At 73.4% G+C, this 56778-nt stretch carries 51 protein-coding genes (2 of these 51 only partly in view); 28 read left to right on the plus strand and 23 right to left on the minus strand.

Features of this window, described 5'->3' with window-relative positions:
• Positions 1–832, plus strand: the 3' portion of a protein-coding gene (locus SAM23877_RS31230) for a transglycosylase family protein (protein ID WP_053140344.1). Its footprint begins 497 nt before the window's first position; only the last 832 of its 1329 coding nucleotides appear in the window; its start codon lies off the left edge, out of view; its stop codon occupies positions 830–832.
• Here SAM23877_RS31230 and SAM23877_RS31235 read toward each other — a convergent pair.
• Positions 822–2093 (minus strand): DMT family transporter, encoded by a 1272-nt coding sequence (locus SAM23877_RS31235; protein WP_053140349.1) that lies wholly within the window; start codon positions 2091–2093, stop codon positions 822–824. The genes SAM23877_RS31230 and SAM23877_RS31235 overlap by 11 nt on opposite strands.
• A gap of 228 nt (positions 2094–2321) precedes the next feature.
• Here SAM23877_RS31235 and SAM23877_RS31240 point away from each other — a divergent pair, with 228 nt between their 5' ends.
• The 5 genes from SAM23877_RS31240 (at position 2322) to SAM23877_RS31260 (ending at position 9167) form a co-directional block, all read left to right on the plus strand.
• A complete protein-coding gene (locus tag SAM23877_RS31240) occupies positions 2322–3176 on the plus strand; it encodes a (2Fe-2S)-binding protein (RefSeq protein ID WP_053140353.1) in 855 nt (284 codons plus the stop codon).
• 223 nt (positions 3177–3399) lie between these two features.
• Positions 3400–4575 (plus strand): glycogen synthase, encoded by a 1176-nt coding sequence (glgA, locus tag SAM23877_RS31245; protein WP_053140356.1) that lies wholly within the window; start codon positions 3400–3402, stop codon positions 4573–4575.
• Positions 4576–4626: 51 nt separating this feature from the next.
• Entirely contained in the window at positions 4627–5847 is a 1221-nt protein-coding gene (glgC, locus tag SAM23877_RS31250) for a glucose-1-phosphate adenylyltransferase (RefSeq protein WP_079030546.1), read from the plus strand.
• A gap of 385 nt (positions 5848–6232) precedes the next feature.
• Positions 6233–7570, plus strand: a complete 1338-nt coding sequence (locus tag SAM23877_RS31255) for a wax ester/triacylglycerol synthase family O-acyltransferase (protein WP_053140362.1) — start codon at positions 6233–6235, stop codon at positions 7568–7570.
• 103 nt (positions 7571–7673) lie between these two features.
• A complete protein-coding gene (locus SAM23877_RS31260; protein WP_053140365.1) occupies positions 7674–9167 on the plus strand; it encodes an SDR family NAD(P)-dependent oxidoreductase in 1494 nt (497 codons plus the stop codon).
• A gap of 73 nt (positions 9168–9240) precedes the next feature.
• Here the strand turns inward: SAM23877_RS31260 and SAM23877_RS31265 are convergent, their stop codons facing one another.
• Positions 9241–9684, minus strand: a complete 444-nt coding sequence (locus SAM23877_RS31265) for a hypothetical protein (protein ID WP_053140368.1) — start codon at positions 9682–9684, stop codon at positions 9241–9243.
• A 472-nt stretch (positions 9685–10156) separates the two neighbouring features.
• Between SAM23877_RS31265 and SAM23877_RS40375 the strand changes: the two genes are divergently transcribed.
• The gene (locus SAM23877_RS40375; protein WP_107291914.1) at positions 10157–10330 is read left to right on the plus strand and encodes a hypothetical protein; all 174 of its coding nucleotides are present in this window, start codon (positions 10157–10159) and stop codon (positions 10328–10330) included.
• A gap of 54 nt (positions 10331–10384) precedes the next feature.
• The gene (locus SAM23877_RS31270; RefSeq protein ID WP_053140371.1) at positions 10385–10864 is read left to right on the plus strand and encodes a GNAT family N-acetyltransferase; all 480 of its coding nucleotides are present in this window, start codon (positions 10385–10387) and stop codon (positions 10862–10864) included.
• Positions 10865–10896: 32 nt separating this feature from the next.
• Here SAM23877_RS31270 and SAM23877_RS31275 read toward each other — a convergent pair whose 3' ends face one another.
• Complete coding sequence (locus SAM23877_RS31275; protein ID WP_053140373.1) at positions 10897–12255, minus strand: amidase; 1359 nt, start codon at positions 12253–12255, stop codon at positions 10897–10899.
• Between the two features lie 419 nt (positions 12256–12674).
• On the opposite strand from SAM23877_RS31275, the gene SAM23877_RS31280 reads away from it, so the two are divergent.
• Positions 12675–15698, plus strand: a complete 3024-nt coding sequence (locus SAM23877_RS31280; protein ID WP_053140375.1) for an alpha-mannosidase — start codon at positions 12675–12677, stop codon at positions 15696–15698.
• A gap of 49 nt (positions 15699–15747) precedes the next feature.
• On the opposite strand, the gene SAM23877_RS31285 is transcribed toward SAM23877_RS31280, so the two are convergent.
• Entirely contained in the window at positions 15748–17169 is a 1422-nt protein-coding gene (locus SAM23877_RS31285; RefSeq protein ID WP_053140377.1) for a lipase maturation factor family protein, read from the minus strand.
• Between the two features lie 117 nt (positions 17170–17286).
• On the opposite strand from SAM23877_RS31285, the gene SAM23877_RS31290 reads away from it, so the two are divergent.
• A complete protein-coding gene (locus SAM23877_RS31290) occupies positions 17287–19377 on the plus strand; it encodes a SpoIIE family protein phosphatase (RefSeq protein WP_053143052.1) in 2091 nt (696 codons plus the stop codon).
• A 41-nt stretch (positions 19378–19418) separates the two neighbouring features.
• Positions 19419–20282: an Fpg/Nei family DNA glycosylase gene (locus SAM23877_RS31295; RefSeq protein WP_053140381.1), complete on the plus strand. Its 864-nt coding sequence runs from the start codon at positions 19419–19421 to the stop codon at positions 20280–20282.
• 29 nt (positions 20283–20311) lie between these two features.
• Here SAM23877_RS31295 and SAM23877_RS31300 read toward each other — a convergent pair whose 3' ends face one another.
• From SAM23877_RS31300 to SAM23877_RS31310, 3 genes are all read right to left on the minus strand, one after another.
• Complete coding sequence (locus SAM23877_RS31300; RefSeq protein ID WP_053140384.1) at positions 20312–20962, minus strand: zf-HC2 domain-containing protein; 651 nt, start codon at positions 20960–20962, stop codon at positions 20312–20314.
• Between the two features lie 171 nt (positions 20963–21133).
• Positions 21134–21646, minus strand: a complete 513-nt coding sequence (locus SAM23877_RS31305) for a hypothetical protein (protein WP_053140387.1) — start codon at positions 21644–21646, stop codon at positions 21134–21136.
• Between the two features lie 141 nt (positions 21647–21787).
• A complete protein-coding gene (locus SAM23877_RS31310) occupies positions 21788–22342 on the minus strand; it encodes a sigma-70 family RNA polymerase sigma factor (RefSeq protein ID WP_053143054.1) in 555 nt (184 codons plus the stop codon).
• A gap of 232 nt (positions 22343–22574) precedes the next feature.
• Between SAM23877_RS31310 and SAM23877_RS31315 the strand changes: the two genes are divergently transcribed.
• The gene (locus SAM23877_RS31315) at positions 22575–23729 is read left to right on the plus strand and encodes a CapA family protein (protein WP_053140390.1); all 1155 of its coding nucleotides are present in this window, start codon (positions 22575–22577) and stop codon (positions 23727–23729) included.
• Between the two features lies 1 nt (position 23730).
• On the opposite strand, the gene SAM23877_RS31320 is transcribed toward SAM23877_RS31315, so the two are convergent.
• Positions 23731–24204, minus strand: a complete 474-nt coding sequence (locus SAM23877_RS31320; protein ID WP_053140394.1) for a MarR family winged helix-turn-helix transcriptional regulator — start codon at positions 24202–24204, stop codon at positions 23731–23733.
• Between the two features lie 57 nt (positions 24205–24261).
• On the opposite strand from SAM23877_RS31320, the gene SAM23877_RS31325 reads away from it, so the two are divergent.
• Entirely contained in the window at positions 24262–25092 is an 831-nt protein-coding gene (locus SAM23877_RS31325; RefSeq protein WP_053140398.1) for an alpha/beta fold hydrolase, read from the plus strand.
• Here SAM23877_RS31325 and SAM23877_RS31330 read toward each other — a convergent pair.
• Positions 25089–26501 (minus strand): amino acid permease, encoded by a 1413-nt coding sequence (locus tag SAM23877_RS31330; protein ID WP_053140401.1) that lies wholly within the window; start codon positions 26499–26501, stop codon positions 25089–25091. The genes SAM23877_RS31325 and SAM23877_RS31330 overlap by 4 nt on opposite strands.
• A gap of 103 nt (positions 26502–26604) precedes the next feature.
• Positions 26605–27066: a universal stress protein gene (locus SAM23877_RS31335; protein ID WP_053140405.1), complete on the minus strand. Its 462-nt coding sequence runs from the start codon at positions 27064–27066 to the stop codon at positions 26605–26607.
• A gap of 110 nt (positions 27067–27176) precedes the next feature.
• Here SAM23877_RS31335 and SAM23877_RS31340 point away from each other — a divergent pair, with 110 nt between their 5' ends.
• Positions 27177–28013 carry a polysaccharide deacetylase family protein gene (locus tag SAM23877_RS31340; protein WP_053140408.1) on the plus strand — a complete coding sequence of 279 codons (837 nt, stop codon included), beginning with the start codon at positions 27177–27179 and terminating at the stop codon, positions 28011–28013.
• 31 nt (positions 28014–28044) lie between these two features.
• On the opposite strand, the gene SAM23877_RS31345 is transcribed toward SAM23877_RS31340, so the two are convergent.
• Complete coding sequence (locus tag SAM23877_RS31345; protein WP_053140411.1) at positions 28045–28710, minus strand: class F sortase; 666 nt, start codon at positions 28708–28710, stop codon at positions 28045–28047.
• A 329-nt stretch (positions 28711–29039) separates the two neighbouring features.
• Between SAM23877_RS31345 and SAM23877_RS31350 the strand changes: the two genes are divergently transcribed.
• A complete protein-coding gene (locus SAM23877_RS31350; protein ID WP_053140415.1) occupies positions 29040–29534 on the plus strand; it encodes a hypothetical protein in 495 nt (164 codons plus the stop codon).
• 171 nt (positions 29535–29705) lie between these two features.
• On the opposite strand, the gene SAM23877_RS31355 is transcribed toward SAM23877_RS31350, so the two are convergent.
• From SAM23877_RS31355 to SAM23877_RS41865, 3 genes are all read right to left on the minus strand, one after another.
• Positions 29706–30230, minus strand: coding sequence for a hypothetical protein (locus SAM23877_RS31355; protein WP_053140418.1), 525 nt, complete (start codon positions 30228–30230; stop codon positions 29706–29708).
• 238 nt (positions 30231–30468) lie between these two features.
• Positions 30469–31233: a bestrophin-like domain gene (locus SAM23877_RS31360; RefSeq protein ID WP_079030548.1), complete on the minus strand. Its 765-nt coding sequence runs from the start codon at positions 31231–31233 to the stop codon at positions 30469–30471.
• A gap of 15 nt (positions 31234–31248) precedes the next feature.
• A complete protein-coding gene (locus SAM23877_RS41865; protein ID WP_019330432.1) occupies positions 31249–31380 on the minus strand; it encodes a hypothetical protein in 132 nt (43 codons plus the stop codon).
• A 728-nt stretch (positions 31381–32108) separates the two neighbouring features.
• Between SAM23877_RS41865 and SAM23877_RS31365 the strand changes: the two genes are divergently transcribed.
• The 3 genes from SAM23877_RS31365 (at position 32109) to rmdA (ending at position 36250) form a co-directional block, all read left to right on the plus strand.
• Positions 32109–33056 (plus strand): SCO0930 family lipoprotein, encoded by a 948-nt coding sequence (locus SAM23877_RS31365; protein WP_053140423.1) that lies wholly within the window; start codon positions 32109–32111, stop codon positions 33054–33056.
• Positions 33057–33296: 240 nt separating this feature from the next.
• Complete coding sequence (locus SAM23877_RS31370; RefSeq protein ID WP_053140425.1) at positions 33297–34109, plus strand: SAM-dependent methyltransferase; 813 nt, start codon at positions 33297–33299, stop codon at positions 34107–34109.
• The gene (gene rmdA, locus SAM23877_RS31375; protein ID WP_053140428.1) at positions 34106–36250 is read left to right on the plus strand and encodes a cyclic Di-GMP phosphodiesterase RmdA; all 2145 of its coding nucleotides are present in this window, start codon (positions 34106–34108) and stop codon (positions 36248–36250) included. Before SAM23877_RS31370 ends, rmdA begins: the two co-directional genes overlap by 4 nt.
• Positions 36251–36529: 279 nt before the next feature.
• Here the strand turns inward: rmdA and SAM23877_RS31380 are convergent, their stop codons facing one another.
• Positions 36530–37414: a LysR family transcriptional regulator gene (locus SAM23877_RS31380; RefSeq protein WP_053140430.1), complete on the minus strand. Its 885-nt coding sequence runs from the start codon at positions 37412–37414 to the stop codon at positions 36530–36532.
• Positions 37415–37545: 131 nt separating this feature from the next.
• On the opposite strand from SAM23877_RS31380, the gene SAM23877_RS31385 reads away from it, so the two are divergent.
• From SAM23877_RS31385 to SAM23877_RS31410, 6 genes are all read left to right on the plus strand, one after another.
• The gene (locus SAM23877_RS31385) at positions 37546–38217 is read left to right on the plus strand and encodes a succinate dehydrogenase (protein ID WP_053140433.1); all 672 of its coding nucleotides are present in this window, start codon (positions 37546–37548) and stop codon (positions 38215–38217) included.
• Position 38218: 1 nt separating this feature from the next.
• A complete protein-coding gene (locus SAM23877_RS31390) occupies positions 38219–40168 on the plus strand; it encodes a fumarate reductase/succinate dehydrogenase flavoprotein subunit (RefSeq protein WP_053140437.1) in 1950 nt (649 codons plus the stop codon).
• On the plus strand, positions 40165–40914 hold the full coding sequence (locus SAM23877_RS31395; protein WP_053140440.1) for a succinate dehydrogenase/fumarate reductase iron-sulfur subunit: 750 nt from the start codon (positions 40165–40167) through the stop codon (positions 40912–40914). The genes SAM23877_RS31390 and SAM23877_RS31395 overlap by 4 nt, the downstream gene beginning before the upstream one ends.
• Positions 40915–41129: 215 nt before the next feature.
• Positions 41130–41900, plus strand: a complete 771-nt coding sequence (locus SAM23877_RS31400; RefSeq protein WP_053140442.1) for a GNAT family N-acetyltransferase — start codon at positions 41130–41132, stop codon at positions 41898–41900.
• Positions 41900–42811, plus strand: a complete 912-nt coding sequence (locus SAM23877_RS31405; RefSeq protein WP_079030549.1) for a lysophospholipid acyltransferase family protein — start codon at positions 41900–41902, stop codon at positions 42809–42811. Before SAM23877_RS31400 ends, SAM23877_RS31405 begins: the two co-directional genes overlap by 1 nt.
• 6 nt (positions 42812–42817) lie before the next feature.
• On the plus strand, positions 42818–43744 hold the full coding sequence (locus tag SAM23877_RS31410) for a DUF2382 domain-containing protein (RefSeq protein WP_053140445.1): 927 nt from the start codon (positions 42818–42820) through the stop codon (positions 43742–43744).
• 43 nt (positions 43745–43787) lie between these two features.
• Here the strand turns inward: SAM23877_RS31410 and SAM23877_RS31415 are convergent, their stop codons facing one another.
• Both SAM23877_RS31415 and SAM23877_RS31420 read right to left on the minus strand, forming a co-directional pair.
• Positions 43788–46133 carry an ATP-binding cassette domain-containing protein gene (locus tag SAM23877_RS31415; protein WP_053140448.1) on the minus strand — a complete coding sequence of 782 codons (2346 nt, stop codon included), beginning with the start codon at positions 46131–46133 and terminating at the stop codon, positions 43788–43790.
• Positions 46134–46211: 78 nt separating this feature from the next.
• The gene (locus SAM23877_RS31420) at positions 46212–47231 is read right to left on the minus strand and encodes an LLM class flavin-dependent oxidoreductase (RefSeq protein WP_053140451.1); all 1020 of its coding nucleotides are present in this window, start codon (positions 47229–47231) and stop codon (positions 46212–46214) included.
• Between the two features lie 59 nt (positions 47232–47290).
• On the opposite strand from SAM23877_RS31420, the gene SAM23877_RS31425 reads away from it, so the two are divergent.
• Entirely contained in the window at positions 47291–47782 is a 492-nt protein-coding gene (locus tag SAM23877_RS31425) for a phosphatase domain-containing protein (RefSeq protein WP_053140453.1), read from the plus strand.
• Between the two features lie 39 nt (positions 47783–47821).
• Here the strand turns inward: SAM23877_RS31425 and SAM23877_RS31430 are convergent, their stop codons facing one another.
• On the minus strand, positions 47822–48037 hold the full coding sequence (locus SAM23877_RS31430; protein ID WP_053140456.1) for a dodecin: 216 nt from the start codon (positions 48035–48037) through the stop codon (positions 47822–47824).
• Between the two features lie 245 nt (positions 48038–48282).
• Here SAM23877_RS31430 and SAM23877_RS31435 point away from each other — a divergent pair, with 245 nt between their 5' ends.
• Entirely contained in the window at positions 48283–49545 is a 1263-nt protein-coding gene (locus SAM23877_RS31435; protein ID WP_053140459.1) for an extracellular solute-binding protein, read from the plus strand.
• 34 nt (positions 49546–49579) lie between these two features.
• On the opposite strand, the gene egtD is transcribed toward SAM23877_RS31435, so the two are convergent.
• Genes egtD through egtA form a run of 4 tightly spaced genes read right to left on the minus strand, consistent with a single transcriptional unit; the run spans position 49580 to position 53992 of the window.
• Positions 49580–50542 (minus strand): L-histidine N(alpha)-methyltransferase, encoded by a 963-nt coding sequence (gene egtD, locus SAM23877_RS31440; RefSeq protein WP_053140463.1) that lies wholly within the window; start codon positions 50540–50542, stop codon positions 49580–49582.
• Complete coding sequence (egtC, locus tag SAM23877_RS31445) at positions 50539–51339, minus strand: ergothioneine biosynthesis protein EgtC (RefSeq protein WP_053140466.1); 801 nt, start codon at positions 51337–51339, stop codon at positions 50539–50541. Before egtC ends, egtD begins: the two co-directional genes overlap by 4 nt.
• Entirely contained in the window at positions 51339–52694 is a 1356-nt protein-coding gene (gene egtB / locus SAM23877_RS31450) for an ergothioneine biosynthesis protein EgtB (RefSeq protein ID WP_053140469.1), read from the minus strand. The genes egtC and egtB overlap by 1 nt, the downstream gene beginning before the upstream one ends.
• The gene (gene egtA / locus SAM23877_RS31455) at positions 52691–53992 is read right to left on the minus strand and encodes an ergothioneine biosynthesis glutamate--cysteine ligase EgtA (RefSeq protein WP_053140472.1); all 1302 of its coding nucleotides are present in this window, start codon (positions 53990–53992) and stop codon (positions 52691–52693) included. Before egtA ends, egtB begins: the two co-directional genes overlap by 4 nt.
• Before the next feature lie 288 nt (positions 53993–54280).
• Here egtA and SAM23877_RS31460 point away from each other — a divergent pair, with 288 nt between their 5' ends.
• The gene (locus SAM23877_RS31460) at positions 54281–55126 is read left to right on the plus strand and encodes a TIGR02452 family protein (protein ID WP_053140475.1); all 846 of its coding nucleotides are present in this window, start codon (positions 54281–54283) and stop codon (positions 55124–55126) included.
• On the opposite strand, the gene SAM23877_RS31465 is transcribed toward SAM23877_RS31460, so the two are convergent.
• Positions 55111–55557, minus strand: coding sequence for a type II toxin-antitoxin system PemK/MazF family toxin (locus tag SAM23877_RS31465; RefSeq protein WP_053143056.1), 447 nt, complete (start codon positions 55555–55557; stop codon positions 55111–55113). The two genes, SAM23877_RS31460 and SAM23877_RS31465, sit on opposite strands and share 16 nt — an antisense overlap.
• A gap of 365 nt (positions 55558–55922) precedes the next feature.
• On the opposite strand from SAM23877_RS31465, the gene SAM23877_RS31470 reads away from it, so the two are divergent.
• Positions 55923–56778: the 5' portion of an NAD(P)-dependent oxidoreductase gene (locus SAM23877_RS31470; RefSeq protein WP_053140479.1), read on the plus strand. 74 nt of this gene lie beyond the right edge of the window; the window shows 856 of its 930 coding nt (coding positions 1–856); its start codon is at positions 55923–55925; its stop codon lies beyond the right edge, outside the window.

Below are 56778 nucleotides of genomic sequence, written 5' to 3' on the forward strand. Positions count from 1 at the left end.
TGCGAAGCCGGACTCGGTGAAGGACGTCAAGCCCCAGACCACGCCGCAGTCGCGGGCCGGCAAGGGCCGCATGTACACGGTGGTCACCGGGGACACCCTGTCGGGCATCGCCGACACCCAGCAGGTCCGGGGCGGCTGGCAGCGACTGTACGAGTCCAACCGCGCCGCCATCGGAGCGGACCCCGACCTGATCCTGCCGGGGCAGCGCCTCGCGGTGCGCGGCGAGGGGACCAGCACCGCGCCCCGCCCCGAGCAGAAGACGGCGGAGAAGCCGAGAGCGGCCGAGAAGCCCAAGGCGAAGCCGGCCGAGCCGCAGCAGAAGCAGCAGAAGAAGAAGTCGTCCCCCGACAGCGGCAAGGCCGAGGCCAAGACGGAGAGCAAGGCCAAGACGGAGACGGCGGCCAAGGCCGACAAGGCCACCTCCCGCCACGCGGTCGTCGCCCCCGTCGACGCCCCCACCGGCACGCCGTACCACCAGGCGGGCTCGTCCTGGTCGAAGGGCTACCACACCGGCGTCGACTTCCCCGTCGCCACCGGCACCTCGGTCAAGTCGGTCGCGGCGGGCCGGATCGTCAGTGCGGGCTGGGGCGGCTCCTACGGGTACCAGGTGGTCGTCAGACACGAGGACGGCCGCTACTCCCAGTACGCGCACCTCTCGGCGATCTCCGTCAGGGACGGCCAGTCGGTCGGCGCCGGCCAGCGCATCGGCCGTTCGGGCTCCACGGGCAACAGCTCGGGCCCGCATCTGCACTTCGAGGTGCGGACGGGGCCCGGGTTCGGTTCCGATGTCGACCCGCTGGCGTATCTGCGGGCCGGCGGGGTCAGGATCTGATCCGCACCCGGTGCCGGTCCAGCACCGGCGTCGGGACGAACGGACCGTTGTGGAACGGGCCGAAGAACGGCGGCGGATCGTCCCTCTCCACAGGTTCCCGAACCTGGAGCGCCGCCTCGGCGGGGACGGTGTCCGGGACCGGCGGTGCCGCCGGGGAGGGCACGAAGACCTTGTCGGGCAGCGAGCCGCCCCGCTGCCCGGTCACCGGCGCGCCCGCGGCCCTCGGGGCGTCCCCCGACGGCCCGGCGTTGGACTCGGCCACCGCCGGGGGAGCCACCGCCGGGGGAGCCACCGCCGGGACGGCCACCGTCGGGCGGGTCATCGCCGGGCGGGCCATCGTGGGGAGGGCTGCCGCCGGGACGGCCGCCGATGAGTGAGCCGCAGTCGGGACGACAGCGGCCGGAAGGGGCACGGCCTCCCCGTCGGCGCCCTCCCGCGCGATCCGTTCCGTCGTCAGGAGGATCAGTCCGCCGGCGGCCACCACACCGCAGCCCAGGGCGAGCAGGGTGCCGGTCGTGCCGTAGCGGAAGGTCTCGCCGAACATCGTGATCCCGACCACCGCGGCCACCACCGGGTTGACGACCGTCAGCGTGGCGAGCGGGGCCGCGAGACCGGCGCCCCGGTAGGAAGCCTGGGACAGCAGCATGCCGGCCGTGGCGAGCACGCCGATCACGGCCAGGGACGGCACGTCGGCGCCCGACACACCGCCGGTCCAGTCGACCGCCACCGTCTTGGTGAAGACCGACGACATGCCGAAGGCGATGCCGGACGCGGTCGCGAGCAGGATGCTGCGCACCGCCGGGTGCCGGTGGGCGGCCCGGCCGGCGATCATCAGGGCCACGACCACACCGCCGGTCACGACCGCCGCGCCCACCCGCTGCGCGGTGTCCAGGGACTGCGCGTCCGACGCGCCGACCAGGGACAGCAGACCGGCGAGACCGACCGTCGCCATGAGGGCGCCGCGCCAGGCCGTCGCCCCGGCCCTGCGGCCGACGAACAGCGCCGCCATGGGCAGGGCGAACACGATGGTGAGCGCTCCCAGCGGCTGCACCAGGCTCAGCGGACCGAGAGCCAGGGCCACGACGTGCAGGAGACCACCGAGGCCGTTGAGCGCGACCGCCGCCCACCAGGCGGGGCGGCGCAGGGGAGCGTACTGAGCACCGGGGGAGGAGACCGCGACCCGCTCCTGCACGATCGCTCCGCCCGCGTACGCCACGGCGGAGACGAGCGACAGCAGCACGGACAACGCGAGGGCGCTCATCGGCTGCTCCTCTGCGTGAGGCGGGGGCTCTCGGCCCGGCGCGGCGAACGGTCGTCATCCATGGACAACACGATGCCGTCCCAGGAGCTTCCCGTCGTCGTCCCTGAGCACTCATTGAGTCCTACTGCCGATGGAGTATGACGGCGGTGCCGTCCTCCCCAGGGTGGGGTACTCGCGGCCCGGCCCCCTGAGCAACGCCCCCTAGGGGCCCTGATAGTACTGCTCACCGTGGACCTCGACCCCGACCTCGCAGCGCTCCGCCCGCTCGGCGGCTTCTCCGTGCTGCACGCGTCGAAAACGTCACCGTACGGGCCGTTCCCCACCCTCGCACACGCCTACGCCCCGGTCGACGGCGAACCCGGACAGGGAGGCCGGGCACACGACGGCCCCGGCGGCACCGGCTTCGGAGGCCCCGGAGACGCGACGCCGGACGCCCCGGCACCGCTTCGGGCGGACCCCCTCGCCTTCCGCGTCCACAAGGTCGCCGCCGCGATCCGCGCCCCCGACAGGCGTGTCGCCGCCTCCGTCGCCCACCAAGGGCTCGCCGCCCGCCTGTGGTCGGTGACGCTGGGCTGCGCCGCCCTCTACGGTCACGTCCCCGACCTCGCACCGTCCCTGCTGCACTGGGACCCCGACGCCACCGCCCCCGACGATCTGTGGCTCGCCGAGGTGCGTTCGCGGCCGGGGGACGTCGCCACGATCGCGGAGGTCGTACTCCGCACGCATCTCACGCCGCTGACGGCGACCCTCCACGCCCGCTACCGCGTGGCCACCGGGCTGCTCCGGGGCAACGCCGCCTCCGCGCTGGCCGGAGCAGGGCGGGAGCTGGACCGCTGGGCCCGCCGCCACGGCCGTACGGACACCGCCGCCCGTGCCCGCTCGCTGACCTCCGGGCTCCTCGCCCACCCCCTGCTCGCCGGGACGGGAGCGCTCACCGGCACCGCCTTCCGCCGCCGGAGCTGCTGCCTGTACTACCGGGTGCCCGGCGGAGGGCTCTGCGGCGACTGCTGCTTCTCCCGGCCGCCCGGCTCCCCCGGCCCTCCTCGGGCCGCCCGCACTGCACGCTCTCCCCGCGATCCCTGATCCCGGCTCCCCGGCCCTCCCCGGGCCGCCCGCACTGCGCGCTCTCCCCGCGATCCCTGATCCCGGCTCCCGGCTCCTCGCTCTCGGCTCCCCGCTCTCCCTGATCCCTGATTCCCGCTCCCCGCTCCCCGCCCTCCGTGATCTCCCGGCACCCGCGCTCTTCCCCACGCGCCCCGTCTGAGTGACCATGAAGGGACCAGCCGACGAGCACGGGAGGTTCCGGGTGCGTGTGGGACTGCTGACCCGCGAGTACCCGCCGGACGTGTACGGCGGCGCGGGCGTCCATGTCGAGTTCCTCGCCCGGGAGCTCGCCCGCCTCGTCGACCTGGACGTGCACTGCTGGGGCGAGGGCCGTGCCGACGGGGTGCTGCGCCACCGTTCCTGGTCCGCGCTCGACGGAGCCAACGACGCGCTGCGCACCTTCTCCGTGGACCTCGCCATGGCCGCCGCCCTCGAAGGCCGCGAACTGGTCCACTCCCACACCTGGTACGCCAATCTCGGCGGTCACCTCGCCAAGCTCCTGTACGGCATCCCGCACGTGGTGACCGCCCACTCCCTGGAGCCCCTGCGCCCCTGGAAGGCCGAGCAGCTCGGCGGTGGCTACGCCCTGTCCGGCTGGGCCGAGCGCACCGCGGTCGAGGCGGCCGACGCGGTCGTGGCCGTGTCCGGGGCGATGCGCGAGGACATCCTCGCCTGCTACCCGGCGCTGGATCCCGGCCGCGTCCACGTCGTGCACAACGGCATCGACACCGCCCTGTACCGGCCCGACCCCGGCACCGACGCCCTGGACCGGGTAGGCCTGGACCGCTCCCGCCCGTACGTGCTGTTCGTCGGCCGCATCACCCGCCAGAAGGGCGTGCCCCACCTGCTGCGCGCCGTGCGGGACATCGACCCGGCCGCGCAGGTCGTGCTCTGCGCCGGCGCCCCGGACACCCCCGCGATCGACCAGGAGTTCCGCGACCTCTTCGCCGGGCTGAGCCGCGCCCGCGAGGGCGTGTACTGGATCCCGAGCATGCTGCCGCGCCGTGAGGTGATCCAGCTCCTGACGCACGCCGCCGTCTTCGTCTGCCCCTCCGTGTACGAGCCGCTCGGCATCGTCAACCTGGAGGCGATGGCCTGCGGGACGCCCGTCGTGGCCTCCCGGGTCGGCGGCATCCCCGAGGTCGTGGCGGACGGCGAGACGGGGGTCCTCGTGCCCAAGGACGACGGGGTGGGCGGGGACCGGGACGACGACTTCGAGGCGGGACTCGCGCGGGCGCTGGACTCCGTCCTCGGCGACCCGGAGGGCGCCCGGCGGATGGGTGAGGCCGGCCGGCGGCGCGCGGTGGACGAGTTCGGCTGGGACGCGGTCGCCCGTCGCACCGTGCGCCTCTACGAGGAGATCCTCAAACAGGCTTAGGCAGCCCCGGTCCGGGGCAGCCGAGGGTGAACGAGGGTGAGGGGAGCGGCCATGCGTCGTGGAGGTCCTTCGGTGCTCGGCATCGTGCTGGCGGGCGGAGAGGGCAAACGCCTGATGCCCCTGACCGCGGACCGCGCCAAACCCGCGGTCACGTTCGGGGGCACGTACCGGCTGGTCGACTTCGTGCTGTCCAACCTGGTCAACGGCGACATCCTGCGGATCTGCGTCCTCACCCAGTACAAGTCGCACTCGCTGGACCGGCACATCACCACCACCTGGCGGATGTCCAGCCTGCTCGGCAACTACGTCACCCCCGTCCCGGCCCAGCAGCGGCTGGGCCCGCGCTGGTACCTGGGCAGCGCCGACGCGATCCTCCAGTCCCTGAACCTCGTCCACGACGAACAGCCCGACTACGTCGCGGTCTTCGGCGCCGACCACGTGTACCGGATGGACCCGCGCCAGATGCTCACCCAGCACATCGAGTCCGGCGCGGGCGTGACCGTGGCCGGGATACGCGTCCCGCGCGGCGAGTCGTCGTCCTTCGGCGTGATCACTCCCGGCGCCGACGGCCGGACCGTCACCGGCTTCCTGGAGAAGCCCGCGGACCCGCCCGGGCTGCCCGACGACCCCGGGTGCGTCTTCGCCTCGATGGGCAACTACGTCTTCACCACCAAGGCCCTCATCGAGGCCCTGCACCGGGACGCCGAGGACGAGAACTCCGTGCACGACATGGGCGGCTCGATCCTGCCCCAGCTCACCGACCGCGGTGAGGCCGCCCTGTACGACTTCAGCGACAACCACGTGCCGGGGGAGACCTCCCGGGACCAGGGGTACTGGCGGGACGTCGGCACGCTCGACGCCTACTACGACGCCCACATGGACCTGATCGCGGAGCGCCCCGCCTTCAACCTCTACAACCGGGACTGGCCCGTCTACACCCACTCCGCCCAGCTCTCCCCGGCCCGTTTCAACGCCGGCGGCATGGCCAGTGAGTCGATCATCAGCGCGGGCTGCCTGATCCGCGGGCAGGTCACCCGGTCCGTGCTGTCACCGGGCGTGGTGATCGACCCGGGGGCCGTCGTACAGGGTTCGGTGCTGCACGACAACGTGCACATCGGCCGGGGCGCGGTGGTGCGCGGGGCGGTGCTGGACAAGAACGTCGACGTGCCGCCGGGCGCGACGATCGGTGTCAACCCGGAGCGGGACGGCGAGCTGTACACGGTCTCCAAGGGCGGCGTGATCGCGCTCGGCAAGGGACAGCGGGTGCCGTGACGGACGGGTGACGGCCCGGGGCGCCCGTCGTGCAGTACGAGGACAACGGCACCGACGACCACCTCTGGCGCTTCGCCTGAGGTGACCGCGCACCACGACGGGCGGACGGACGAGGCGCCGTCCGCCCGGCCGCGGACCGCGGCCCGCCCGCCGGTCGCCGGCCCGCACGATCGGCCCGCACCCGTCCGGGTGGCGCACCCCGGCGCGGGCGGCACCGCCTCCACCGGCCCGGGCGCCGTGACCCCATGGGGCACCGCGATCGGGGCCCGGTCAGGGGGTGGGACTTTAACCTGATGTTAACTGTGCGTAGCTTGATCGTACTTGACCGTAATCGACGCGGGGCGATTGACTGTTTGTCCACCCGTCGTCCCTGCGAGGACCACCCTTGACTTCCGATCCGCTCGCTCCTCTCGACCTGGCGTTCTGGAACATCGAGTCCGCCGAGCACCCCATGCACCTCGGCGCGCTCGGGGTCTTCGAGGCCGGCTCGCCGACCGCGGGCGCCCACGCGGCGGACCTGCTCGCGGCCCGCGCCCCGGGCGTGCCCGGCCTGCGGATGCGCATCCGGGACACCTGGCAGCCGCCCGCCCTGCGGACGCCCTTCTCGTTCGGCGGCGCGACCCGGGAACCCGCCCCCGGCTTCGACCCGCTCGACCACGTGCGGCTGCACGCCCCGACGACGGACTTCCACGCCCGGGCGGGCCGCCTCATGGAGCGCCCGCTGGAGCGCGGCCGGCCGCCCTGGGAGGCGCACGTGCTGCCGGGCGCGGACGGCGACCGCTTCGCCGTGCTGTTCAAGTTCCACCACGCCCTGGCCGACGGCCTGCGCGCACTGACCCTCGCCGCCGGGGTTCTCGACCCGATGGACCTGCCCGCGCCGCGCTCGCGCCCCGAGCAGCCCGCCCGAAAGCTCCTGCCGGACGTGCGCAGACTGCCGGAGAGGGTGCGCGACGCCCTGTCCGACGCCGGCCGGGCCCTCGACATCGGCGCCGCCGCGGCCCTGTCCACCCTCGACGTGCGCTCCTCCGCCGCGCTCACCGCCGCATCCTCCGGCACCCGCCGCACCGCGGGCGTCGCCGTCGACCTGGACGACGTGCACCGGGTGCGCAAGACCGTCGGCGGCACCGTCAACGACGTCCTGATCGCGGTCGTCGCGGGTGCGCTGCGCAGCTGGCTGGACGAGCGCGGCGACGGCAGCGAGGGCGTCGCGCCCCGTGCCCTGATCCCCGTCGCCAAGCGCCGGCCGCGTACCGCCCACCCACAGGGCAACCGGCTCTCCGGATACCTGACACGGCTCCCGGTCGGCGATCCCGACCCGCTCTCCCGCCTCGACGCGGTGCGCACCGCCATGGACCGCAACAAGGACGCCGGGCCGGGCCGGGGAGCCGGGGCCGTCGCCCTGCTCGCCGACCACGTGCCCGCGCTCGGCCACCGGCTCGGCGGGCCCCTGGTCGGCCAGGCCGCCCGGCTCTGGTTCGACATCCTGGTCACCAGCGTGCCCCTGCCCAGCCTCGGCCTGCGGCTCGGCGGCCATCCGCTCACCGAGGTCTACCCGCTCGCACCGCTGGCCCGGGGCCACTCCCTGGCGGTGGCCGTCTCGACGTACCGCGGGCAGGTCCACTACGGCCTGGTCGCCGACGGGAAGGCCGTACCGGATCTGGACCGCTTCGCCCTGGCCCTCTCCCGGGAGGTGGAGACGCTGCTCACGGCCTGCGGTCCCTGAGCCGGCGCGTTTGGCGTCCCGGCCCGCCGCTGAAGTAAAATCCGCCGTTCGAAAGCGGGCGCGAGTCGGAGCGCCGCGACGGTGATCAGGAACGGCAGCGGCGATGACGGTGACACAGGACGGTTCGGCGAGCACGGACGAGGTGGTGTACGGCCCGGGGATCGACCCGGAGCGGCTCGCCGTCTGCCTGAGCGTGCTGGAGGAACTCGACGGACTCGACGTCGACCACCCGGACGCCGTCCGGGTCCGCCGGGCCACCTCGCACATCTACCGGATGGTCAAGCAGCGCCGCCGTCAGGAGCGCCGGGCCGCCAAGACCGCCCACGACAAGGCCGTCACCGAGGCCACCGCCACCGGGTCCGCCGAGCGCATCGACGACGAGACCGAAGGCATCCTGCCCTCCTCCCGCACCGAGGAGGGCAGCATCGCGGGGATACTCCAGCGTCCCCGCTCGTGCTACATCTGCAAGCAGCGCTACACCGAGGTCGACTACTTCTACCACCAGCTCTGCCAGAGCTGCGCCGCCGAGAACCGGGCCCGCCGCGACGCCCGCGCCGACCTCACCGGCAAGCGGGCGCTGCTCACCGGCGGCCGGGCCAAGATCGGCATGTACATCGCGCTCCGGCTGCTGCGCGACGGGGCGCACACCACGATCACGACCCGCTTCCCCAAGGACGCCATCCGCCGCTTCAAGGCCATGGACGACTCGGCGGACTGGATCCACCGGCTGGAGGTCGTCGGCATCGACCTGCGCGACCCCGCCCAGGCGGTGGCCCTGGCCGACCAGGTCACCGAGCAGGGACCGCTCGACATCCTGATCAACAACGCCACCCAGACCGTGCGCCGCCTGCCCTCCGCGTACGCCGCGCTCGTCGAGGGCGAGAGCGCCCCGCTGCCGGCCGGTGAACTGCCCGCCCACCACGTCATCGGCGCCTTCAACTCCGGAGCGGTGGACGGACTGACGGCGCTGCCCGTCGGCGTCTCGGGGCTCGACGCGCAGAAGGTGGCCGACCTCGCCCTGGTCGCCGGCAACGCCAGCGTGGTCCGGCACCGCGACGGCACCGCCATCGACGCGGGCGGCCTGGTCCCCGACGTCGTCGACACCAACACCTGGGTCCAGACCATCGAGCAGATCTCCCCGGTGGAACTGCTGGAGACCCAGCTGTGCAACTACACCTCGCCGTTCATCCTCATCAGCGCGCTGCGCCCGGCGATGGCCGAGGCCGCGCGCCGGGCCCCCGCGAAGCGTGCCTACGTCGTCAACGTCTCCGCGATGGAGGGTGTCTTCGCCCGCGGCTACAAGGGTGCGGGCCACCCGAACACCAACGCGGCCAAGGCGGCCATGAACATGGTCACGCGGACCAGCGCCCAGGAGATGTTCGACACCGACGGCATCCTGATGACCTCGGTGGACACCGGCTGGATCACGGACGAGCGTCCGCACTTCGACAAGCTGCGGCTGGCCGAGGCCGGTTTCCACGCTCCGCTGGACCTGGTGGACGGCGCCGCCCGCGTCTACGACCCGATCGTGCGCGGTGAGGCGGGCGAGGACCTGTACGGCGTCTTCCTCAAGGACTACGCGCCCGGCAAGTGGTGAAGATCCCGCCGGGACAACGGCCGTGATCCGTCGGCCGGTCGGCGGAGCGCCGTCCTGATCCGGGAGGGCCCGTTCAGTCGACGGCTCCCAGCCGCGAGTGCCGCGCCGCCGTCAGCTCCAGCACCGTGCGCCAGTCCTCCAGGACCCCGGCGTCGAAGACGGTGGTGCGGGCCTCCTCGGCCGCCTGGTGCAGACGGACAAGATCCTCGTCGTGGGCCCAGGCGTCCGGGTGGGCGTGCCGGCGCAGCAGCCGGGCGACGCGCGCGCCGAGCAGTGGCCGCACCGCGTCGGCCGTCCGGCCGGCGGGGTCGCCGGACCGCAGCAGCCGGCCCACGGGTGCCACCAGACCCGCCACCTGGAGCTCCTTGTCGGCGGGGCGACGCCGGCGCAGGAGCGCGGCGGTGCGCAGCGCGTGCTCGTGCAGGTCCACCCGCCCGCTGCCGCGCTCCGCGAAGGCCCCCTCGCCCCGGCAGGCGTACAGCAGGTCCATCAGCTCCTCGACGCTGCGCAGTTCCATGCCTCGGTCCTCCCACGAGACAGCCGTTGCCGACCCACAGCAGACCATGGCCGGCTTGCGGCGCAGCCAACGGCAACTGAACGGTGCGGCCCGGCCTCCGACGAGAATCGAAGATGCGGTCGGCCGCATCGGCCGAACGGGTGAGTCACCTGTGGTGCGCAAACGGGTCCATCCCGGCATACTCGGGCCAACTGGGCAGGATAGGAAGGGCAATGGTTCTCCCATGTTTTGGGCCCCATAGAGCGCACCCCCGCTCATTTGGTTAATCTGGACCGGACGGACAGCACAGGGCTCCACCCACACCCGAGGTCCGTCTTGGGACAAGCCGGTTCACAACGGCCTGCTCTCGCCCGAGTTGCCGGCGCCACCGCGTCCGAACTGCATGCGACTGAAACCCCAGCGGGCGTCTGGTGCCGGACAGCAGACTCGGCCGACAGGCCCCTAGGGTGACCCGACACATAAGGAGTGCGCGGTGACACCGGAGACGACGAATCCAGAGCAACGCCCCAAGGAACGCATCGAGCGCGGGGGCCGCCGGCCAGGAGAGCTCGGCAGCCTCGACGTGTGGGCCCGCTCCGCCCCCATCCGCCTCGCGGGCTACGAGGAGGACCTCGCCGAGCCCCACATCCTGCCCAGCGTGGACTGACCGCGCGCGACCCGCAGGATCCGCCACAGGCATGGGCGTGCCAGACTCGCGCCCATGCTGATCAGGGAAGCGACGGCCGGTGACTGGCCGCACATCTGGCCCATCTGGCACCGCATCGTCGCGGCCGGCGAGACCTACGCCTGGGACCCGGACACGTCCGAGGAGGACGCCCGGGCCCTGTGGATGAACCCCGCCAAACGCGTCTACGTCGCCGAGGACGACGGCACCGTCGTCGCCTCCGCCTACGTCACCCCCAACTACGGCGGCCCCGCAGCGGGCATCGCCAACGCCGGCTTCATGGTCGACCCCGACCGGGCCGGCCGCGGCACCGGACGGGCCCTCGCCGAACACGTCCTGGCCGCCGCAGCCGCCGACGGGTACCGGGGCATGGTCTTCAACGCCGTCGTGGAGACCAACCCCGCCGTACGCCTCTGGACCTCCCTCGGCTTCACCGTCCTGGGCACGGTGCCGGACGCCTTCGACCACCCGCGGCACGGGCGGGTCGGCCTGCACGTCATGTACCGCGCCCTCTAGCGGGCCCCGCGGCGAGCGCCGGGACGGGGCGCTCACTCCAGGGGTGCCGTCCGCCGCCACGGGCGCAGCGCCTCGATCCGCTCCGCCAGCTCCAGCAGCGCCGCCTCCGCACCCGGTCGCCCCACCAGCTGTACGGCGCAGGGGGCGCCCGAGGGCAGGGTGCCGACCGGTACCGCCATCGCGGGCCAGCCGGTCAGGTTCCACGGCGGAGTGAAGGGCGAGTAGGCCGTGTCGGCCACGATGTTGCGCAGCCAGCCCCGCTCGTGCCAGGGCGCGGCGGCGGGGGAGCGGCGGGCCAGCGCCGGGGTGAGCAGGACGTCGTACGCCTCGAAGAACGGCTCCAGGCGTGCGCGCAGTGCCTCGCGTCCCTCGCCGGCGGCGGCCGTGCGTACGAAGGCCCGCCCGAGGGCCGCGTGCACCCGGGTCCGCCGGGCCAGCCGGCGCCGGTCCAGTCCCCGGGCGTCCACCGCCGTGCCCGCCGTCCAGTGGGCCAGGGCGGTGAGACCCAGCGAGGCGGGGTAGGGCGGGTCGGCCCGCCGCACCTGGTGACCCGCCTTCATGAGCAGACCGGCCGCCTCGCGGACGGCGTTCGCGTACGGGCGGGAGACGGGGACGCCGGCCAGGGGGCTGCGCGCGGAGGCCGCGATCCGCAGGGTGCCGCCGTCCGCGCGGCGCGGCGGTCCGCCGTCCGTGAGGTCGTCGCCGGCGAGGACCGCCAGCATCAGGCGCGCGTCCTCGACCGTCGTGGCCAGCGGCCCGTTCTCGGACATGCCGAACCAGTCGCCCTCGCCGATGCCGGCCGGGACCACACCGTGGCCCGGTTTGATGGTGACCAGGCCGCAGTTGGCCGCCGGAATGCGCAGCGAGCCCATGCCGTCGTTGCCGAGCGCCAGCGGCACCAGACCCGCGGCGACCGCGGCGGCGCCGCCGCCCGACGAACCGCCCGCGGAGCGGGCCGGGTCCCACGGGTTGCGGGACGTGCCGTGCACGCCCTCGGTGGTGCCGAACACGCACAGCTCGGGCACGTTGGTGAGGCCCACCACCACCGCCCCGGCCGCCCGCAGCCGGGCCACGGTGACGTGGTCCGCGGCCGAGGGCGTGTCCGGCGTCGCCGCGGAACCCACGCGCTTCGACTCGCCGCACACCGCGAGGTTGTCCTTGACCGCCACCGGCACGCCCGCCAGCGGGAGTTCGGCCAGGTCGCTCCGGGCGCCCACCTCGTCGGCCTCGCCGAGCGCCGCTTCGGCCCGGACTGCGCGGAAGGCACCGACGCGGCCGTCCAGGCGCTCGATCCGGGCGAGATGGTCCGCCACCACCTCGCGGGGCGTGGCGCGCTTCTCGCGGACGGCGGCGGCGATGTCGGCGGCGGTCCGGCCGGCCCAGCTGGTCACGGAGGGGCTCCTCGGGGTGCGGGAACGGGACTACTGACGAGTACGTGAGCACTCTGCCCGCCAGGACGCCTCCGCGTCGAGAGGGCCCGAGCGGCGGAGGCACGCGGCGCGCTCCGGCTCCCTCGCCGCCGCCCGCCGCCCTCACGTCGTCCGTCCGCCGCCCGCCGCCCGCCGCCCTCACGCCGTCCGTCCGCCGCCCGCCGCCCTCACGTCGTCCGTCCGCCGCCCGCTCCGCCGACGGCCCGCGCCTCGCGCCGGGGGAGGGTGCCGCACGGTTCGGAGGACGCGCGGTGGGGGAGCTGTACACCACGTCCGCCCCTGTGACCCCGACCCGCCTTCGGTGAACCGCCGACTCCGAAGCCGCCCCCGCCGGCCGCCGGCCGCGCCGGAACACCCGCCCCGACCACGGAGGACCCCGCATGCATGACGACCGCGACCTGGTCGAAGCCCGCCTCGAACGCGTCCTCGACGAGCGCATCCGCCCCGCCGTGTACCCCGAGTCCGTGCCGCTCGACGTCGCCGTGTGGCACGCGCCCGGCGAGCCCGTGCCGGTCGCCGAGGGGCTCGCGGCCGACCCCGAACCCATAGAGGTGGGCGCCCGCTGGGGCGCCCCCTGGGGCACCAGCTGGTTCCGCGTCACCGGGACCGTGCCCGAGGAGTGGGCCGGGAGGACCGTCGAGGCGGTCCTCGACCTCGGTTTCGACGAGAGCATGCCCGGCTTCCAGTGCGAGGGCCTGGTCTACCGGCCCGACGGCACCCCGGTGAAGGGCCTCAGCCCGCGCAACCAGTGGGTGCGCGTCGCCGCCCCCGCCACGGGCGGCGAGGAGGTCCGCCTGCACGTCGAGGCGGCTTCCAACCCCGTCATCTTCGGCCCCCGCCCCTTCGTGCCCACGCCGCTCGGAGACAAGGAGACCGCCGGCGACGAACCGCTCTACACCCTCGCCCGCATGGACCTCGCGGTCCTAGACGAGACGGTGTGGCACCTGGTGCTCGACCTGGAGGTGCTGAGCGAGCTGATGGCCGAGCTGCCGGTGGACTCGCCCCGCCGCTGGGAGATCCTCCGCGCCGTGGACAAGGCCCTGGACGCGGTCGACCTCCAGGACGTCAACGGCACGGCGGCACAGGCCCGTGCCCGCCTCACCGGCGTCCTCTCCGCCCCCGCCGCCGCCTCCGCGCACCGCATCAGCGCCGTCGGTCACGCCCACATCGACTCGGCGTGGCTGTGGCCGCTGCGCGAGACCGTCCGCAAGGTCGCGCGCACGGCGTCCAACATGACCGCCCTGCTGGAGGACGAGCCGGACTTCGTCTTCGCCATGTCGCAGGCCCAGCAGTGGGCCTGGGTGCGCGACCACCGGCCCGAGGTGTGGGCACGGGTGAAGAAGGCCGTGGCCGACGGCCGGTTCGTGCCGGCCGGCGGCATGTGGGTGGAGTCGGACACCAACATGCCGGGCTCCGAGGCGATGGCCCGGCAGTTCGTGCACGGCAAGCGCTTCTTCCTCGACGAGTTCGGCGTCGAGAACGACGAGGCGTGGCTGCCCGACACCTTCGGCTTCGCCGCCGGGCTGCCGCAGATCATCAAGGCGGCCGGCGCCAAGTACCTGCTGACGCAGAAGATCTCCTGGTCGCGGACGAACAGGTTCCCGCACCACACCTTCCGCTGGGAGGGCATCGACGGCACCCGGATCTTCACGCACTTCCCGCCCGTCGACACCTACAACTGCTCGATGCGGGGCGACGAGATCGCCCACGCGGCCCGCAACTTCCGGGACAAGGGCGTGGCCCGGCACTCGCTCGCTCCCACCGGCTGGGGCGACGGCGGCGGCGGCACCACCCGCGAGATGGTCGCCAAGGCCGCCCGGCTGCACGACCTCGAAGGGTCGGCGACCGTCACCTGGGAGACCCCGCGGGCCTTCTTCGCGAAGGCCGAGGCCGAGAACCCCGAGCCGCCGGTCTGGGTCGGCGAGCTCTACCTGGAACTGCACCGCGCCACCCTGACCAGCCAGGCCAGGACCAAACAGGGCAACCGCCGAAGCGAACACCTGCTGCGGGAGGCCGAGTTGTGGGCGGCCACGGCCGCGGTGCGCACCGGGTTCCCCTATCCGTACGACGACCTGGACCGCATCTGGAAGACGGTCCTGCTCCACCAGTTCCACGACATCCTGCCCGGTTCCTCCATCGCCTGGGTGCACCGCGAGGCGCGCGCGACCTACGACCGCGTCGCCCGGGAGCTGGACGGCATCATCGACGCCGCCCAACGCGCCCTGGCCGGCGAGGGCGACACCCCGCTCCTCTTCAACGCCGCCCCCCACACCCGCACCGGCGTCCCGGCCGGCGCCGCCGCCGCTCCCGTCACCGAGGGCCGCACCGTCCTGACCCCCCGCCCGGAGGGCGGTCACGTCCTGGACAACGGACTGCTGAGGGTCGGGATCGACGGCCGCGGTCTGCTCGTGTCGGTGTACGACCTCGCGGCCGACCGCGAGACGATCGCGCCGGGCCGGGCGGGGAACCTCCTCCAGCTCCACCCCGACCTGCCGAACAAGTGGGACGCCTGGGACGTCGACGAGTTCTACCGCAACACCGTCACCGACCTCACCGACACCGACGAGGTCGGCCCCGGCGACGACGGCGCCTCGGTGCGGGTCGTCCGCCGTTTCGGCTCCTCCCGCGTCACCCAGACACTGACGCTGGCGCCGGGGGAGCGGCGGCTGGAGGTGGACACCGAGGTCGACTGGCACGAGACGGAGAAGTTCCTCAAGCTCGCCTTCCCGCTCGACCTGCATGCCGAGCGGTATGCCTCGGAGACCCAGTTCGGGCACTTCCACCGGCCCACCCACACCAACACCAGCTGGGAGGCGGCCAAGTTCGAGGCGTGCAACCACCGCTTCGTCCACCTGGAGGAGCCCGGCTGGGGCGTGGCGGTCGTCAACGACTCGACGTACGGCCACGACGTGACCCGCACCGTCCGCACCGACGGCGACGCGGGGACGACCACCACCGTGCGGGTGTCGCTGCTGCGTGCCCCGCGCTTCCCCGACCCGGAGACCGACCAAGGCGTGCACCGCTTCCGGCACGCGCTGGTGCCGGGTGCGGACATCGGCGACGCCGTGCGCGAGGGCTGGCGGATCAACCTGCCCGAGCGGCGGGTGCCGGGCGCGGGCGAGGTGGCGCCGCTGGTGACGGTCGACCACGACGCGGTCGTGGTCACCGCCGTGAAACTGGCCGACGACGGCAGCGGAGACGTGGTGGTCCGCTTCCACGAGGCCCACGGCGGCCGGGCCAGGGCCACCCTGACGGCCGGGTTCCCCGTCGCGGAGGCGGCGGTCACCGACCTGCTGGAGCGCCCGGCGGCCGAGCAGGGGCCCGCGATCGAGCAGGACGGTGAGCGGATCGCCGTACGGCTGCGCCCGTTCCAGCTGACGACCCTGCGCCTGAGGCGCGCCTAGCGCCGCACGGTCCGGCTCACCGGCGCGCGGTGAGCCGGACCGGGGCCCGCTACGGCCTGTCCGGCGCCCCGGCCAGCCGGGTCGGCGGCAGGTACTCCCGCACATACGTCCGCTGCCAGCACGCGCCCGTCTCCCGCAGCTCGCGCCACGTCGTGTACCGGTACCGGAACAGCCGGGCGCGGACGAAACGGGGCGGTGCGTCGGCCGGGAACGGGGAGCGGCGCAGCAGCCTCAGTGTCGCGCGGTCGTTCTCCAGCAGCCGCTCCACCAGGGTGCCGAACCAGGAGCCGGCGTACGAGGGCGAGAGCGCGGCGAACCACATCAGCCAGTCCAGCCGCAGGTGGTACGGCGCGAACTGGCGCGGCCAGCGCCGCGGGTCACCGGGCTTGCCCTTGAACTCGTACTCCCGCCAGTCCGAGTCCTCGCGGGCCACCTCGTCGGCGGTGCCCTCGATCACCACCTCGTAGCGGACCCGGCTGACGGTGCCGAAGGCGCCGTAGGTGTTGACCAGGTGCAGCGGGTCGAAGGAGCGGTTCATCACCTGGCGGCGGGAGACCATGTTGCGGACGGGCCGGTGGCTGAGGAAGAGCAGCAGGGCCGCGACCGCGAGGACCACGACCTCGTACCAGAGCGGCGCGGGGGACACGGACGGCGGATCGGCCGGGAACCGCACCGCCGACAGGGCCAGCACGATGGTGATCCAGTTCAGCCAGGAGAAGTTGCCCGACAGCACCAGCCACAGCTGGGTCACGATCATCAGTGCCGCGGCGGCCGTCGCGACGGGCTGCGGCGTGAACAGCAGGAAGGGCACCACGAGCTGCGTGACGTGGTTCGCGGCCACCTCCACGCGGTGCAGCGGCCGGGGGAGCCGGTGGAAGAACCAGCTCAGCGGCCCCGGCATCGGCTGGGTCTCGTGGTGGTGGTCCAGGCAGGTCAGCTTCCGCCAGCACTCGTCGCCGCGCATCTTGATCAGCCCCGCCCCGAACTCCACCCGGAAGAGCAGCCAGCGCAGCAGGAAGAGCACCAGGACCGGCGGCGCCACCTCGTCGTTGCCGAGGAAGACCGCGAGGAAGCCGGTCTCCAGCAGCAGCGACTCCCAGCCGAAGGAGTACCAGGTCTGCCCGACGTTGACCACCGACAGGTACAGCGCCCACGGCACCAGCCACAGCAGCATCGCCCCCCACAGCGGCAGCAGCGCGTCCAGCCCCGCCACCAGCGCCGCCGACACCGCGCAGCCCGCCCAGGCGCAGCACGCGAAGAGGCGGTCCGAGTAGCGGAGCTGGAACAGGCTGGGCGCCCGCCTGAACGGCACCCGCTCCACGAAGCGGGGCACGGGCAGCATGCCGCGCTCGCCGATCAGCGGACGGAACTGCAGGGCGGCGGTCAGGAAGGCGACCAGGTACATGACGGCCAGGGCCCGCTGGAAGACCAGCCTGCTCAGCCAGTAGTCGGGTGCGGTGAACCACTCCACGGCCGCGCTCCTCTCGTACGATCACGCTCCGTGTACCCCGGTGGGCGGGCGGCCCTCCACGACCCGGGCGGCGGACAGGAGTCGAGGAATCGGACAAACCCTGGCAAGGTGGAGCTCATGGTTGATCGGGGAGCGAGTGCCCTGTCACTCCCGGACGACTGGCCCGCCCACCCGGACCCCATCCTGGCGCTCAACCGCATGGGCAGCTTCGACTGGGACCTGGACACGGGACTGTTCCACATGGACGCCCAGGCCCACGAGGTGTTCGATCTGCGCCCGGACGAGTACGACGGGCGGCCGGAGTCGCTGGCGGTGCGCGTCCCCGCGGCCGAGGGCAGCCGCCTGGACGCCATCGTCGCCCGGGCCATGAAGGACGGCAGCGAGAACTACGGGACCTACTTCCGGCTGCGCACCCGCGACGGCACCCTGCGCTGGACCCGTACCCAGGGTTACATCCGCCGCGACGAGACCGGCCGCCCCCGCCGCATCATCGGCATCGTCCGCGACGCCACCCAGGAGGTCGGCGACATCGAGGCCCGCCGCGAGCAGGCCGCGCAGGACGAGGCCCGCAGGCGCCTCACCAACGTCGTCCAGCTCGCCACGGCCGCCCTCGCGCACGCCCGCACGGTGGACGACGTCATCGAGGTCCTGCGCGACACCCACGGCCTCACCCGCCTCGGCGCCACCAGCCTCGTGATGGGGCTGGTCGAGGCCGGCCGCATCCGGCTGGTCGCCGACGGCCCCGACAACAGCTTCGTCCCCGGCACCCGCGTCACCCGGATCGACGAGCCGTACCCGATGAGCGAGGCCGTGCGGACCCTCAGCCCCCGCTTCATCGAATCGCCGGAGGAGTTCGAGGAGCGCTACCCCCTCCTGTGGCAGCACATCACCCACCTGAACATCACCGCGGCCGCCTATCTGCCGCTGATCGCCCAGGCCCGGCCGATCGGCGCGATCGGGCTCCTCTACAGCGACCGGCGCGGCTTCTCCCCGGAGGACCGCAACGTGCTGGTCGCGCTCGGCAGCGGCATCGCGCAGAGCCTGCAACGGGCCATGCTCTACGAGCAGGAGACGGACCTCGCCGAGGGCCTCCAGCAAGCCATGCTGCCGCGCTCCATCCCCAGCGTGCCCGGCTGCGACGTCGCCGTCCGCTACCGCGCGGCCACCATCGGCGGCGCCTTCGGCCGCGACATCGGCGGCGACTGGTACGACCTGATCCCGCTGCCCGGCGGACGCGTGGGCGCCGTCATCGGCGACGTCCAGGGCCACGACACGCACGCCGCCGCCGTCATGGGCCAGCTGCGCATCGTGCTGCGCGCCTACGCCGCCGAGGGCCACCCCCCGGCCACCGTGATGGCGCGGGCCTCCGTCTTCCTCCACGAACTCGACACCGACCGCTTCGCGACCTGCCTGTACGCGGAGGCCGACCCGGCCACCGGCGTGGTCCAGGTGGTCCGCGCCGGGCACATCGACCCCCTGCTGCGGCACGGCGACGGCAGCTGCCGCCGGGTGCCCGTCGAAGGCGGCCTGCCGCTCGGCCTGTCCGCCGAGTTCGGGCGTCTCGCCTACCCGGTCTCCACCGTCGAGCTGGACCCGGGGCACACGCTGGTGCTGTGCACCGACGGTCTGGTCGAGGAGCCCGGTGCCGACCTGGACGAGGGGATAGAGGCCCTCACGGCGCTGGTGGCCTCCGGCCCGCGGGACGTCGGAGACCTGGCCGACCGGCTCATCGAGGTGGCCGAGGAGCGCCGCGGGGACGACGACGTGGCGCTGCTCCTGCTGCGCCGGCACGGGCTGGGAACGCCCCGGACCTTCGGCCGGCTCCAGCAGCACGTGTCCCCGGGCGACCCCGAGGCCCTCACCGAGGCCCGGCACATGATCCGCGCCGCGGTCCGTGCCTGGGGCGCCGGGCAGCAGAGTGACGAGATCGAACTGGTCGCCGACGAACTGGTCACCAACGCCCTCATGCACACCGAGGGCTCCGCGATCGTCACCCTGCGGCTGCTCACCGGGACCGACCGCCGGCTGCGGGTCGAGGTGGAGGACTCCTCCAGCGCCCTGCCCCGCCGCCGCGACGCCGGGGACTCCGGCGTCTCCGGACGAGGTCTGCTCCTGGTCGAGACGCTCGCCGACCAGTGGGGCGTGGAGGCGCGCGGGCGCGGCAAGTGCGTGTGGTCCGAGTTCCTCGTCTCCCACCGCTCGGGCTGATTCCCACTGGCACTGTCGGTCCCCGGTGGCACCCTGGACCTATGCCCGAACTGCCCGAGGTCGAGGCGCTCAGGGAGTTCCTGACCGAGCACCTCGTCGACCGTGAGATCGTCCGGGTGCTGCCCGTGGCGATCAGCGTGCTGAAGACCTACGACCCTCCGCTCTCCGCCCTGGAGGGCCACCAGGTGGCCGCCGTGCACCGCTACGGCAAGTTCCTCGACGTCGAGACCGCCGGCGGCCCGCATCTGGTCACCCATCTGGCCCGGGCGGGCTGGCTGCACTGGAAGGACAGCCTCCCCGACGGTCCGCCCCGCCCCGGCAAGGGCCCCCTGGCGCTGCGCGTCGCCCTGGACACCGGGGCCGGGTTCGACCTGACGGAGGCGGGCACCCAGAAGCGTCTCGCCGTGTACGTCGTGGCCGACCCCCGGGAGGTGCCGGGGGTGGCCCGCCTCGGCCCCGACCCGCTCGCCGACGACTTCGACGAGGCCCGCTTCGCCGCCCTCCTCGACGGTGAGCGCCGGCAGCTCAAGGGCGCCCTGCGCGACCAGAGCCTCATCGCGGGCGTGGGGAACGCGTACAGCGACGAGATCCTGCACGCCGCGAAGATGTCCCCGTTCAAGCTGGCCGCCTCCCTCACCGACGAGGAGACCGCACGGCTGTACGAGGCGCTGCGCGCCACGCTCACCGAGGCGGTCGAGCGGTCCCGGGGCGTCGCGGCCGGCCGGCTGAAGGCCGAGAAGAAGAGCGGGCTGCGGGTGCACGGCCGCACCGGCGAGCCGTGCCCGGTGTGCGGCGACACGGTACGGGAGGTCTCCTTCAGCGACTCCTCGCTCCAGTACTGCCCGACCTGCCAGACCGGCGGCAAGCCGCTGGCGGACCGGAGACTGTCCCGGCTGCTCAAGTAGGGCGGCCGCCTCGGCCGGAGCGCCCCCGCTCAGCCGGACGAGAGTGTCACCAGGCGTTCCCCGTCCGTGGTCCGCACCTCGTAGCGGGCGATCTGGTCGGGCCGCAGCGCGGCTCCGCCGTGCATGGTGTCCGGCCGGGCGCCGTGCCCGGTGGCGTTCCAGCTGGTGACCGTCTGCTCCGTGCCGTCACGGCCGACGGCGATCAGACGGCAGGAGCGCGGGCCGGACCCGTCCTTGACCTCGAGCCGCACACCGGTGCCCCAGGTCTCGTCCTCGGTGGTGATCCGCGCCCACACCCCGGACCGCTCGTCGGTCGCGGTGAGCCGTACCGCCGCGTCGGCCTGGCTCGCGTAGAGCGCGACCCCGGGACCGGCCACGGCGCACACGACCGCGGCGGCCACGGCGTACAGCACCCGCCTGCGCACGGCCCGGCGGCGTGCGGCCACCTCGGACAGCAGGCGGTCCAGCAGCCGCGGTCCGGGCCTGGTCAGAGGGGTGACGAACCGTGGCGTCGCCTCCCGGTACAGCATCAACTGGCGGGTGGCGGGGCCGAACTCGGTCACCTGCGCCGCGCACCGGGGGCACTCCATGAGGTGGTCCTCGAAGCGGAACGCTTCCGCCTCGTCCAGCACGCCGAGCGCGTAGGCGCCGACGTCGCGATGCCTCTCCAGGGACCTCATGCCGAATCCTCGTACCGTTGGGTGCGGGTGGGGTTACTCCTTGCTCCCACCCGTACGCACCGCACAGCCGAATCATTCAAGGCACGGACAGAATCGCAACCAAGGGGTTCGGAGCGGAACGGCCCGCGGATTGGTCCCCGCCCGGAAGAAGTCGACGGGAGGACCGGACGCCTAGAAGAGGTGGATGGCGAGGTGCCCGAGCGGCAGCCCCAGCTGCCAGGCCGGCGTCCACACCTTCGGCCCCTCGTCCTCCCCGGTCACCGCCCCGCCCGGTACGGCGTTCAGGTCGGGGGCGAGCAGTTCGGTGTCCCGGAGCCAGCGCCACGCCGCCCGGGCGAGTTCCAGGTCCGGCGAGTGCCGGCCGGCGGCGACCGCGTCGGCCGTGACCTCCGCCAGGCGCTCCCGCACCCACGTGTGCCACGGCTGGTCGTAGGCGGTCAGCGAGAGCCAGGTCTCCAGCCGGGTGATGACCCGGATGCCGCTGAGCTCGTCCTCGGTGTCGGACAGGAAGACGGTCAGCGCCAGCGCGTCCCGCCCGGCGCGGAACTCGAAGGACGTGGGCGGCATCAGGTCGCCGGTCCGCAGCAGCTCGTCGGCGATGTACTCGGCGTACAACCACGCCATGGGGACGGCCAGTTCGCCCCCGCCGGTGCCGTCCGTGCTCTCTTGGCCTCTGTGCAGCATCCCTTCCTGCCTTCCTCCGGTGCGTGCGCGTCGCCCGACCCGGGTCATGGGCCCCCGTCCGGAACACGGATGAGGACAGCCGATTACTCAACCGGGGTCCACGGCAAGGCGCTTTACGGAGGCTTGACCAAAAGGTCGGTTTCACCGCAGGTCGGCGGCGTAACCCGGTAGCACCCTGCGCAGGGCGCGCAGCGCGTAGTACGCGCGGGACTTCACGGTACCGGGCGGGATGCCGAGGGCTGCCGCCGCTTCCGCCACACTCGCCCCCTGGAAGTACACCAGCACCAGGACTTCACGGTGCTCCGGAGTGAGTGTCTTCACAGCCTCGCGCACGTCCAGGGCCGCGGCGGCCCGTTCGGCGTGATCGGCGCAGACCCGTACGTTCTCCAGGTCGGCGTCGCCGACCTCCGCGGGCCGTGCCTGCCGGGCCCGGCGGGCGTCGATGGCCAGGCGCCGGGCCACGGTCAGCAGCCACGGCCGGACGGAGTCGAAGTCGTCGGCGCGCAGGGCCTCGGGGTGCTGCCAGGCGCGGACCAGCGTCTCCTGCACCAGGTCCTCCGCGCGCTGTCGGTCGCCGTCGCTGAGCCGCAGCAGCAGCGCGAACAGTGGCCGGCCGTGCTCGCGCTGCAGTGCGGCGAGCTCGTGCTCGGCGGTCGTCCCGTGCGTCCTGTCCATCAGGGTGATTCCGGCCGTCATGGCCGTATGGCATCGCAGGGCGCCGTCCGGGGACAGGGCGCGCGCACGGGTGTGCGACGGACGGTCGATCGCGTCGACGAACGGTTCGACGAACGGTCGCCCCACCCCGTTCGCGCACGCCGGACGGGCTAATGGGCGTGTCGGAGCCGCCCGGGGCGATGTGTACCTCATTTCCTGTTCATAGGTAAATGTGACTAATCATCGGTGTGTGCGACCCCAGCGGAGCGAACGGATGATCACACGCAGTCGGCAGGTGGCCCTGGCCCTGACCGCCCTTCTCACCGTGGGCGCGGCCTGCCAGGCCCGCGACCACGAGCCACCGCGACGGCCGGCCCCGGCCCCGTCCGCGGCGGACCCCGGTGTCTTCACCCTGGTCGCCTCCGGCGACGTACTGCCGCACGACTCGATCATCGAGCGGGCCCGCTTCGACGCCGGCGGCACCGGCTACGACTTCCGCCCCATGCTCGCCGGTGCCCGCCCCGTCGTCTCGCGCGCCGGCCTCGCCCTGTGCCACATGGAGACCGTGTACGGCGCGCACGGCGACTACAGCGGCTACCCCCTCTTCAAGTCGCCGCCCGAGGTGGCCGAGGCCCTGGCCGCCACCGGCTACGACGGCTGCTCCACCGCCTCCAACCACAGCGTCGACGACGGCGCCGACGGCATCCGCCGCACCCTGGACGCCCTGGACCGCGCCGGTGTACGGCACGCCGGGACCGCGCGCACCGAGGCCGAGGCGCGCACCGCGACGGTGCTGCGCGCGGGCCGGGCCGAGGTGGCCCACCTCGCCTACACCCTCCACACCAACGGCCACCCCGTGCCCGACGGGCAGCCCTGGGCGGTCGGCATGATCGACGAGGAGCGGATCGTCGCGGACGCCCGGGCCGCCCGTCGGGCGGGCGCGGACATCGTGGCGGTGTCCCTGCACTGGGGCACCGAATGGCAGGACGAGCCCGACCAGGACCAGCTGACCCTGGCCGAGACCCTGACCGCCGCGCGGACCGGCGACCGCCCCGACATCGACCTGATCCTCGGCACCCACGCCCATGTCCCGCAGGCGTACGAGAAGGTCAACGGCACCTGGGTGATCTACGGGATGGGCGACCAGATCGCGGGCGAGATGATCAACGGCGACGGGGAGCGCGACCCGCGGGGCAACCAGTCGACCATCGGCCGCTTCACCTTCGCCCCGCCCGCCCGCTCCGGCGAACGCTGGCGGGTGACCAAGGCCGAGTTCGTCCCGCAGCTCTTCGACGTCGACGCCGGGCGGGTGGTGAACCTCAACCGCGCGCTGGAGAAGGGCGCCGAGGTGCGGGCGGTGCGCGACCGCATCCGCGACGTCGTGCTCAGCCGGGGCGCGGCCGAGGACGGGCTGGTGATGGGGGAGTAGGTCAGCCCTCGTCCACGTGGTCCAGGGCCGTCAGCATCGCCCCGAGCACCCGCAGGCACGTGGCGACGTCGGCGTCCGTGAGATCGCCGCCGACCTCGCGCAGTATCCGGTGCTCCCGGTCCAGGACGGCCGTGACGGTCTCCCGGCCCCGGTCGGTGAGGCGGATCAACGAGGACCGCCGGTGCGAGGGGTTGGGGACGCTCTCCACCAGGTCCTGCGCCGCGGCCTCGTTGACCATCCGCTGCACGAACTGACGGCTGATCGCCTGGGCCCGGGCCATCCGCGGCACGGTCATCGGTCCGCCCCGGTGCAGCAGGGCCAGCACGGCGCGGACGCCGACGGACAGGCCGTCGGCCGTCAGGCCCTGCTCGACGCTGCGCTGCGCGCGCCGGTAGAGGGGGCCGACCAGGTCGTACACCTCGGTGAGACGCCGGGCGAGGAGGTCCGGAGGGAGGGGTGCGTCGATGTCCTTCACCCCACCATCTTGACACCCTGGTTGCCAATTAACTGCCATCATGACACCTTGGTTGTCATGACTGCTGGATCGGACCTGCGCTTCTTCGCCTCCACCGACGGCGACCTGGCCTACCGCGACACCGGAGCCGGCGACCTCGTCGTCCTGCTCCACTCCGGATTCGTCGACCACCGTGTCTTCGACGCCCAGATCCCGGCCCTGGCGGCCGGCCACCGGGTCGTCGCACCCGACGTCCGCGGCCACGGCTCCTCGGCCAACGCGACCCGGCCGTTCCGCTGGGCCGACGACCTCGCCGCCCTGCTGCGCCACCTCGACGCGGGGCCCGCGGTGCTGGTCGGCGTGTCCATGGGCGGCGCCATCGCCACCGACACCGTGCTGGAGCACCCGGAGCTGGTCCGCGCGGTGGTGGCGTGCGGGGCGGCCACCAGCGAGTTCGCGTACACCGACCCGTGGGTGCGGCGGGTACAGGCCGAACAGGCCCGCGCACTGGGCGCGGGCGACGTCGAGGGCTGGCTCACGGAGTTCCTGCGCTTCGTCCCCGGGGAGCACCGCGACCTCGGCGACGTCGACCCGGCCGTCCTGCGCCGGCTGCGCGAGATGGCCCTCGGCACCCTCGCCAAGCACGCTCCGGACGAGGAGAACCACCACGTGCCCCTCACCGGCACCTGGGCCCGCGTCCCGAAGATCGACGTCCCGGTCCTCACCGTCAACGGCGCCCTGGACGCGCCCGACCTGATCGCCGAGGCGCAGCGGCTGGCCCGCACGGTCCCGGACGGCCGCTCCGTCACCGTCGAGGGCGCCGCGCACTACCCGAACATGGAGCGGCCGGGCGCCTTCAACGAGATCCTCGTCGACTTCCTGCGCGGCCTGCCGCCGGTCGGTGTCTAGCGGCGCGCCAGCTCCGACTTGCGGTACGAGTACCCGAAGTAGATCACCAGCCCGACCAGCAGCCACACCGCGAACCGCGCCCACGTCTGCCACTGCAGGAAGGTGATCAGCCAGATCGAGAAGACGATCCCCAGGGCCGGCACCACCGGCATCCACGGCGTCCGGAAGGTGCGCGGCAGGTCCGGCTGCCGGTAGCGCAGCACGATCACCGCCGCGCACACCACCACGAACGCCAGCAGGATGCCGATGTTGGTCAGCTCGGCCGCCTCGCCGATCGGCAGGAACCCGGCGATCGCGGCCGACGCCACCCCGACGATCCAGGTGACCCGGGTCGGCACGTGCCGCGTCGGGTGGGTCTTCGCGAACCACTTGGGCAGCAGCCCGTCCCGGGACATGGAGAACCACACACGCGTGACGCCGAGCATGAAGGTGAACATCACCGTGAGGATGCCGATGATGGCGCCCACCGCGATGACGTCGGCCAGACCGCTCAGCCCCACCGACTTGAACGCCGTCGAGAAGCCGCTCTCCGGGTCGATCTCCTTGTAGTCCTGCATGCCGGTCAGCACCAGACAGGCCGCCACGTACAGCACCATCGAGATGACCAGCGAGTAGATGATCGCCTTCGGCATGTGCCGCTGGGCGTCCTTGGACTCCTCGGCCGCCGTCGACATGGCGTCGTAGCCGAAGACCGCGAAGAAGACCGTCGCCGCGCCGGTGAAGGCTCCTCCGACCCCGAAGGGGAAGAACGGGTCGTAGTGCGAGGTGTTGATGTGGAAGACGCCGACCGCGATCACCAGCAGCACCACCAGCACCTTCAGCACGACCACGACCATCTCGAAGCGGGCCGCGTTCTTGATGCCGAGCGTCAGCAGGTAGGCGATCAACAGGCACAGCACCGCCGCGAAGAGGTCGACCTTGTGCCCGCCGCCGGTGCCGGGAGCACCCAGCATCCAGTCCGGCAGGTCGGCTCCCATCTCGCCGACCAGGAAGCTGAAGTAACCGGAGATGCCGATCGCGACCACCGCCACGATGGCCGTGTACTCCAGCAGCAGGTCCCAGCCGATGAACCAGCCCACCAGCTCACCGAGGACCGCGTAGCCGTAGGTGTAGGCGGAGCCCGCCTTCGGGATCAGCCCGGCGAACTCGGCGTACGACAGCGCCGCCGCCGCGCTCGCGACCCCCGCGATGAGGAAGGAGATGAGGACCGCCGGCCCCGCCGTGCCGTTGGCGACCGTGCCGGCCAGGGTGAAGATGCCCGCACCGATGATGCCGCCCACACCGATCGCGGTCAGCTGCCACAGCCCCAGCGTCCGCTGCAGGCCGCCGCCCTCCCCGCCCTCCGTGTCCTCGATGTGCTCGATGGGTTTGCGGCGGAGAACGCCCTCGCCCATACGGAACCCGGCCATGCGCCTCACCTCTTTGTGAACGGCAAACGGCTGACGGTGGATCATGATGACGCACACCCACCCGCGACGGAAGCCGCGACGCACGCACCGCCCCGTACGGGTGCTACGGCACCACCGTCACGGGCCAGCGCCCCGCCTTCACCAGCCGCACCGCGACGGAACCGACGATCCGGTGCCCCGCCTGCTCGGAGGCTCCCACGACGACGGCGTCGGCCTTCAGGTCGTCGGCCGCCTTGACCAGACCGTTGTAGGGGTCGCCGCGGAAGGTGTGGAACTCCCAGCGGAGGTCGAATATCCCCTTGACCCGCTCGGTCGCGTCGCGGATCTGGGCCACCAGGTCCTCGGCGATCTCGTCGGTCGTCCCCGCCACCGGGGCCCCGAGCGACGCTCCCGCCACCAGCACCGGCTGCACGTACACCACGGCGAGCAGCGCGCGCTGGCGCCGTGCCAGACCGCCCGCGTAGGCGGCGGCCCGGAGCGAGGAGTCGGAGCCGTCCACCCCGGCGACGATGACCTTCGGCCCGTCCGTGCCCCGTTCGAACTGCTGGGAGTGCTGTTCCGTCACGCGGTGAGGCTATCGGAGTCACCCGCGGCCCTCGGCCGTGTGGGTGGTCTCGTGCCGCCGCCCCGGTGTTTCTCCGGTGCGCCGGACCGCGACCGGGCGAGGGATGAGTCATGAAGAAGGATCAATTGCTCACACGACGCCGCGCACTGCTCGCCGGCGCCGCGGCCGTGGGCGCGGCCGGCACCGCCGGCGCGCTCGCGGTGGGCACGGGGGACGGACCGGCCCGACCGGTCGCCCCCGCCCCGGGCCCCGCGGTCCGTCGCCCGCTCAACGCCTCCGCCCACCGCCTGCAGCCCCTGACCGGATACGGCGCGCCCCCTGCCGCGCCGCGGCGGCCCCCGGTGCGCAGCGAGCCGATCCTGCGGGTCTCGGGCCGCGGCCGCACCATGATGCTCACCTTCGACGACGGACCCGACTCCCGCTACACCCCGGACATCCTGGACACCCTGGCGAAGTACGACGTGCGCGCGACGTTCTTCGTGTGCGGGGAGATGGCGGACCACAACAAGGGCCTGCTCTCCCGGATGGCCGACGAGGGTCACGTCGTCGGCAACCACACCTGGTCCCACCCGCTGCTGACCCGCCTCACCCGGCGGCGCATCCGCTCCGAGATGGAGCGCACGAGCGAGGTCGTCGAGGAGGCCTGCGGCGAGCCGCCCCGCTGGTTCCGGGCGCCGTACGGGGCGTGGAACCGCGCCGCCTTCCAGCTCGGCGCGGAACTGGGCATGGAACCGCTCGCCTGGACCGTGGACACCCTCGACTGGACCACCCCCGGCACCGGCACCATCGTCGAACGGGTCGAGGACGGCGCCGCCCCCGGCGTCGTGGTGCTCTCGCACGACGCCGGGGGCGACCGCTCGCAGACCGTGCGGGCCCTGCGCTCCTACCTGCCCGAGCTGCTGGACTCCGGCTACCACCTCACCGTCCCCCGGCGCCGCTACGCCTGACGCCGGTCGCGCCCGCCCGGCCGGGGCCCGCTCAGCGGACCCCGGTCATGCGGGCGAAGGCGACGACGTTCCCCTCGTAGCCGTTCTGCTTCGAGAAACCGCCACCGCAGGTGATGACCCGCAGCTCCGGGGCGCCCTTGGACGCGTAGACCCGGTCGCCGGGGAAGTCGTCCTTCTCGAAGACCTCGATGCCGTAGATCTCGAAGACCGCCGTCTTCCCGTCCTGGCGGCGCACCTCCACCTTGTTGCCCTTCTTCAGCGCACCGAGCCCGTAGAAGACGGCGGGTCCCTGCTGGTTGTCGACATGGCCGACCACCACCGCGGTGCCCTTCTCGCCGGGGGAGACCGCGCCGGTGAACCAGCCGGCCAGGTTCGGGTCCTCGGCCGGCGGAGCGTCGACCCAGCCGTCCGCGTCGAGACCGACCGGCATGATCGGCGCGTCGACCTGGATGGCGGGGACGGTGACCTGGTCGGGCACCGAGTACGGCAGCGGGGCGAGGCCCGGGACGGTGCCCTCCCCCCTCGTGACGCGGCTGTCCGAGGCCGCGGCGGACGCCGGCTGCGGCGGGCCCTGGTCGAACTCTCCCGAACCGTTGCGGATGAGCGCGAGCCCGGTCAGCAGGACCAGCGCTATCACGCCCCAGGGAGCGCGTTTCCTCCGCCGCTCCTCCTCTTCGGCCCACTCGGACGCATCCATTGGCCATCCCCTCTCGACCCGGCCGTCGCCCGGTCGTCCGCGCATACGAGCACGCTAAGCGCCGCACGTCCGACCGGCGACGGGGCGGCGGCGAACGGGTGGCGCCCCGCTCTTCCGTGAGCCATCCGGGACGCTCGGGCGGGAAATTTCTGACGGTCCGTGACCTGCGGTGATATCCGGTCGCGCGGTTCCGGCGCGGCACGCCCCTCACCAGGACGGACCATTCCCGAAATGCGGCCCCGCGCACGGCAACTGAGGGTCTATCTGGGAGGCGCTTTCTCGCCGATCGACCGGGGACGGGTCCCGGGGCGTCTTCCGCGGAGGATCACATGCGCAACACTCGTGCCCTCGCGGCAGCCGGCGCCGCGGTCGCTGTCCTCGGACTGGGCGCCCCCACGGCAACCGCCGGCGGCGACCACAACCAGCCGAGCAACATCGTCGCCCTGCCCAGTGTGATCGCCCGGGGCGGCCAGATGACCGTCACGGTCGACGGCTGCCCGCAGGGCGGCACGATGACCTCGGACGCGTTCCGGACGACCCACCTGACCCCGGTCAGGGGCGCCAACGAGACGTCCAGGGGCACCGCCACGATCAGGCAGGACGCCCGGCCGGGTTCGTACGACATCACCGTCAACTGCTCGGGCCGGCGACTCACGCGGCCGGCCGCCTTCACCGTCATCGGCGGCGTCCGCGGTGGCATCGGGGGCAGCAGCTCCAGCGGGGCGACGCCGACCGACATCGCGATCGGCGGCGGGCTGGTCGTCGCGGCCGTCGCAGGCGGCGGTCTGTTCTGGATGCGCCGCAGGGCCGAGCGGCGGTTCTGACGCGGTCCCGGGCGTCACGGGCGGGCTCCGCCTTCGGGGGGCGGTCCCGTCCGGTCCCCTGCGGGCCACGCGGGTGTCGCACCGGCGGATCGCGCGTCGTACGCCGCAAGGGCTTCGCCCCGGACCCGTCGCGGGTCCGGGGCGAAGCCCGGCGCGTGCGGCGCGGAAGGGTCAGGCCCCGTCCTCGCCGGTGCGGCGCCGCGAGAGGTGGTACGCGGCCCCGGCCGAACCCGCGACGAGGGCGAGGCCGAGCCCGATCTCCCGCACGTCGAACCCGGCGACGCTGCCCCCCTCGCCGGCGTGCACGCCCTTGGGGTGACCGGACTCCCCGGAGGGGTGGTGGGAGTGGCCGCCCGCGATGGTCAGGTCCACCGCCTCGGTCCTGCCGTCGCACGCGAACGTCACCTGGTAGACCGCTCCGCGACGGGCGTCCCGGTCGACCCGTGCGGTCGCCGACGACTCGTGCCGCGGGATGGTGACCGTGTCGAACACCGGCGACTCGACCGTGACGCGTCCGTGGCACCCGCCGGCGCCCCGGCCCACCCCCAGGGTGACCTCGCCGCCCGGTGCCACGGTGGCGGGACGGACGGTGAAGCCGAACGTCGAACTGCCGCCCACGGCCGCCCCGGCCGGTACGCAGCCCGAGAGGGCGGCGGCGCCCAGCAGTGCGACCGAGGCGACGGGTATCGCGCGCATGGTGAATCCTCCGGGTCCCCGAGGAGCGGCGGCGGACCTGTTCCGCACGTGCCACGAATGCACCTCGATGTTCGGAACGCTAGGAAGGCGGACCCCCGGGCGCGATCGCTGTAGGGCGAACGGGTCAATCGTGTGGGCCGGTCAGGGGAGGGCGCCGGAGTGTCGGACGCCCCTCGGCGGCCCCCGGTGCGGGGGCCGCCGAGGGGCGCGGACGACTGCGGGCGGCGGGGAGGAGAGCTCAGTCCTTCGCCCCGGGGAAGAGGTTCACGAAGGGGTCCGTCGACGCCGCGACCCCGCGGCTGAACGGTGCGTCGAAGTCCCAGATCAGGAAGAGCAGGAACGCGATCAGCGCCGAGAACAGTCCGGCGAGGATCAGTTCGCGCGGTGTCCGCCGGATCTGGAGGGCGAAGACCATGCCGACAGTGACGACGCCCCCCGTGATGAGCCCGAACCACACCACACCCGGCATGGTCGCCCCGGTCGACTCCGCCCGGGCGATACGGGCCTGGTCCGCGGCGGTCACCTGGTCCACGAGCGGCTGGTACGCCTGCGCCTCGAAGTCCGACTGCGGTTCGTAGTCGGTGACGTCGGCGCGGACGCGGTCGAGGAGCTCGGCACCGCGTTCGGTCATCTCGCCGCGGTCGGCCATGACCTTCCACTCGGTGGTCACGACGTGTCCGACATAGGCGTTGACATCCTCCCGGATGCGGTCACGGATGTCGGGGGGATAGACCCGGACGCGTTCCGAGATCTCGTGCAGCGCCACCGCCTCCGTCTGCACGTGGTCCTGGGCGGCGCTGCGTGCCTCCCAGACACCCGCGATGGCCAGACCCAGGACGATGGCGTACACCACACCGATCCACATCGTCATGTACTCGATGACGTCCGGGGTCTCGGTGATGTCCTCGTCGTCGGACGCCCTGCGGTGCCGTACGACGGTGATGATGACCACCACGACACAGGCGGCCAGCATCGCGAGGGTGAGAACAAGCCATTCCGGCAAGAGGGGCTCCAGGGATCAGCGCGCACGGAGCGCGGCGACGGCGACCACCGCGGGCACCGTGATGAGCAGGACGAAGACGAGCGGTGACGTGGCCCCGCGGGAGGACCGCTGCTGGGGCCGGGCCGCGCGGTAGCGCGGGTAGTGCACCGGGCTCAGCGACGGCCGGGGCGCGGGCGTCGCCGACGGGGCCGGCGCGGGAGCCGCAGGACGGGCCGGCGCCGGGGTGGGGCTCGGTGTCGGAGTCGGTGTGGGCGCGGGCGGCGCCTCGGGCTTCGGGGCCGGCGGCTTCCTTGGAGGAGGCTCAGGGGCGGGGGGCGGCGGGGGAGGGGGCTTCGGCGGAGGAGGTGTGGGCGTCGGAGTGGGGGTGGGCGTCGGCGTGGGCGTCGGCGTCGGCGTCGGCTCGGGGCACGGGAAGACAGGCCAGGTGTCACTCCCGGCGACCGCCACCGCGTGCGTGCCACCCGGTCCGGTGGACGCATACGCGCAGGCGTCCGCCTGCGCCGGGCCGATCGGTGCGCCGACGAGTGTGAACGTCAGCGTCACCAGGGCCAACACCCGTCCGGAAACGACGGGTCGGGACGGTTCGGGTCCATGCACGACGCAGATCATGGAGCCTCGCGGGCCGGACCACGGCGGATCACCGGACGATTGGCCCGAAGGAGGGACACGGAGCCGTCGGCGGTTTGACCGGCGCACTCCCGCCCCCGGCCGGATTCGTATCCGTGTACGGACGGCGGCCGGGGGTGCGGGGAGCGTCCACGGCCGAGAAGAAAAAGACGCCGCCGTTGAACACAACCGGCTCCCCCGTGCGTACCCAGTGTCGTGCGGCGGCGCGGCTGCCGTCCCAACACCTTCGTGACGATCGGGGATTGACGATGAAGACCTCCTGGCGGAGCGCCTCACTCGTGGTGAGCGCCGCGGCGGTGCTGGCGCTGACGACGGCGTGCGGCCAGGACGGCGGCACCACCACCGGCAGCCAGAACGTGGGCGCCACCGCGGCGCCCGGCGACGTCGGCGACATCGGGGCCGGCGCCGGCGAAGGCCTGGGCACCGGCGCGAACGGCGCGCAGGCGTCGCCGAGCGCGGCGGAGCCGGCGGGCAAGCTGTCCGTCTCCACGAACGCCGAGATCGGCGAGCTGGTGACCGACGGCGCCGGACGCACCCTCTACCGCTTCGACGCGGACACCGCCAAGCCGCCCAAGACGACCTGCGAGAACGACTGCGCCACCGCATGGCCGCCCGTGGCCGCCGACGACGCCCTCGCCGGCGAGGGGATCGACAAGGCGCTGCTCGGCGAGGTCACCCGGGCCGACGGCACCAAGCAGCTGACCATCGGCGGCTGGCCGGCGTACCGGTACGCCAAGGACACCGCCGCCGGGGACGTCAAGGGCCAGGGCGTGGGCGGCAAGTGGTACGCGCTCGCCGCCGACGGCAAGAAGGCCCAGGCGGCCGAGTCGGCCGCCCTGTCCACCCGCGACGACCCGAAGCTCGGCGAGATCGTCGTCGACAAGAACGGCATGACCGTCTACCGCTTCATGAAGGACGAGGCCTGGCCGAAGCCGGTGTCGGCGTGCACCGGCGCCTGCCTGGAGAAGTGGCCGGTGGTGGCGCCCGTGGAGCCCGAGGACACGGAGGGCGTCGTGAAGAAGGACCTGATGACCTTCACCCGGCCCGACGGTGCCGAGCAGCAGACGGTCGACTGCTGGCCGATCTACACGTTCGCCGGCGACAAGAAGGCCGGCGACACCAACGGGCAGGGCGTCGGCGGGACGTGGTACGCCGTCTCGCCCGACGGGAAGCCGGTCGGCGCGCCGAAGAAGTAGCGGCCTCCCGACCGTCCGCCGGCCCTCGGCGCGACACCAGCGGACCGTCCCCTCCGTACCCAGGCGGAGGGGACGGTCCTGTTCGTGCGCTTCGGCCCGCCTCGACGCGCCCTGGCGTGCGGCACGTGCCGCAGGCAGTGACCGGTAACGGATGGTCAATTTCCGGTTGGGCTCGCCCGTTTGGCGGGCGATCAGTAGCCTCTGCTCGAACACCGGATCGCCAATGCCTTGGAGAGCTAGATGGAGCGTCCCGCCTGGGCCCCTCGCAGCATCGACATCACGGTGCCCAGCGTGTCCCGGATCTACGACTTCTACCTGGGCGGTTCCCACAACTTCGAGGTCGACCGGGAAGCGGCCCGCAGGGCCATGGAGTTCATGCCGGGCCTCCCCAAGATCATGCAGGCGAACCGGGCGTTCATGCGCCGGGCCGTGCGCCTCGCGGCCGACGAGGGCATCGACCAGTTCCTGGACATCGGCTCCGGCATCCCCACCTTCGGCAGCGTCCACGAGGTGGCCCGGGCGGCCCGGCCCGGCGCGCGCGTGGTGTACGTCGACCACGACCCGGTGGCGGTCGCGCACAGCGAGGCCGTCCTGGCGGGCGACGACGACGCGGCCGTCGTGGCCGGCGACCTCCTCAAGCCCCGGGACATCCTCACCGACGCCCGGGTGGAGCGGCTGATCGACCTGAATCGGCCGGTGGCCCTGCTGCTGGTTGCCATACTGCACTTCGTGGAAGACGCGGACGACCCCTACGCGGCGGTGGCCGAGCTGAGCCGAGCGCTCGCGCCGGGCAGCCTGCTCGTCCTCACGCACGCCTCGTACGAGGGGATCCCGCTGTCCGCCGAGCGGGCCGGGGGCGCGGTGGGGGTGTACAAGGACATCCGCAATCCGCTGATCATGCGTTCGCGCGAGGAGATCGCGCGGTTCTTCGAGGGGTACGACATGGTGGAACCCGGACTGGTTCCGATGCCGCGCTGGCGGCCCGAGGGGGCGCCGGAGGACGAGGACCCGTACGCGTTCTCCGGTTTCGCCGGCGTGGGACGTACGGCGTGAGCGCGGAACCGGACGGTGCGCAGGACAGACTGCGCCGGTTCGCGACGATCTGGAGCCGGGCCGTCTTCCCGGTGACCTCGACGTCGTCGACCCGCCTCGAGTTCGAGGAGCAACTGCTGCCGCTGGCCCGCCGGCTGCGCGAGGTGCTGCGCGCCCGCGGCTTCGAGGCGGAGGAGGCCAGGGCGGTCGGCGCCGCGCTCGTCGACGCGCACTGCACCGACCCGGAGGCGCTCGCCCGGACGCTGGACTGCATCGACGCCTACCTCGTGCTCTACTGCGGCGAGGACGGAGACCCCGAGCACCTGCGGGCCCGTTCGGCGCGGCTCCAGCACGCCATGGCGGCCGGGTTCGCCGGGGCGCTGCGCGCCAGGACCCTGGCCGAGCAGGAGGCCATCGCGCAGGCCGCGCTGAAGGCGCAGGGCGTGGTGGCCGAGGCCCTGCACGCCAGCGAGGCACGCTTCCGCGCGGTCTTCGAGGGCGCCGCCATAGGCATCGGCATCGCCGACCTGGACGGCAACGTCCTCCAGGTCAACGGGGCGTTGATGCGCATGTTCGGCATCGCCGACCCGAGGCTGCGCGGCCGCAACGTCCGGGAGTGGTCGCACCCCGACGACGCGCCCCAGACCTGGCGGCTCTACGACGAGCTGGTGCGCGGCGAGCGCGAGGCCTACCACCTGGAGAAGGCCTTCTACCGGCCCGACGGCACCGTCCTGTGGACCAACCTCACCGTCTCCCTGCTGCGCGACGCCGACGGCAGCCCGCAGTACCAGCTGGCGCTGATGGAGGACACCACCGAGCGCCGGCTGCTCAACCTGCGGCTGCGCTACGAGGCCACCCACGACGCGCTCACCGGCCTGCCCAACCGCAGCTTCTTCTTCGAACGCCTGGAGAAGGCCCTCAATGCGGGGCCAGGCCAGCGGTACGGCCTGTGCTACCTCGACCTCGACGGCTTCAAGACGGTCAACGACAGCCTCGGCCACGCGGCCGGCGACCGCCTCCTCGTGGAGGTCGCCGATCGCCTGCAGTCCTGCGCCACCGCACCCGGCGAGATGGTCGCCCGGCTCGGCGGCGACGAGTTCGTGGCGCTGACCACCGGCCCCGACACCCCGCGCGAGGTCGACGAACTGGCCGGTCGGATCATGAACGCGTTGCTCGCCCCGATCAGCGTCGACGGCCGCGAACTCACGGTCCGCGGCAGTATCGGCATCGTCGAGGGCCCCGCGGGGGAGCGCAGTCCCGCCGAGGTGCTGCGCAGCGCCGACATCACCATGTACCGGGCCAAGTCGGCGGGGGGCAACCGCTACGAGCTGGCCGACCCGGAGGCCGACGCCCGCGTCATCACCCGGCACGGTCTGACGACCGCGTTGCCGGCGGCCCTGGAGCGGGGCGAGTTCTTCATCGAGTACCAGCCGCTGGTGCACCTCGGTGACGGCAGTGTGCACGGCGCCGAGGCGCTGGTGCGGTGGCTGCACCCGCAGCACGGTGTCCTCGGCCCGGACCGCTTCATCCCGCTCGCCGAGCACACGGGGCTGATCGTGCCGCTGGGCCGCTGGGTGCTGGAGCAGTCCGTGCGGCAGGCCCGCGTCTGGCGGGAGCGGTACGGCGAGAGCACCGCCGCCGGCCCGCTGCGCATCAACGTCAACCTCTCGCCCTGCCAGCTCACCCACCCCGGCCTGGTGCAGGACACCGTGGACATCCTGGAGCGGACCGGGGTCGCGCCCGACGCGCTCTGCCTGGAGGTGACGGAGTCGGCGCTGATCGGCGCGGACGACGACCTGCTCAAGCCGCTGCGCCGGCTGGCCGAGATGGGCGTGGACATCGCCCTGGACGACTTCGGCACCGGCTACTCCAACCTCGCCAACCTGCGCCGGCTGCCGGTGAGCGTGCTCAAGCTGGACCGCTCCTTCACCCAGAGCATGCAGCGGTTCCCGGCCGACCCCGTCGACCTCAAGATCGTCGAGGGCATCGTCGCCCTGGCCCACAGCCTGGACCTCACGGTCACCGTGGAGGGTGTGGAGACCGGCGCCCAGGCCGAGCAGCTCCGCATACTCGGCTGCGACACGGCCCAGGGCTGGTACTACGCCCGCCCGGGTCCACCGGAGCGCCTGCACGAACTGGCCCTGGTGGACGCCACGGGCTGACCGGACGTCCGGCTCCGGGACGGCCCCGGAGCCCCGCCCCGGGCAGCCGCGGCGACCGCCGCCGCCGCGCCAACCAGAGCCGCGGTCGCCGCGCGGACCTGGGCCGCGGTCGCGGGGCGGACCAGGGCCGCGGTCGCCGTGGCACGGGACGTGACCCCGGCGGGCATGGCCGGCGTACCGGCGGGCCCCGGTGGCACGCCCGGAACCGCGCGCGCGGGCCGCCGGTGGTGCGAGGAGCCCCTCAGGACGGCCGTGCTCGCCCGACCCGCGGAGCGCGGCTCACCGCTCCAGCAGCATCCGCTGCAGCTCCCGCGCCGCCCTCGGCGGAGCCACGTCGCTGCGGTGGGCCAGGGCGATGGTCCGGTGCAGCCCGGGCCGGACCAGCGGGGTGACCCGCAGTCCGCGCCCGGACCGCGCCGCCACCATCCGCGGGACGACCGCCATCCCCAGTCCCGCCCGTACGAACCCCAGCACCGCGTCCATCTCCCCGCCCTCGACCGCGAAGTCCGGTTCGAAGCCCTCCGCGCGGCACGCCGCCACCGTCAGCTCGCGCAGGTCGTAGCCGTGCCGGAACATCACCAGGCGCTCGCCCTCCAGGTCGGCGACGCGCACCGCCCGCCGCCCACCGCCCGGGCGGTGCGACTCCGGGGACGACACCACCACCAGGTCCTCCCGGAGCAGCTCCACCGTGGTCAGCGAAGGCGACGCGGTGGGCAGCGGGAGCACCACCAGGGCCAGGTCGAGCGCGCCGCGCGCCAGCTGGCGTACCAGGTCGTGCGAACCGCCCTCCTCGATCATGAGCTGGATGCCGGGATACCGGTCGTGGAAGGCGCGCAGCACGTCGGGCAGCAGCCCGGTGCACAGGCTCGGGGTGGCGCCCAGCCGCACCCGGCCGCGCCGCAGCTGCACCAGCTCCAGCACCTCGTGCCGGGCGGTGTCCGCGTCGGCCAGGATGCGCCGGGCCAGCGGCAGCAGCGCCTCCCCGGCGTCGGTCAGCGTGATGTTGCCCCGCGCCCGCAGGAAGAGGTCGGCGCCCAGCTCCCGCTCCAGCGCCTTGATCTGCTGGGACAGCGACGGCTGGGCCACGTGGACCACCTCGGCGGCCCGCGTGAAGTGCCTGGTCTCGGCGACCGCCACGAAGTACTGGAGCTGTTGCAGCTGCATATCGCAAGCATACGACCTGCATAGGCAGAGCCTATGGAAACGAGGCGGACCATGTCTTGGACCGATGGGCCCTCGGCCCCGTAGCGTCCTGTGACATGGCTCTGGCAACGCGGACGGACCGACGGCCGTCCATGGCGCGCACGGTGTGGGACTCGACCGTCGGCAAGAAGACAGTGATGGCGGTCAGCGGTCTCGTCATGCTGCTCTACCTGGTCGCCCACATGATCGGGAACCTGAAGATCTTCTTCGGGACCGAGGAGTTCAACCACTACGCCCACTGGCTGCGCACGGTCGGCGAGCCGTTCATGCACTACGAGTGGACGCTCTGGCTGATCCGCGTCGTGCTGGTCGTCGCCGTCGTCGCCCACGCCGTCTCCGCGTACCAGCTCAGCCGCCGCGACATCAAGGCGCGGCCCAGCAAGTACGTGCACCGCAAGAAGCGGGCCAGCTACGCGACGCGCACCATGCGCTGGGGCGGGATCATCCTCGCCCTGTTCATCGTCTGGCACATCCTGGACCTGACGACCGGCACCGTGCACCACGGCGGCTTCGAGACGGGCAAGCCCTACCAGAACGTCGTGGACACCTTCTCCACCTGGTACGGCAACGTCATCTACATCGTCGCGGTGCTCGCCGTCGGCCTGCACATCCGGCACGGCTTCTGGAGCGCCGCCCAGACCCTCGGCGCCGGCAGCCGCACCCGCGACCGCGTCCTGAAGACGACCGCGAACGTCCTCGCGCTGCTGCTCACGATCGGCTTCGTCGCCGTACCCGTGGGCGTCATGACCGGAGTGGTGAGCTGAAATGACAACCTACGCCGACTACACGACCGGTGAGCCGATCGCCGACACCAAGGCCCCGTCCGGGCCCGTCCACGAGCGCTGGGACACGCGCCGTTTCGAGGCCAAGCTGGTCAACCCCGCCAACCGCCGCAAGCAGACGGTCATCGTCGTCGGCACCGGGCTCGCGGGCGGCTCCGCCGGCGCGACCCTGGCCGAACAGGGCTACCGCGTCGTCCAGTTCTGCTACCAGGACTCACCGCGCCGCGCCCACTCCATCGCCGCGCAGGGCGGCATCAACGCCGCGAAGAACTACCGCAACGACGGCGACTCCGTCCACCGGCTGTTCTACGACACCGTCAAGGGCGGCGACTTCCGCTCCCGCGAGTCCAACGTGCACCGCCTCGCGCAGATCTCCGTGGAGATCATCGACCAGTGCGTGGCGCAGGGCGTGCCCTTCGCGCGGGAGTACGGCGGCCTCCTCGACACCCGCTCGTTCGGCGGGGTCCAGGTCTCCCGCACCTTCTACGCCCGCGGGCAGACGGGCCAGCAGCTGCTGCTCGGCGCCTACCAGGCGCTCAGCCGGCAGATCGCGGCCGGGAACGTCGAGATGCACCCCCGCACCGAGATGCTCGACCTGATCGTCGTGGACGGGCGGGCGCGCGGCATCGTCGCGCGTGACCTGATCACCGGAAGGATCGACACGTACTTCGCGGACGCCGTGGTCCTGGCGAGCGGCGGTTACGGCAACGTCTTCTACCTCTCCACCAACGCCATGAACTCCAACGCGACCGCCGTGTGGCGGGCGCACCGGCGCGGCGCGTACTTCGCCAACCCGTGCTTCACGCAGATCCACCCCACCTGCATCCCGCGCACCGGCGACCACCAGTCCAAGCTGACGCTGATGAGCGAGTCGCTGCGCAACGACGGCCGGATCTGGGTCCCGAAGGCCAAGGGCGACGACCGGCCGCCGAACAAGATCCCCGAGGACGAGCGCGACTACTACCTGGAGCGCATCTACCCGTCCTTCGGCAACCTGGTGCCCCGCGACATCGCCTCCCGCGCCGCCAAGAACGTCTGCGACGAGGGCCGGGGGGTGGGCCCCGGCGGCCAGGGCGTGTACCTGGACTTCGCCGACGCCATCGAGCGGATGGGCCGCAAGGCGGTCGAGGCCAAGTACGGCAACCTCTTCGACATGTACCAGCGGATCACCGACGAGGACCCGTACCGGGTGCCCATGCGGATCTACCCCGCCGTGCACTACACGATGGGCGGGCTGTGGGTCGACTACGACCTCCAGACCACCGTCCCCGGTCTCTTCGCCATCGGCGAGGCCAACTTCTCCGACCACGGGGCCAACCGGCTCGGTGCCTCCGCGCTGATGCAGGGCCTGGCCGACGGCTACTTCGTCCTCCCGGCCACCATCAACGACTACCTCGCCCGCAACCCGCACAAGGACGAGGTCGACGCCGCCCACCCCGTGGTGCAGGAGGTGCTGGCCGAGACCGAGGACCGGCTCAACCTGCTGCTGTCCGTCGACGGCGACCGCACCCCGGACTCCTTCCACCGCGAGCTCGGCGAGCTGATGTGGGAGTTCTGCGGCATGGCCCGCACCGACTCGGGGCTGCGCAAGGCGCTGGAGCGCATCCCGCAGATCCGCGAGGAGTTCTGGCGGCGCATCAAGGTTCCCGGCACCGGCGAGGAGTTCAACCAGTCCCTGGAGAAGGCCAACCGCGTCGTCGACTACCTGGAGCTCGCCGAGCTGATGTGCCTCGACGCGCTGCACCGGGCGGAGTCCTGCGGCGGCCACTTCCGCGAGGAGTCCCAGACCCCCGACGGCGAGGCGGCCCGCAGGGACGAGGAGTTCGGCTACGCCGCCGCCTGGGAGTTCACCGACACCGGCGCGGCCCCCACCCTGCACAAGGAAGACCTGGTCTTCGAGTACGTCCACCCCACCCAGCGGAGCTACGCATGAAGCTCACCCTGCGCGTCTGGCGGCAGAAGAACGCCGACGCCGACGGCGCGATGTCCACGTACGTGGTGGACGGCATCTCCCGGGACATGTCCTTCCTGGAGATGCTCGACACCCTCAACGAGGAGCTCATCCTCAAGGGCGAGGACCCCGTCGCCTTCGACCACGACTGCCGCGAGGGCATCTGCGGCGCCTGCTCGCTGGTCATCAACGGAGACGCCCACGGTCCCGAGCGCACCACCACCTGCCAGCTGCACATGCGGTCCTTCCAGGACGGCGACACCATCGACATCGAGCCGTGGCGGGCCGCCGCCTTCCCGGTCGTGAAGGACCTGGTCGTCGACCGCTCGGCCTTCGACCGCATCATCCAGGCCGGCGGCTACATCACCGCGCCGACCGGTGCGGCACCGGAGGCCCACGCCGCGCCGGTGCCGAAGCCGGACGCCGACTTCGCCTTCGAGCACGCCGAGTGCATCGGCTGCGGGGCGTGCGTCGCGGCCTGCCCGAACGGAGCGGCGATGCTGTTCACCTCCGCGAAGGTGAACCACCTGAACGTCCTGCCGCAGGGCGCCCCCGAGCGGGAGACCCGGGTGCTGGACATGGTGGCGCAGATGGACGACGAGGGCTTCGGCGGCTGCACCCTCGCCGGCGAGTGCGCGACGGCGTGCCCCAAGGGCATCCCGCTGATGTCCATCACCAGCATGAACAAGGAGTGGCTGCGGGCCACGCGCAAGGTGGCGAAGCGCTAGCCCCCAGGACGTTCGCCGAGAGGTGCGGACGGACGGGGCCGGGAGAGGTGCTCCTCCCGGCCCCGTCTCGCATGCGCCCCTGGCATTCAGCAGCCGCACATCCCCTCTCCCGGCCCAGGTCACGCACCGGTCAACCGGCAGCGGAAGAACAGGTGCGGCGGACCGCGCACCCTCGGTCCGCCGTCGCCGCCCCGGCCCGTGACCAGGAGAGTGCCATGACCGGCGTACTGACCGCACACCGTCCGACCGAGCCCGCCGCACCGCACCGCTACACCGTCACCCTCGCCCGCGACGAGGAGGAGGTGCGGGCCGCGCAGCGGCTGCGGCACGACGTCTTCGCCGGGGAGATGGGCGCGCTCCTCGCCAGTCCGCAGCCCGGGCACGACGTCGACCCCTTCGACGCGTACTGCGACCACCTGCTGGTGCGCGAGGAGACGACCGGGCAGGTGGTCGGTACCTACCGGTTGCTGCCCCCGGAGCGTGCGGCGGTCGCCGGACGGCTCTACGCGGAGAGCGAGTTCGACCTCGCGGCCCTGGACGCGATCCGTCCCGGACTGGTCGAGGTCGGTCGGTCCTGCGTGCACCCCGACCACCGTGACGGGGCCGTCATCGGGCTGATCTGGGCCGGCATAGCCCGCTACATGACCGACCGGGGCCACGAGTGGCTGGCGGGCTGCTGCTCCCTTCCGCTCGCCGACGGCGGTGCCCTCGCCGCCGGTACCTGGAGCCGGGTGCGGGCCAGGCACCTGGCGCCGGACGAGTACCGGGTCCGGCCGCTGCTCCCGTGGGTCCCGCGCGCCTCGGCGCCCGCCGGCCGCACCGAGCTGCCGGCCCTGCTGCGCGGCTACCTCCGCCTCGGCGCGTGGGTGTGCGGGGAGCCCGCCCACGACGTGGACTTCGGCGTCGCCGACCTGTATGTGCTGCTGCCGATGAGCCGGGTCGACCCCCGCTACCTGCGGCACTTCCTCTCGCTCGTCCCGGCCTGATGAACGCCTGGCTGCCCACCGCGCCCTGCACCCCCGCGGCGTGCCTGGAGCCGTCCCGGCCCGCGACGGCCGTGCCGCTGGCCGTGCTGCGGCTCACCGTGGTCGCCGTGCTGCTCCTCACCGGGACCGCGACCGTCCTCACGCCGCTCGGCCGGCTGGTCCCCGCCGCCGTGGTGCGGTGCTGGTGCCGGTGGATCGTACGGGCCGCCGGCGTCCGGGTCCGCGTCTCCGGGGCCGCTGCGCCCACCGGCGGGCTGCTCCTCGTCGCCCACCACGTCTCGTGGCTCGACATCCCCCTGCTCGCCGCCGTCCGTCCGGCGCGGATGCTGGCCAAGAGCGAGATCCGGTCCTGGCCGGTGGCGGGCGCGCTCGCCGCGCGCGGGGGCGTGCTGTTCATCGAGCGGGACCGGTTGCGGGCCCTGCCCGACACCGTCGCCGCGATCGCGCGGGCCCTGCGCGCGGGCGCGGCCGTCGCCGCCTTCCCCGAGGGCAGCACCTGGTGCGGCCGTGCGCACGGCCGCTTCCGCGGGGCCGTCTTCCAGGCCGCCCTGGACGCCCGGGTACCGGTCCAGCCGGTCCGCATCCGCTACCGGACCGGGGGGCGGACGGTGAGCACGGCGCCCGCGTTCGTCGGCGACGACACCCTGCTCGCCTCCTTGTGGCGGGTGGCGTCGGCGCGCGGGGGCATCACCGCCGAGGTGGAGGTCCTCCCCGCCGTACCACCGGGCCGCCACCGCGACCGGCGCGCCCTCGCCGACGCCGCCCAGCCGACGGAATCCCGGTCGTCGACGGGCCGGGACGGTCACCCCGGGAAAGCACCTTCGAAAAGTACGCGCCCTTTGTTCCTTATGTTCCGTTTTCGTAAGGCTGATGAGGACATCCGGAAGGCAGGCACTCCGGAAGGAGGGTGATGCCAGATGATCACCCGTGAAGAGATCGCCAACGTCCTGGACCACCCGGTCTACGACGGGGACGGCAACAAGATCGGCGAGGCCAAGCACGTCTTCTTCGACGACATGACCGGCCGCCCCGAGTGGGTGAGCGTCAAGACGGGCATGTTCGGCTCCAACGAGTCCTTCGTGCCCATCCGCGACGCCGCGCTGGTGCAGGACCACCTCGAGGTCCCGTACGCCAAGGACCAGGTCAAGGGCGCGCCCAATGTCGACGTCGACGCGGGCGGGCATCTGTCGGAGACCGAGGAGCACCGGCTCTACGACTACTACGGCATCAACTGGGACAGCGTGCTGTCCGAGGCCGAGCGCACCGACGACGGCCGCTGGGCCGCGGGCCCGGGCGAGAACGCGGACATGGGCACCGGTACCGGCACCGGCACGGACATGGGCACCGCCGGCACACACCTCGGCACCGGCATGGGCTCGGCCGGCCTGGCCGGTACGGCGGGCGGCACGACCGAGTACGAGGAGGGCACGGACCGCACGGGCATGCGGGACGACGCGATGACCCGCTCCGAGGAGCGGATGCACGTCGGCGTCGAACGGCGTGAGTCCGGCCGGGCCAGGCTGCGCAAGTACGTGGTCACCGAGGAGGTTCAGCAGACCGTTCCGGTGAGCCACGAGGAAGTGCGGGTGGAGCGCGAGCCGATCACGGACGCCAACCGTGACGAGGCGCTCTCCGGGCCGGAGATCGGCGAGGCCGAACACGAGGTCACGCTGCACGAGGAGCGCCCCGTCGTGGAGACCGAGACGGTCCCGGTGGAACGCGTCCGGATGACCACGGAGGAGCACGTCGAGGACGAGACGGTACGCGGCCAGGTCCGCAAGGAGCGGATCGAGGCCGAGACCGAGTCCTTCACCGACGACGAGACGCGCCGGGGCCGCGAGTAACCGCCCCGCCGCCACCGCGGGCACGAGCGCCGGTGACCGGCCCTCACCGGCGCTCCCCGCCCGCCAGGGCCCGGGCCAGATACGGCGCCGTCGCACTGTCGCCCGCCCGTGCCACCTCGGCCGGCGGTCCCGCGGCGACGATCCGGCCGCCCGCCTCACCGCCGCCCGGACCCAGGTCGATCACGTGGTCCGCGCCCGCCACCACCGTCATGTCGTGCTCGACGACCACGACGGTGTGCCCGGCGTCGACGAGACCGTGCAACTGGCGCATCAGCACCTCGACGTCGGCCGGATGCAGACCCGTCGTCGGCTCGTCGAGGAGATACAGGGTGTGCCCGCGCCGGCCCCGCTGCAGTTCGCTCGCCAGCTTGATGCGCTGCGCCTCCCCGCCGGACAGCTCGGTCGCCGGCTGACCCAGCCGCAGATAGCCGAGCCCCACGTCGAGCAGCGCGGCCAGGCTGCGCGCGACCGCCGGCGTGTCCGCGAAGAACTCCGCGGCGCCCTCCACCGTCAGGTCGAGCACCTCGGCGATGTTCCGCCCCCGGTACGTCACTTCGAGCGTCTCCGGGTTGTACCGCGCCCCGCCGCAGTCCGGGCACGGCGTGTACGTACTGGGCAGGAAGAGCAGCTCCACGCTGACGAAACCCTCGCCCTGACAGGTCTCGCAGCGCCCCTCGGGCACGTTGAAGGAGAACCGTCCCACGCCGTAACCGCGCTCCCGCGCCTGGTCGGTGCCCGCGAAGACCTTGCGTACGACGTCGAAGAGCCCCGTGTACGTGGCCAGGTTGGAGCGCGGGGTGCGTCCGATCGGGCGCTGGTCGACGGAGACCAGCCGGCCCACGCCGGGCAGGTCCTGCGAGATCGCGCCGATGAGCGTCGACTTGCCGGAGCCGGAGACACCCGTGACCGCGGTGAGCGCGCCGAGCGGGAACCCGGCACTCACCCCGCGCAGGTTGTGCCGGGTGACCGGCCCGACCGTCACCGTGCCGCGCGGGATCCGCGGTGCGCGGACGGGTGCGGCGGAACGGCCGAAGAGGTGCCGGGCCGTGGCGGACTCGGCGGCACCGGCCAGGCCGTCGACCGGACCGCTGTACAGCACCCGCCCACCGTGTTCGCCCGCCCGCGGTCCGACGTCCACGATCCAGTCGGCGCCGCGCATCACGGCGAGATGGTGTTCCACCACGAACACCGAGTTGCCCGCCGCCTTCAGCCGCCCCAGCACCGTCAGCAGCGCCTCGGTGTCCGCCGGGTGCAGTCCGGCGGACGGCTCGTCCAGGACGTACACCACCCCGAACAGCCCGGAGCGCAGCTGCGTCGCCAGGCGCAGGCGTTGCAGCTCGCCCGCCGACAGGGTGGGCGTCGGGCGGTCGAGGCTCAGATAGCCGAGCCCCAGCTCCACGACGGGCTCGATCCGCGCGGTGAGGTCCCCGGTGAGCACCTTCGCCGTCTCGCCGTCCGTGGGCAGCATCCCGGCGAGGTCCCGGAGCGGCAGCGCGGCCAGCTCGGCGATGGTGCGCCCGGCGACCGTGACCGCCAGGGACTCGGGCCGCAGCCGGCCGCCACCGCAGACGGGGCAGGGGGCGCTGGTGAGGAAGCGCTCCGCCTTCGCCCGCAGGGCGGCGCTCCTGGAGTCGGAGAAGGTCTTCATCACGTACCGCCGGGCGCTCGTGTACGTGCCCTGGTACGGCCGCTGGATGCGGCCCGCGTCCCGCACCGGGTGCACCGTGACCACCGGCTGCTCGTCCGTGAACAGGATCCACTCGCGCTCCCGGGCCGGCAGCTCGCGCCACGGCCGGTCCACGTCGTGACCGAGCGCGTCCAGGACGTCCCGCAGGTTCTTGCCCTGCCAGGCGCCCGGCCACGCGGCGATCGCCCCCTCCCGGATCGACAGCGACGGATCGGGGACCAGCAGCTCCTCGGTGGTCCGGTGCACCCGGCCGAGCCCGTGGCATTCCGGGCACGCCCCCGCCGCCGTGTTGGGCGAGAAGGCGTCGGAGTCGAGCCGCGCGGCGCCCGGCGGGTAGTCACCGGCGCGGGAGAACAGCATCCGCAGGGAGTTGGACAGGTTGGTGACCGTGCCGACCGAGGAACGGGACGTCGGCGCCGCACGGCGCTGCTGCAGCGACACGGCGGGCGGCAGTCCGGTGATCTCGCCGACCTTCGGGGCGCCGACCTGCTGGATCAGACGGCGGGCGTACGGCGCGACCGACTCGAAGTACCGCCGCTGCGCCTCCGCGTAGACCGTCCCGAACGCCAGCGACGACTTCCCCGAGCCCGAGACACCGGTGAACACGGCCACCACGTCCCGGGGGACGTCCACGTCCACGCCCTTGAGGTTGTGCTCACGGGCGTCGCGCACCCGGACGTACGGGTCGTGAGGGCTGTGCATGGGGGAACTCCGAACGGTCCTCGGGCGTGGTGGTCCTCGGTCGCGGTGGTCTCGGCCGGGGGGACAAACCCCGCGATCCTACGCCGGTGCGGCGGCCGTCGCCGTGCCGGTGACGCGGGCGAGCCGCCGGTAGGAGTCCAGCAGCGCCGCCCGGTCGTACGTACTGGTGGTGACGAGGACCTCCTGCGCTTCCGTCTCCTTCACGAGCCCCTCCAGCTCCTCGGCGACCTGTTCCTCGGTGCCCGCGATGTGGCCGGCGAGTCCGGACTCGTACAGTTCGCGTTCCTTCGCGGTCATCGTCCGCGCCTCGACGTCCTCGGCCCGGGGCAGGGGAGGGAAGGTGCCGCGGGTGCGGGCGTGGGCCATGGACCAGGCCTCCGGTACCAGGAGCCGCCGGGCCGCTTCGGGCGTGGCGGCCACCGCGATCGTGCCGGAGACGACGACGTACGGCTCGGGGCTCCACTCGGAGGGGCGGAAACCGGCGCGGTAGCGGTCGATGCCGCGGCGCATCCGGTCGCGGTCACGCAGGTCCCCGATGACCATCGGCAGGCCGGCCCGGGCCGCGACCGCCGCGCCCTCGCCCATGGCCAGCACGAAGGGCGGGACCGTCAGCCCCTCCGCGGGGCGGGCGTGCACGCCGGTCGGGGAGGTGCCCCGGAACCAGTCCAGCAGCTCGGCCAGTTGGGCGCCGAAGTCCTCGGCGTCGTCCTTGTCCCGGCCCAGCGCCTTGCGCACCCCGTCGGTGAAGCCCACCGAGCGGCCCAGGCCCATGTCGATCCGGCCGGGGAAGAGCGACTCCAGCACGCCGAACTGCTCGGCGACGACCAGCGGCCGGTGGTTGGGCAGCATCACGCCGCCGGTGCCGACCCGGACGGTGCGGGTGGCGCCGGCCACGGCGGCGGCCAGCACGGTCGGCGCGGAGCCGGCCACGCCGGGCACACCGTGGTGCTCGGACACCCAGAACCGGTGGTAGCCGAGCCGCTCGGCCTCCCGCGCCAGCTCCACGGTGTCGCGCAGCGCCTCCGGGGCGGTGCGGCCCTCGCGGATGCGGGAGCGGTCCAGGACGGAGAATCGGGTGGTCGCGATTGCTGAGCTCACACGGGGTTCAACGTCCGCGGGGCGCCAGGATTCCCGGCGCCGCGTTCTAGGGTGGAGCGGTGAGCGACGCCAAGAGGCCTCCGGTGGCCGTGTTCGACCTGGACAACACCCTCGCCGACACCGCGCACCGGCAGCGGTTCCTGGAGCGCCGGCCGCGTGACTGGGACGCCTTCTTCGCCGCCGCGCCCCACGACCGGCCGCTCGCGGAGGGCATCGCGCTGGTGCGGGAGCACGCCGAGGACTGCGGGATCGTCTACCTGACCGGGCGGCCCGAGCGCTGTCGGCGCGACACGCTCGACTGGCTGGCCGCGCACGGGCTGCCGGCGGGGCCCGTGCACATGCGGGGCAACGCCGACCGCCGGCCCGCCCGGCGCACCAAGCTGGAGATCCTGCGACGGCTCGCGCGCACCCACGAGGTCCGGGTCCTCGTGGACGACGACGAACTGGTCTGCGACGACGCCGAACGCGCCGGCTTCACCGTCGTCCGGGCACGCTGGGCGGCCCGGTCGGCTCAGCTGCGCATCGCGCAGGAGCGCGAGGGCCGCACCTGACCGTCCGGACGGGCCGGGAGCGGGGCGCCTCCCTCGCCGTCAGTCCGACTCCTCCAGGCGGAAGCCGAGCTTCAGGCCGACCTGCCAATGTGCGACGACCCCTTCCTCGATCTGGCCGCGCACCTGGGTCACCTCGAACCAGTCCAGGTTGCGCAGCGTCTGCGAGGCGCGGGTGATGCCGTTGCGAACGGCCTGGTCGACGCCGTCGGGCGAGGTGCCGACGATCTCGGTGACCCGGTAGGTGTGGTTCGACATGCGGGTGCTCCCTTCCGCGGGGCAGCGTGTGCCGTACGTCACTCCACCGTGCCCCAAGCGGCGGCGGAGCGCGAGACGTCGGCGGCCGGGCCGCGCCACCCCCTTGACCTCCGCATTGGTCCATACCAAAATCTCAGACACCCGTTCGAGCCTCGGAGCTCGATCCCCCCACGTCGGGTCTCCCTTCGCGTGCGCAGGACCTTCCTGTCCGCTCCGCCCCTGTCCGTCAGACAGAAGGACCCCTCGTGAGACGTCGCCTGCTCGCCCTTGTCTGCGTGTCCGCCTCCCTGCTCAGCGGCTGCGGCCTGGCGTCGCAGGAGGGGGGCGGCGAGCGGCGCACCGTCACCGTGTGGCTGATGAAGGACAGCGCCTCGCAGGACTTCCTGCGCCGGTTCACCGAGGACTTCGAGCGGGAGCACTCCGGTTACGACCTCGACATCCGGATACAGGAGTGGACCGGGATCGGCGACAAGGTGCAGACCGCCCTGAAGGCCGACGGCACGGACGGTCCCGACGTCGTCGAGGTCGGCAACACCCAGGTCCCGCAGTACGCGGAGGGCGGCCGGTTGCAGGACCTGACGCTGGAGTCGATGCGCGACTGGGGCATCCGCGACTGGCTGCCCGGTCTCGCCGAACCGGGACAGTGGCTGTCCCAGCAGTTCGGCATCCCCTGGTACGCCGCCAACCGCGTGGTCATCTACCGCAAGGACCTGTTCGAGCAGGCCGGCATCACCGAGCCGCCCCGCACCCGCGAGGAGTGGCTCACCGCCACCGAAGCGCTGGACTCGGTCGCCGACCAGGGCATCTACCTGGCCGGCCAGGACTGGTACACGCTGTCCGGATTCATCTGGGACGAGGGCGGCGAGCTGGCCACGCAGAACGGCGGGGTCTGGACGGGCGCCCTGGACTCCGAGGCCGCCCTGCGCGGTATGGACTTCTACCGCGAGTTGCAGGCGCTGGGCGACGGCCCCGTCGACGCCGACGAGGAACACCCGCCGCAGGCCGGCGTGTTCGCCCAGGGGCGCGTCGCGCAGATCGTCGCGGTGCCCGGGCTCGCCCGGTCCATCGTGCGCGAGAACCCCGAACTCGAGGACAAGCTGGGCTTCTTCCCGGTGCCGGGCAAGAGCGCCGACAAGCCCGGTGCCGTCTTCACCGGCGGCTCCGACCTCGTCGTCCCGAAGAACACCGACCAGCGGGAGGGCGCCCTCGCCGTGGTGGAGGCACTCGTGGGCACCAAGTGGAACACCGAGCTGGCCCGCACCATGAACTACGTGCCGAACAAGAAGTCCCTCGCCAAGGCCGTCGCGGGCGAGGAAGGGGTCGCCGCCATGGCGGCCGGCGCCGCGCAGGGACGGGCGACCCCCGGCACGCCCCGGTGGGGCGCGGTCGAGGCGGACAACCCGATCAAGGACTACATGACGAAGGTGCTCACCGGGGCCGACGCGGAGTCGGAGGCCGCGCGGGCCTCCGACCGCATCACCGGACTGCTGGACCTCGACGCGGGCTGACGCCCGGCGCGCGCGGACCCTCACCCCGCGGTGCTCAGCGCACCGTGCTCAGCGACAGCGCGAAACGGTCCTCGCCGTCCGTCCACCAGTGGGCCAGCTCCAGACCCGCCGCGGCCAGTTCGGCGCGTACGCCCTCCCGCCGGAACTTCGCGGACACCTCGGTGCGCAACTCCTCCCCGTCCGCGAAGTCCACGGCCAGGTCGAGCGCCTGGACCTTGACCGTCTGCGCGGCGCGCGAGCGCAACCGCATCTCGATCCACTCCCGTTCGGCGTTCCACACCGCCACGTGCTCGAAGGCGGCGGGCGCGAAGTCGGCTCCCAGCTCCCGGTTGATCACGGACAGCACGTTCCTGTTGAAGGCGGCGGTCACCCCGGCCGCGTCGTCGTACGCCCGGACCAGCACCCGTTCGTCCTTGACGAGGTCGGTGCCCAGCAGCAGCGCGTCGCCGGGGGAGAGCAGGGCGCGTACGGCGGTCAGGAACGCGGCGCGTTCGCCGGGCAGCAGGTTGCCGAGCGTGCCGCCGAGGAACGCCACCAACCGGGGGCCCGGCGTCCCGGGCAGCGTCAGCCCTCCCGTGAAGTCGGCGATCAGCGCGTGCACCTCGAGGTCCGGCCGTTCGGCGACGAGCGCCTCCCCGGCCTGGGTGAGCGCGCTCTCGCTGACGTCGACCGGCACGTAGGCGCGCAGACCGGTCAGCGCGTCGAGCAGGAACCGGGTCTTCTCAGATGAACCGGAGCCCAGCTCCACCAGGGTGCGGGCGCCGGTCGCCGCCGCGATCTCGCCGGCCCGGTCGACGAGGATCTCCCGCTCGGCACGGGTCGGGTAGTACTCCGGCAGTGCGGTGATCTCCTCGAACAGCTCGCTGCCCCGCGCGTCGTAGAACCACTTGGGCGGCAGCCACTTGGGCGTGCTCGTCAGGCCCGCCAGGACGTCGGCGCGCAGGGCGGCGTCCGTGGCGTCCTCGGGCAGCGTGCGGGTGAGGCGGAACGGGCTCACGTACGGGGCTCCTTCGGGGAGACGAAAGCGTCGGCGACGGCGTTGCCGCCCGGGTCCTTGAGCGGGGTGAGCTGCACGTCCGTGCGGCTCGCCGTGAGCAGGGTGCGGTCGGGGACCTCCTGCCAGTGCGGGTCGTCGTCGTACGGCTCCGAGGCGACGACGGTGCCGCCGCCGGGGCGGGTCAGGTACCACAGGGTGTCGCCCCAGGTGGTGGCCGTGACGGTGGCGCCGTCGGTGAGCAGCAGGTTGAGCCGGGAGGCGGGGGCCGCCGCGGCGACCTCCAGCACCGTCTCGGCCAGCGCCCGGCCCCCGTCGTCCCCGGCACGCAGCCGCGCCAGCACCAGCGCCCACACGAGCGCCGAGTCGTTGCGGGCCTCCAGCGCCAGCAGGTCCTCCGGCGGCAGCGTCCCGGCCACCCGCGCCAGCGACCCGGGCCACTGCGCCACGGCTCCGTTGTGGCTGAACAGCCAGGTCCCCGCGGCGAACGGCGCCGCCGCGGCCTCCGCGTCCGCACCCGAGAGCGTGGCGTCCCGCACGGCGGCGAGGAGAGCGCCGGCGCGCACGACCCGGGCCAGGTCGGCGAACGACTGGTCCGCCCAGATGGGCCCGGCCCGGCGGTACCGGGCCGGCACCGGGTCGCCCTCGGCGTACCAGCCGACGCCGAACCCGTCGGCGTTGACCGTGCCGTACCGCTGGTGCCGCGGCGCCCAGGACTGGCGGTACAGGCCGTGCGGCGGCGTCACCAGGAGCCGGCCGAGCGGTTCCTCGGGGCCCGTGTAGGCCAGGTGACGGCACATCAGGAGGCCTCCACCGAACGGGCGGTACGGAAACCGGAGAAGATCTGCCGCCGGGTCGGATAGTCCCAGTTGCGGAACGTGCCCCGGCAGGCCACCGCGTCCACGGCGAACGAACCGCCGCGCAGCACCTTGTACTCCGGCCCGAAGAACACCTCCGAGTACTCCTTGTACGGGAACGCCTCGAAGCCCGGGTACGGGGTGAAGTCGCTCGACGTCCACTCCCACACGTCGCCGATCAACTGCCGTATCCCGAGCGGTGACTCCCCCGCCGGGTAGCTGCCGGCGGGAGCCGGGCGCAGGTGCCGCTGCCCGAGGTTGGCGTGTTCCGGGCCCGGGTCCGCGTCTCCCCACGGGTAGCGGGCCGTGCGGTCACCGGCCGGGTCGTGGCGGGCGGCCTTCTCCCACTCGGCCTCGGTGGGCAGCCGCCGCCCGGCCCAGCGGGCGTAGGCGTCCGCCTCGTACCAGCACACGTGCACCACCGGCTCGTCGGCCGGTACGACCTCGGTGACGCCGAAGCGGCGGCGCAGCCACTGCCCGCCGTCACGGCGCCAGAACAGCGGGGCGGTGAGGGAGTGCCGGCGGACGTGGTCCCAGCCCGCCGGGGCCCACCAGCGCGGGTCGTCGTAGCCGCCGTCGTCGATGAACGCCTGGTAGGCGCCGTTGGTCACCGGCGTGGTGTCGAGGTGGAACGGCGCCACCTCGCGGCGGTGCGCGGGGCGTTCGTTGTCCAGGGCCCACGGCTCGGTCGAGGTGCCCATCGTGAACGGCCCGCCGGGCACCAGGACCTCCGCCGGGCCGGTGAACAGCGGCACGGGCTCCGGGTCCGGGGCGATCAGGGCCTGGGGCCCCTTGCGGAGCTGATGGGTGATCAGCATGGTCTCGTCGTGCTGCTGCTCGTGCTGGGCGATCATCCCGAAGGCGAAGCCCGCCTCGGTCAGCCTCGTCCCGTGGAACGCGGCGCCCTCCAGCACGTCCAGCGCACGGGCGCGGACGTCGGCCGCGTACCGGCGGGCCTCCGCGGGCGACAGGAGCGGCAGCCGGGGCCGCTCGGCGCGCGGATGCTCGAAAGCGTCGTACAGGCTGTCGATCTCGGGCCGTATCGCCTCCTGCCCGCCGACGGCGCGCAGCAGCCACTGCTCCTCCTGGTTGCCGATGTGCGCCAGGTCCCACACCAGCGGGGACATCAGCGGCGACACCTGGCCGGTCAGGTCGGGGCCCTCCACGCAGCTGGTCAGCAGCGTCGTACGGTCACGGGCGGTGACGAGCGTGGCCAGGGCCCGCTCGCGCAGGGTCCCGGCGTCGACGGCCCCCCCGGCGGCGGTGTCGGTGGCGGTCTCCATGGCGGGGTCGGTCATGGGCGGGTCTCCCTCCCGTGCGGGCCACGGCTCGCGCCGTCCGGCATGTCCAGCAGATCGTCGGCGGGGCAACGGCCCCTGCGCACGTAGCGCTCCAGATGCCCCGCGACGGCGTCGGTGACCTCGGTGGTGGCGCCGAGCCGGGGCAGGGCGGCGAGCGCCGCCTCGAAGCAGGTGACGGCCGCCTCGCGCAGCTCCGGATCGGTGAGGGCGTCGCGGGCCGCGTCCTCGTACAGCGGGTTGTGCGGGGCGGGCCGGCCGAGGGTGCGTTCGGTGAGGGGCTTCACGGCCCGGTAGGCGGTCTCGGTGGCCTCCGGGTCGTCGAACAGCGCCGCCGTCACGGCGAGCGGCACCCTCCAGCCGTCGTCCCCGGGCTGCGCGTCGATCATGCGCAGTTCCAGGTGGCCGCGCGGTCTGACCGGCGGGAACAGCGTGGTCAGGTGGTAGTCGAGATCCTCCAGGGTCGGCGGTCGCGGCCTCCCGCTCCTGATCCACTCCCGGAAGGTCAGGCCCTCCGGCACGTCCCAGGGACCGCCGTCCCTGCGGACGCACATCACCGGCGCGTCCAGGACGTGCCGGGTCCAGGTGCCGCGCGGGTCGGTGTCCAGCGCGGGGCCGCCCGCCCGGCCGGGGCCGATCTGGGCCCACCGCAGCTGCCGGGTGGACCGCCAGCCGGTGAGCCGGCCGCCGGCCAGCGGGGAGTTGGCGAACGCGGCCAGCAGGACCGCGCCGAGCTGGTGGGCCAGCCACCACCGGCGCACATGACCGAGCGGGCCGGGCTCCTCGTGCCCGGCGTCCAGGCACACCTGCACGGAGGCGGAGGTGCACATCATGTAGCGGCCGGCCGGGCCGCCGCGGTCGAGGCAGGCCTCCATGGCGTCGTACCGCGGCTGCCGCAGGAAGCGGCGCGGCACCTGCCAGGGGTCGTGGCCGAGGCCGACGAGGCCGAGACCGTCCTCACGCAGGACGGCGCGGACGGCGGCGAGGTCGGCGGAGACGGTGTCGACGCACTCCGTCAGGGAGGCGGCGGGGAGCGAACTCAGCTCCAGCTGGCCGCCGGGTTCCACGGTCAGCGCGGACCTCAGGGGCACGGCCCGCAGAGCGGTGTAGACCGCGTCGAGCCGTTCGGGGGAGACGGGGAGCCGCGGCTCGCGCAGCTCGTGGACGAGCCATTCCACCTCGACGCCGAGGCGCGTCGGTGGGCCGGTCTTGAAGCAGATGCCGTGGACCAGCGCCTCGACCTCGGCTTCGGTGGCAGTGGTGCGTGGCCGGGTACAGCCACTTACCGTATCGGACATGTCGGGATCCTCCTGGGGGTTCCATCCATGCCACCGACCCGGTCGTGGTGGGCCGGGTCGGCACACTCGTCCCACCCAAGACCCTCGCGCCGCTCCGCACAAGGGTGCATATCGGGGCGTTTCCGCTCTGCGAACTCCGTGTCCCGTCCGTTTCCGGGGGATTCCCCCGTCGTTCCCCGGCCGGGAAACTCCGTTGCACCGCCCCACCAGCATCACCCAGGATTCCTCCATGAGCACGACGGGGGAGACCGCGCGGCGCGCGGTCATGGCGTCCACGGGGGTGGCGCCATGAGCGCGCGCCTGCGGGGCATCGCACAGCAGACCGAGCAGATCGTGACGGCGGGGGCCTACCGCGCGCCCGACGGGAGCGAGGTGGCGATCGGGGCGGCGGTCGAGGCGGCACGGGCCGGCACGCGGCTGTACGGGCCGGAGCCGGTGGTGGTGCCCGCGTTCACCCCGGTGCGGACGGACTTCGAGGTCACCGGCGAGAGCAGCCTGGAGGCCGCCCACCGCCTCGGCGACGAGGTCGCGGTCCTGAACTTCGCCTCCGCCCGGAACCCCGGCGGCGGCTACCTCAACGGCGCCCAGGCCCAGGAAGAGGCCCTGTGCCGGGCCTCCGCGCTCTACACCTGCCTGCTGCGGGCCCGCGAGTTCTACGACCACCACCGCGCCCACCGCGACCCGTTCTACACGGACCGCGTCATCCACTCGCCGGCCGTCCCCGTCTTCCGCGACGACCGAGGCCGCCTGCTGGATGAGCCGTACACCGCCGGCTTCCTCACGTCCCCCGCGCCCAACGCGGGCGTGGTGCTGCGCACGGCCCCGGAGCGCGCCGCCGGACTGCCCGCCGCCCTGGCCGTGCGCACCGAGCGGGTCCTCGAGACGGCGGCGGCCCAGGGGTACCGGACACTGGTGCTGGGCGCCTGGGGCTGCGGGGTGTTCCGCAACGACCCGGCACAGGTCGCCGGCGCCTTCCGGGCGCTGCTCGGGCCCGGCGGACGCTTCGCGGGCGCCTTCGAGCGGGTCACGTTCGGCATCCTGGACCGCACGCCGGGCGGCACGGTCCGGGAGGCGTTCGCGCGTGCCTTCCCGGAGGGGCGGCGGGGCGGCTCGGGGCCTCAACTCCAGCCGTAGCGCTCCCGCAGCCGCTGCCGGACGAGGTTGAACCGCATCCGGTCCAGAGCGCAGGCCTCACGGCGCATGCCGGCGTCGTGCAGCCGCAGCACCCGGTCCACGTCGACCCAGGAGTCCCGTCCCGACCGGTCCCACGGCCCGCTCCCGATCGGCACCCAGTCGCGGTCCGCGACGTGCGGTTTGCTGGAGAGCGGCACGGCCAGCAGCGTGCCGGCCGCCTCGCGGGCCACGACGAGCACCGGTCGGTCCTTGCCCCGCCCGTCGTTCTCCTCGTAGGGCACCCACGTCCAGACGATCTCGCCGGGATCGGGGTCCCCGTCGTACGCGGGGGAGTACTCGGTACGCACCCGGCCCACGCTCCGGGGGTCGGCCCCGGTGGTGGCGGAGGGGCCGTGGCGGCCGGGAACGGTGTCGTTGCTGAAGGCGCTCACGGCCGTACCGTACGGGACGCGCACGAGCGGCCCGGCGGCCGGTCCGGTCCGGACCGGGCCGGGGATGCGGGCAGGGTGGTCGCGTGGGGATCGGGGCGGGGTGGTCGTGCGGGGATCCGGGCAGGCAGGTCGCGCGGGGATACGGGGAGGTCGTTGCGCGGGATACGGGGAGGTCGTGCGGGGATACGGGGAGGTCGTTGCGCGGGATACGGGGAGGTCGTGCGGGGGTCAGGGCAGGAGACCGCGCGGGCCGGGCCGGCCGGGCCGATGCGCGCCGTCCGCGGCCGGGTGGCAGGCTGATCACCGCACCCCGCGCCGCCCGTGGACCCCGGCCGGCCACCGCACGAGGACAGAAAGCCGACGTCATGACCGACCAGCTCACCGTGAGTGTCCTGGGCACCGGCATCATGGGTGCCGCGATGGCCCGCAACCTCGCCCGCGCCGGACACACCGTCCGCGTCTGGAACCGCAGCCGGGACAAGGCCGAGCCGTTGGCCGCCGACGGCGCGCACGTCGCCGACAGTCCCGAGGAGGCGGTGCGCGGGGCCGACGCCGTCCTCACCATGCTGTACGACGGCCCGGCTGCCCTCGACGTCATGCGACGGGCCGCCCCGGGACTGCGCGCCGGTACCGCGTGGGTGCAGTCGACCACCGCCGGCGTCGACGCGGTCGCCGACCTGGCCGCCTTCGCCCACGAACACGGCCTCGTCTTCTTCGACGCCCCCGTACTGGGCACCCGTCAGCCCGCCGAAGCCGGCCTGCTCCTGGTGCTGGCCGCCGGACCGGCCGCCGCGCGGGACGCGGTGACCCCGGTCTTCGACGCCGTGGGCTCCCGCACCGTGTGGACCGGCGAGGACGGCGCGGCCGGCAGCGCCACCCGGCTGAAGCTGGTGGCCAACAGCTGGGTCCTGGCCGCCACCAACGCGGTCGGTGAGGCGCTCGCGCTCGCCAAGGCACTCGGCGTGGACCCGGACGGCTTCTTCGACGCCATCGCGGGCGGCCCGCTCTTGGGCTACCTGCGGGCCAAGGCCGGCCTGATCCGCGACGGCGCGCTGACACCCGCCCAGTTCGCGGTCACCACCGCCGCGAAGGACGCCCGGCTGATCGTGGAGGCCGCCGAGGCGAACGGCGTCCGTCTGGACGTCGCCGCCGCCGGCGCGGAACGCCTGGCGCGCGCCGCGGCGCAGGGGCACGGCGACGAGGACATGGCGGCGGCGTACT

Origin of the sequence: Streptomyces ambofaciens ATCC 23877 (genome assembly GCF_001267885.1) — a bacterium.
In the GTDB taxonomy this organism is placed as follows: Bacteria; Actinomycetota; Actinomycetes; order Streptomycetales; family Streptomycetaceae; genus Streptomyces; species Streptomyces ambofaciens.

Coding starts and splice junctions, on each gene's coding strand:
- SAM23877_RS31235 (WP_053140349.1), bottom strand. CDS start 2,093: ATGAGCGCCCTCGCGTTGTCCGTGCTGCTGTCGCTCGTCTCCGCCGTG.
- glgC (WP_079030546.1), top strand. CDS start 4,627: ATGCGTCGTGGAGGTCCTTCGGTGCTCGGCATCGTGCTGGCGGGCGGA.
- SAM23877_RS31260 (WP_053140365.1), top strand. CDS start 7,674: ATGACGGTGACACAGGACGGTTCGGCGAGCACGGACGAGGTGGTGTAC.
- SAM23877_RS31265 (WP_053140368.1), bottom strand. CDS start 9,684: ATGGAACTGCGCAGCGTCGAGGAGCTGATGGACCTGCTGTACGCCTGC.
- SAM23877_RS31270 (WP_053140371.1), top strand. CDS start 10,385: ATGCTGATCAGGGAAGCGACGGCCGGTGACTGGCCGCACATCTGGCCC.
- SAM23877_RS31280 (WP_053140375.1), top strand. CDS start 12,675: ATGCATGACGACCGCGACCTGGTCGAAGCCCGCCTCGAACGCGTCCTC.
- SAM23877_RS31290 (WP_053143052.1), top strand. CDS start 17,287: ATGGTTGATCGGGGAGCGAGTGCCCTGTCACTCCCGGACGACTGGCCC.
- SAM23877_RS31295 (WP_053140381.1), top strand. CDS start 19,419: ATGCCCGAACTGCCCGAGGTCGAGGCGCTCAGGGAGTTCCTGACCGAG.
- SAM23877_RS31300 (WP_053140384.1), bottom strand. CDS start 20,962: ATGAGGTCCCTGGAGAGGCATCGCGACGTCGGCGCCTACGCGCTCGGC.
- SAM23877_RS31305 (WP_053140387.1), bottom strand. CDS start 21,646: ATGCTGCACAGAGGCCAAGAGAGCACGGACGGCACCGGCGGGGGCGAA.
- SAM23877_RS31310 (WP_053143054.1), bottom strand. CDS start 22,342: ATGACGGCCGGAATCACCCTGATGGACAGGACGCACGGGACGACCGCC.
- SAM23877_RS31315 (WP_053140390.1), top strand. CDS start 22,575: ATGATCACACGCAGTCGGCAGGTGGCCCTGGCCCTGACCGCCCTTCTC.
- SAM23877_RS31325 (WP_053140398.1), top strand. CDS start 24,262: ATGACTGCTGGATCGGACCTGCGCTTCTTCGCCTCCACCGACGGCGAC.
- SAM23877_RS31330 (WP_053140401.1), bottom strand. CDS start 26,501: ATGGCCGGGTTCCGTATGGGCGAGGGCGTTCTCCGCCGCAAACCCATC.
- SAM23877_RS31340 (WP_053140408.1), top strand. CDS start 27,177: ATGAAGAAGGATCAATTGCTCACACGACGCCGCGCACTGCTCGCCGGC.
- SAM23877_RS31345 (WP_053140411.1), bottom strand. CDS start 28,710: ATGGATGCGTCCGAGTGGGCCGAAGAGGAGGAGCGGCGGAGGAAACGC.
- SAM23877_RS31350 (WP_053140415.1), top strand. CDS start 29,040: ATGCGCAACACTCGTGCCCTCGCGGCAGCCGGCGCCGCGGTCGCTGTC.
- SAM23877_RS31355 (WP_053140418.1), bottom strand. CDS start 30,230: ATGCGCGCGATACCCGTCGCCTCGGTCGCACTGCTGGGCGCCGCCGCC.
- SAM23877_RS31365 (WP_053140423.1), top strand. CDS start 32,109: ATGAAGACCTCCTGGCGGAGCGCCTCACTCGTGGTGAGCGCCGCGGCG.
- SAM23877_RS31370 (WP_053140425.1), top strand. CDS start 33,297: ATGGAGCGTCCCGCCTGGGCCCCTCGCAGCATCGACATCACGGTGCCC.
- SAM23877_RS31380 (WP_053140430.1), bottom strand. CDS start 37,414: ATGCAGCTGCAACAGCTCCAGTACTTCGTGGCGGTCGCCGAGACCAGG.
- SAM23877_RS31385 (WP_053140433.1), top strand. CDS start 37,546: ATGGCGCGCACGGTGTGGGACTCGACCGTCGGCAAGAAGACAGTGATG.
- SAM23877_RS31390 (WP_053140437.1), top strand. CDS start 38,219: ATGACAACCTACGCCGACTACACGACCGGTGAGCCGATCGCCGACACC.
- SAM23877_RS31395 (WP_053140440.1), top strand. CDS start 40,165: ATGAAGCTCACCCTGCGCGTCTGGCGGCAGAAGAACGCCGACGCCGAC.
- SAM23877_RS31400 (WP_053140442.1), top strand. CDS start 41,130: ATGACCGGCGTACTGACCGCACACCGTCCGACCGAGCCCGCCGCACCG.
- SAM23877_RS31405 (WP_079030549.1), top strand. CDS start 41,900: ATGAACGCCTGGCTGCCCACCGCGCCCTGCACCCCCGCGGCGTGCCTG.
- SAM23877_RS31410 (WP_053140445.1), top strand. CDS start 42,818: ATGATCACCCGTGAAGAGATCGCCAACGTCCTGGACCACCCGGTCTAC.
- SAM23877_RS31415 (WP_053140448.1), bottom strand. CDS start 46,133: ATGCACAGCCCTCACGACCCGTACGTCCGGGTGCGCGACGCCCGTGAG.
- SAM23877_RS31430 (WP_053140456.1), bottom strand. CDS start 48,037: ATGTCGAACCACACCTACCGGGTCACCGAGATCGTCGGCACCTCGCCC.
- egtC (WP_053140466.1), bottom strand. CDS start 51,339: ATGTGCCGTCACCTGGCCTACACGGGCCCCGAGGAACCGCTCGGCCGG.
- egtB (WP_053140469.1), bottom strand. CDS start 52,694: ATGACCGACCCCGCCATGGAGACCGCCACCGACACCGCCGCCGGGGGG.
- egtA (WP_053140472.1), bottom strand. CDS start 53,992: ATGTCCGATACGGTAAGTGGCTGTACCCGGCCACGCACCACTGCCACC.
- SAM23877_RS31460 (WP_053140475.1), top strand. CDS start 54,281: ATGAGCGCGCGCCTGCGGGGCATCGCACAGCAGACCGAGCAGATCGTG.